Annotated in this window: 53 protein-coding genes (2 of these 53 cut by a window edge); 26 read left to right on the top strand and 27 right to left on the bottom strand. The window is 60.4% G+C overall.

Annotated elements, in window-relative coordinates; all coding sequences use genetic code 11:
* Nucleotides 1-1,206 carry the 3' portion of an MFS transporter gene (locus ACYZT1_RS21590; RefSeq protein WP_462019300.1) on the top strand. 111 nt of this gene lie to the left of the window's left edge, so the window shows 1,206 of its 1,317 coding nt (coding positions 112-1,317); its start codon lies off the left edge, out of view; it ends in the stop codon at nucleotides 1,204-1,206.
* Nucleotides 1,207-1,252: 46 nt separating this feature from the next.
* Here ACYZT1_RS21590 and ACYZT1_RS21595 read toward each other — a convergent pair whose 3' ends face one another.
* Nucleotides 1,253-2,131 (bottom strand): DMT family transporter, encoded by an 879-nt coding sequence (locus ACYZT1_RS21595; protein ID WP_462016629.1) that lies wholly within the window; start codon nucleotides 2,129-2,131, stop codon nucleotides 1,253-1,255.
* Between the two features lie 303 nt (nucleotides 2,132-2,434).
* Between ACYZT1_RS21595 and ypfJ the strand changes: the two genes are divergently transcribed.
* Nucleotides 2,435-3,322: a KPN_02809 family neutral zinc metallopeptidase gene (gene ypfJ, locus ACYZT1_RS21600; RefSeq protein WP_462016630.1), complete on the top strand. Its 888-nt coding sequence runs from the start codon at nucleotides 2,435-2,437 to the stop codon at nucleotides 3,320-3,322.
* Entirely contained in the window at nucleotides 3,323-4,282 is a 960-nt protein-coding gene (locus tag ACYZT1_RS21605) for an alpha/beta hydrolase (RefSeq protein ID WP_462016631.1), read from the top strand.
* A 124-nt stretch (nucleotides 4,283-4,406) separates the two neighbouring features.
* Here ACYZT1_RS21605 and ACYZT1_RS21610 read toward each other — a convergent pair whose 3' ends face one another.
* The 3 genes from ACYZT1_RS21610 to ACYZT1_RS21620 form a co-directional block, all read right to left on the bottom strand.
* Nucleotides 4,407-5,000: an HAD family hydrolase gene (locus ACYZT1_RS21610; protein WP_462016632.1), complete on the bottom strand. Its 594-nt coding sequence runs from the start codon at nucleotides 4,998-5,000 to the stop codon at nucleotides 4,407-4,409.
* Entirely contained in the window at nucleotides 4,997-5,866 is an 870-nt protein-coding gene (gene tesB / locus ACYZT1_RS21615) for an acyl-CoA thioesterase II (RefSeq protein WP_462016633.1), read from the bottom strand. Before tesB ends, ACYZT1_RS21610 begins: the two co-directional genes overlap by 4 nt.
* A 105-nt stretch (nucleotides 5,867-5,971) precedes the next feature.
* Nucleotides 5,972-6,541 (bottom strand): GNAT family N-acetyltransferase, encoded by a 570-nt coding sequence (locus ACYZT1_RS21620; protein ID WP_462016634.1) that lies wholly within the window; start codon nucleotides 6,539-6,541, stop codon nucleotides 5,972-5,974.
* Nucleotides 6,542-6,625: 84 nt separating this feature from the next.
* Here ACYZT1_RS21620 and ACYZT1_RS21625 point away from each other — a divergent pair, with 84 nt between their 5' ends.
* Complete coding sequence (locus tag ACYZT1_RS21625; RefSeq protein WP_462016635.1) at nucleotides 6,626-7,546, top strand: histone deacetylase family protein; 921 nt, start codon at nucleotides 6,626-6,628, stop codon at nucleotides 7,544-7,546.
* A gap of 204 nt (nucleotides 7,547-7,750) precedes the next feature.
* Nucleotides 7,751-8,992, top strand: coding sequence for a TIGR03862 family flavoprotein (locus ACYZT1_RS21630; RefSeq protein WP_462016636.1), 1,242 nt, complete (start codon nucleotides 7,751-7,753; stop codon nucleotides 8,990-8,992).
* A 97-nt stretch (nucleotides 8,993-9,089) separates the two neighbouring features.
* Here the strand turns inward: ACYZT1_RS21630 and ACYZT1_RS21635 are convergent, their stop codons facing one another.
* The gene (locus ACYZT1_RS21635) at nucleotides 9,090-10,424 is read right to left on the bottom strand and encodes a DEAD/DEAH box helicase (protein WP_462016637.1); all 1,335 of its coding nucleotides are present in this window, start codon (nucleotides 10,422-10,424) and stop codon (nucleotides 9,090-9,092) included.
* A gap of 91 nt (nucleotides 10,425-10,515) precedes the next feature.
* The gene (yedA, locus tag ACYZT1_RS21640; RefSeq protein ID WP_462016638.1) at nucleotides 10,516-11,442 is read right to left on the bottom strand and encodes a drug/metabolite exporter YedA; all 927 of its coding nucleotides are present in this window, start codon (nucleotides 11,440-11,442) and stop codon (nucleotides 10,516-10,518) included.
* Between the two features lie 163 nt (nucleotides 11,443-11,605).
* On the opposite strand from yedA, the gene ACYZT1_RS21645 reads away from it, so the two are divergent.
* Complete coding sequence (locus ACYZT1_RS21645) at nucleotides 11,606-12,058, top strand: Lrp/AsnC family transcriptional regulator (protein WP_462016639.1); 453 nt, start codon at nucleotides 11,606-11,608, stop codon at nucleotides 12,056-12,058.
* Nucleotides 12,059-12,099: 41 nt separating this feature from the next.
* Here the strand turns inward: ACYZT1_RS21645 and ACYZT1_RS21650 are convergent, their stop codons facing one another.
* From ACYZT1_RS21650 to ACYZT1_RS21660, 3 genes are all read right to left on the bottom strand, one after another.
* Nucleotides 12,100-12,711: a 3'-5' exonuclease gene (locus tag ACYZT1_RS21650; protein ID WP_150579157.1), complete on the bottom strand. Its 612-nt coding sequence runs from the start codon at nucleotides 12,709-12,711 to the stop codon at nucleotides 12,100-12,102.
* Between the two features lie 22 nt (nucleotides 12,712-12,733).
* Nucleotides 12,734-13,213 (bottom strand): LabA-like NYN domain-containing protein, encoded by a 480-nt coding sequence (locus ACYZT1_RS21655; protein WP_462016640.1) that lies wholly within the window; start codon nucleotides 13,211-13,213, stop codon nucleotides 12,734-12,736.
* Nucleotides 13,214-13,349: 136 nt separating this feature from the next.
* Entirely contained in the window at nucleotides 13,350-14,114 is a 765-nt protein-coding gene (locus tag ACYZT1_RS21660) for a DUF2076 domain-containing protein (RefSeq protein WP_462019301.1), read from the bottom strand.
* 177 nt (nucleotides 14,115-14,291) lie between these two features.
* On the opposite strand from ACYZT1_RS21660, the gene ACYZT1_RS21665 reads away from it, so the two are divergent.
* A complete protein-coding gene (locus ACYZT1_RS21665; protein WP_462016641.1) occupies nucleotides 14,292-14,966 on the top strand; it encodes a YciC family protein in 675 nt (224 codons plus the stop codon).
* A 116-nt stretch (nucleotides 14,967-15,082) separates the two neighbouring features.
* Complete coding sequence (locus tag ACYZT1_RS21670; RefSeq protein ID WP_462016642.1) at nucleotides 15,083-16,162, top strand: endonuclease/exonuclease/phosphatase family protein; 1,080 nt, start codon at nucleotides 15,083-15,085, stop codon at nucleotides 16,160-16,162.
* 24 nt (nucleotides 16,163-16,186) lie between these two features.
* Here ACYZT1_RS21670 and hrpB read toward each other — a convergent pair whose 3' ends face one another.
* Nucleotides 16,187-18,706 (bottom strand): ATP-dependent helicase HrpB, encoded by a 2,520-nt coding sequence (gene hrpB, locus ACYZT1_RS21675; protein WP_462016643.1) that lies wholly within the window; start codon nucleotides 18,704-18,706, stop codon nucleotides 16,187-16,189.
* Between the two features lie 109 nt (nucleotides 18,707-18,815).
* On the opposite strand from hrpB, the gene ACYZT1_RS21680 reads away from it, so the two are divergent.
* Both ACYZT1_RS21680 and ACYZT1_RS21685 read left to right on the top strand, forming a co-directional pair.
* Nucleotides 18,816-19,235 (top strand): polyribonucleotide nucleotidyltransferase, encoded by a 420-nt coding sequence (locus ACYZT1_RS21680; RefSeq protein WP_462016644.1) that lies wholly within the window; start codon nucleotides 18,816-18,818, stop codon nucleotides 19,233-19,235.
* A 28-nt stretch (nucleotides 19,236-19,263) separates the two neighbouring features.
* Nucleotides 19,264-20,157, top strand: a complete 894-nt coding sequence (locus tag ACYZT1_RS21685; RefSeq protein WP_462016645.1) for a cation diffusion facilitator family transporter — start codon at nucleotides 19,264-19,266, stop codon at nucleotides 20,155-20,157.
* Nucleotides 20,158-20,226: 69 nt separating this feature from the next.
* Here the strand turns inward: ACYZT1_RS21685 and ACYZT1_RS21690 are convergent, their stop codons facing one another.
* Nucleotides 20,227-21,270 carry a DUF6515 family protein gene (locus ACYZT1_RS21690; RefSeq protein WP_462016646.1) on the bottom strand — a complete coding sequence of 348 codons (1,044 nt, stop codon included), beginning with the start codon at nucleotides 21,268-21,270 and terminating at the stop codon, nucleotides 20,227-20,229.
* Between the two features lie 436 nt (nucleotides 21,271-21,706).
* Between ACYZT1_RS21690 and ACYZT1_RS21695 the strand changes: the two genes are divergently transcribed.
* Together ACYZT1_RS21695 and ACYZT1_RS21700 are read left to right on the top strand one after the other, a co-directional pair.
* Nucleotides 21,707-22,186 carry an Lrp/AsnC family transcriptional regulator gene (locus tag ACYZT1_RS21695; RefSeq protein ID WP_007894448.1) on the top strand — a complete coding sequence of 160 codons (480 nt, stop codon included), beginning with the start codon at nucleotides 21,707-21,709 and terminating at the stop codon, nucleotides 22,184-22,186.
* A 233-nt stretch (nucleotides 22,187-22,419) separates the two neighbouring features.
* Complete coding sequence (locus ACYZT1_RS21700) at nucleotides 22,420-22,629, top strand: DUF2788 domain-containing protein (protein WP_462016647.1); 210 nt, start codon at nucleotides 22,420-22,422, stop codon at nucleotides 22,627-22,629.
* Here ACYZT1_RS21700 and ACYZT1_RS21705 read toward each other — a convergent pair.
* The 4 genes from ACYZT1_RS21705 to ACYZT1_RS21720 form a co-directional block, all read right to left on the bottom strand.
* Entirely contained in the window at nucleotides 22,624-23,265 is a 642-nt protein-coding gene (locus ACYZT1_RS21705; RefSeq protein WP_462016648.1) for a pseudouridine synthase, read from the bottom strand. The genes ACYZT1_RS21700 and ACYZT1_RS21705 overlap by 6 nt on opposite strands.
* A gap of 69 nt (nucleotides 23,266-23,334) precedes the next feature.
* Entirely contained in the window at nucleotides 23,335-24,834 is a 1,500-nt protein-coding gene (gene amn, locus ACYZT1_RS21710) for an AMP nucleosidase (RefSeq protein ID WP_462016649.1), read from the bottom strand.
* 162 nt (nucleotides 24,835-24,996) lie between these two features.
* Nucleotides 24,997-26,646 carry an acyl-CoA dehydrogenase family protein gene (locus tag ACYZT1_RS21715; protein ID WP_462016650.1) on the bottom strand — a complete coding sequence of 550 codons (1,650 nt, stop codon included), beginning with the start codon at nucleotides 26,644-26,646 and terminating at the stop codon, nucleotides 24,997-24,999.
* Nucleotides 26,647-26,719: 73 nt separating this feature from the next.
* The gene (locus ACYZT1_RS21720) at nucleotides 26,720-29,104 is read right to left on the bottom strand and encodes a 7TM diverse intracellular signaling domain-containing protein (protein WP_462016651.1); all 2,385 of its coding nucleotides are present in this window, start codon (nucleotides 29,102-29,104) and stop codon (nucleotides 26,720-26,722) included.
* A gap of 301 nt (nucleotides 29,105-29,405) precedes the next feature.
* Between ACYZT1_RS21720 and ACYZT1_RS21725 the strand changes: the two genes are divergently transcribed.
* The 4 genes from ACYZT1_RS21725 (at nucleotide 29,406) to ACYZT1_RS21740 (ending at nucleotide 32,940) form a co-directional block, all read left to right on the top strand.
* Nucleotides 29,406-30,203, top strand: coding sequence for a hydroxymethylpyrimidine/phosphomethylpyrimidine kinase (locus tag ACYZT1_RS21725; RefSeq protein WP_462016652.1), 798 nt, complete (start codon nucleotides 29,406-29,408; stop codon nucleotides 30,201-30,203).
* Nucleotides 30,204-30,235: 32 nt separating this feature from the next.
* Nucleotides 30,236-30,859, top strand: coding sequence for a thiamine phosphate synthase (gene thiE / locus ACYZT1_RS21730; RefSeq protein ID WP_462016653.1), 624 nt, complete (start codon nucleotides 30,236-30,238; stop codon nucleotides 30,857-30,859).
* Between the two features lie 15 nt (nucleotides 30,860-30,874).
* The gene (gene hemL, locus ACYZT1_RS21735; RefSeq protein WP_462016654.1) at nucleotides 30,875-32,158 is read left to right on the top strand and encodes a glutamate-1-semialdehyde 2,1-aminomutase; all 1,284 of its coding nucleotides are present in this window, start codon (nucleotides 30,875-30,877) and stop codon (nucleotides 32,156-32,158) included.
* 227 nt (nucleotides 32,159-32,385) lie between these two features.
* Nucleotides 32,386-32,940: a tetratricopeptide repeat protein gene (locus ACYZT1_RS21740; RefSeq protein ID WP_462016655.1), complete on the top strand. Its 555-nt coding sequence runs from the start codon at nucleotides 32,386-32,388 to the stop codon at nucleotides 32,938-32,940.
* Between the two features lie 250 nt (nucleotides 32,941-33,190).
* Here the strand turns inward: ACYZT1_RS21740 and ACYZT1_RS21745 are convergent, their stop codons facing one another.
* A complete protein-coding gene (locus ACYZT1_RS21745; RefSeq protein ID WP_007894425.1) occupies nucleotides 33,191-33,520 on the bottom strand; it encodes a DUF1820 family protein in 330 nt (109 codons plus the stop codon).
* Between the two features lie 135 nt (nucleotides 33,521-33,655).
* Here ACYZT1_RS21745 and miaB point away from each other — a divergent pair, with 135 nt between their 5' ends.
* From miaB to lnt, 5 genes are all read left to right on the top strand, one after another.
* Nucleotides 33,656-34,984, top strand: coding sequence for a tRNA (N6-isopentenyl adenosine(37)-C2)-methylthiotransferase MiaB (gene miaB / locus ACYZT1_RS21750; RefSeq protein WP_462016656.1), 1,329 nt, complete (start codon nucleotides 33,656-33,658; stop codon nucleotides 34,982-34,984).
* Nucleotides 34,985-35,207: 223 nt separating this feature from the next.
* A complete protein-coding gene (locus ACYZT1_RS21755; RefSeq protein ID WP_462016657.1) occupies nucleotides 35,208-36,212 on the top strand; it encodes a PhoH family protein in 1,005 nt (334 codons plus the stop codon).
* The gene (ybeY, locus tag ACYZT1_RS21760; protein WP_462016658.1) at nucleotides 36,205-36,699 is read left to right on the top strand and encodes an rRNA maturation RNase YbeY; all 495 of its coding nucleotides are present in this window, start codon (nucleotides 36,205-36,207) and stop codon (nucleotides 36,697-36,699) included. Before ACYZT1_RS21755 ends, ybeY begins: the two co-directional genes overlap by 8 nt.
* Nucleotides 36,700-36,704: 5 nt before the next feature.
* Complete coding sequence (locus ACYZT1_RS21765) at nucleotides 36,705-37,544, top strand: HlyC/CorC family transporter (RefSeq protein WP_462016659.1); 840 nt, start codon at nucleotides 36,705-36,707, stop codon at nucleotides 37,542-37,544.
* 16 nt (nucleotides 37,545-37,560) lie between these two features.
* Nucleotides 37,561-39,084: an apolipoprotein N-acyltransferase gene (gene lnt / locus ACYZT1_RS21770; RefSeq protein WP_462016660.1), complete on the top strand. Its 1,524-nt coding sequence runs from the start codon at nucleotides 37,561-37,563 to the stop codon at nucleotides 39,082-39,084.
* Nucleotides 39,085-39,107: 23 nt separating this feature from the next.
* Here lnt and ACYZT1_RS21775 read toward each other — a convergent pair whose 3' ends face one another.
* Complete coding sequence (locus ACYZT1_RS21775) at nucleotides 39,108-39,869, bottom strand: YdcF family protein (RefSeq protein ID WP_462016661.1); 762 nt, start codon at nucleotides 39,867-39,869, stop codon at nucleotides 39,108-39,110.
* A gap of 89 nt (nucleotides 39,870-39,958) precedes the next feature.
* Nucleotides 39,959-40,297, bottom strand: coding sequence for a hypothetical protein (locus tag ACYZT1_RS21780; protein ID WP_462016662.1), 339 nt, complete (start codon nucleotides 40,295-40,297; stop codon nucleotides 39,959-39,961).
* 279 nt (nucleotides 40,298-40,576) lie between these two features.
* Between ACYZT1_RS21780 and leuS the strand changes: the two genes are divergently transcribed.
* The 5 genes from leuS (at nucleotide 40,577) to ACYZT1_RS21805 (ending at nucleotide 46,697) form a co-directional block, all read left to right on the top strand.
* On the top strand, nucleotides 40,577-43,183 hold the full coding sequence (gene leuS / locus ACYZT1_RS21785) for a leucine--tRNA ligase (RefSeq protein WP_462016663.1): 2,607 nt from the start codon (nucleotides 40,577-40,579) through the stop codon (nucleotides 43,181-43,183).
* Between the two features lie 88 nt (nucleotides 43,184-43,271).
* Nucleotides 43,272-43,877 carry an LPS-assembly lipoprotein LptE gene (locus ACYZT1_RS21790; RefSeq protein WP_462016664.1) on the top strand — a complete coding sequence of 202 codons (606 nt, stop codon included), beginning with the start codon at nucleotides 43,272-43,274 and terminating at the stop codon, nucleotides 43,875-43,877.
* Between the two features lie 39 nt (nucleotides 43,878-43,916).
* Complete coding sequence (gene holA, locus ACYZT1_RS21795) at nucleotides 43,917-44,954, top strand: DNA polymerase III subunit delta (protein WP_462016665.1); 1,038 nt, start codon at nucleotides 43,917-43,919, stop codon at nucleotides 44,952-44,954.
* A 193-nt stretch (nucleotides 44,955-45,147) separates the two neighbouring features.
* Complete coding sequence (arfA, locus tag ACYZT1_RS21800) at nucleotides 45,148-45,312, top strand: alternative ribosome rescue factor ArfA (RefSeq protein ID WP_462016666.1); 165 nt, start codon at nucleotides 45,148-45,150, stop codon at nucleotides 45,310-45,312.
* Between the two features lie 62 nt (nucleotides 45,313-45,374).
* A complete protein-coding gene (locus ACYZT1_RS21805; protein ID WP_462016667.1) occupies nucleotides 45,375-46,697 on the top strand; it encodes a lytic murein transglycosylase in 1,323 nt (440 codons plus the stop codon).
* A 64-nt stretch (nucleotides 46,698-46,761) separates the two neighbouring features.
* Here ACYZT1_RS21805 and ACYZT1_RS21810 read toward each other — a convergent pair whose 3' ends face one another.
* From ACYZT1_RS21810 to mrdA, 9 genes are all read right to left on the bottom strand, one after another.
* Complete coding sequence (locus ACYZT1_RS21810; protein ID WP_462016668.1) at nucleotides 46,762-47,712, bottom strand: S66 peptidase family protein; 951 nt, start codon at nucleotides 47,710-47,712, stop codon at nucleotides 46,762-46,764.
* 156 nt (nucleotides 47,713-47,868) lie between these two features.
* Nucleotides 47,869-48,891: a lipoyl synthase gene (gene lipA, locus ACYZT1_RS21815; protein ID WP_462016669.1), complete on the bottom strand. Its 1,023-nt coding sequence runs from the start codon at nucleotides 48,889-48,891 to the stop codon at nucleotides 47,869-47,871.
* Nucleotide 48,892: 1 nt separating this feature from the next.
* Nucleotides 48,893-49,549: a lipoyl(octanoyl) transferase LipB gene (lipB, locus tag ACYZT1_RS21820; protein ID WP_462016670.1), complete on the bottom strand. Its 657-nt coding sequence runs from the start codon at nucleotides 49,547-49,549 to the stop codon at nucleotides 48,893-48,895.
* Nucleotides 49,549-49,824: a DUF493 domain-containing protein gene (locus ACYZT1_RS21825; protein ID WP_008152827.1), complete on the bottom strand. Its 276-nt coding sequence runs from the start codon at nucleotides 49,822-49,824 to the stop codon at nucleotides 49,549-49,551. Before ACYZT1_RS21825 ends, lipB begins: the two co-directional genes overlap by 1 nt.
* 80 nt (nucleotides 49,825-49,904) lie before the next feature.
* The gene (locus ACYZT1_RS21830) at nucleotides 49,905-51,062 is read right to left on the bottom strand and encodes a D-alanyl-D-alanine carboxypeptidase family protein (protein ID WP_462016671.1); all 1,158 of its coding nucleotides are present in this window, start codon (nucleotides 51,060-51,062) and stop codon (nucleotides 49,905-49,907) included.
* Between the two features lie 181 nt (nucleotides 51,063-51,243).
* A complete protein-coding gene (locus ACYZT1_RS21835) occupies nucleotides 51,244-52,260 on the bottom strand; it encodes a septal ring lytic transglycosylase RlpA family protein (protein ID WP_462016672.1) in 1,017 nt (338 codons plus the stop codon).
* Nucleotides 52,260-53,270 (bottom strand): lytic murein transglycosylase B, encoded by a 1,011-nt coding sequence (mltB, locus tag ACYZT1_RS21840; RefSeq protein WP_462016673.1) that lies wholly within the window; start codon nucleotides 53,268-53,270, stop codon nucleotides 52,260-52,262. Before mltB ends, ACYZT1_RS21835 begins: the two co-directional genes overlap by 1 nt.
* A 17-nt stretch (nucleotides 53,271-53,287) precedes the next feature.
* Nucleotides 53,288-54,391 (bottom strand): rod shape-determining protein RodA, encoded by a 1,104-nt coding sequence (rodA, locus tag ACYZT1_RS21845; RefSeq protein ID WP_462019302.1) that lies wholly within the window; start codon nucleotides 54,389-54,391, stop codon nucleotides 53,288-53,290.
* Nucleotides 54,392-54,422: 31 nt separating this feature from the next.
* Nucleotides 54,423-56,224: the 3' portion of a penicillin-binding protein 2 gene (gene mrdA / locus ACYZT1_RS21850; protein ID WP_462016674.1), read on the bottom strand. It continues 94 nt past the right edge of the window; only the last 1,802 of its 1,896 coding nucleotides appear in the window; the start codon falls outside the window, past its right edge; its stop codon occupies nucleotides 54,423-54,425.

Consider the following 56,224-nt stretch of genomic DNA (forward strand, 5'->3'; position numbering starts at 1 on the left):
ACGACCCTGAACTACATCGACCGTGCGGCGCTGGGCGTCATGCAGCCCATTCTGGCCAAGGAAATGAGCTGGACGGCGATGGATTACGCCAACATCAATTTCTGGTTTCAGGTCGGCTACGCCATTGGCTTCGTGCTGCAAGGGCGGTTGATCGACCGGGTGGGCGTCAAGCGCGTGTTCTTCTGCGCCGTGCTGCTCTGGAGCCTGGCGACCGGTGCCCATGGCCTGGCGACATCGGCCGTCGGCTTCATGGTCTGCCGGTTCATCCTCGGCCTGACCGAAGCCGCCAACTACCCGGCGTGCGTGAAAACCACGCGATTGTGGTTCCCGGCCGGCGAACGCGCGGTGGCCACCGGCATCTTCAATGCCGGCACCAACGTTGGTGCGATGTTCACGCCGATGCTGTTGCCGCTGATTCTGCACGTGTGGGGCTGGCAGGCGGCGTTCCTGTGCATGGCCTCGCTGGGCGGCATCTGGTTGCTGTTCTGGGGATTGAAATACTTCAACCCGGAAGATCATCCGAGCGTCAAGCAATCGGAACTGGACTACATCCAGAAGGAAGTCGAGCCGGAACAATCCCGCGTACCTTTCTCGAAAATCCTGCGTATGCGTGGCACCTGGGCCTTCGCCCTCGCCTATTCGCTGACGGCACCGGTTTTCTGGTTTTACCTGTATTGGTTGCCGCCGTTCCTCAATCAGCAATACAACCTGGGCATCAACGTGACCCAGATGGGCATCCCGCTGATCATCATTTACTTGACGGCCGACTTCGGCAGCGTCGGCGGCGGGATCCTGTCTTCGTTCATGATCGGGCGCGGAATGAACCCGATCAAGGCCCGCTTGCTGTCCATGTTCCTGTTCGCCTGCTGCATCATCGGCGTGGTCATGGCCGCCGGTTCGAGCAACCTGTGGGTGGCCGTCGCTGCCATCTCGCTGGCCATCGGCGCGCATCAGGCCTGGACCGCGAACATCTGGAGCCTGGTGATGGACTACACGCCCAAGCACATGATGAGTACGGTGTTCGGTTTCGGCGGCATGTGCGCTGCGATCGGCGGGATGTTCATGACGCAGCTGGTCGGCCACATTCTGACCATCACCAATAACAACTACACCGTGTTGTTTACCATGATCCCGGCGATGTATTTCATCGCGCTGGTCTGGATGTACTTCATGGCACCGCGCAAGATTCCTACGGTTACCGAGTAAACGCCCTTCCCCTGGCAGGCCTGAATCCAGGCCTGCTTCTCTCTTGTCAGCGCCGGCTTTGATGCCACGCCGCTGCCAGCCCGCTGCAACAGATCACTGCAATACCCACCACCGTGGTCACCGTCGGCGTGTGCGCGAACAACAGCCAGCCAAGCAGACCAGCAAAGATGATCTGGCAATAGCCGAACGGGGCCAACAACGCCGGTGCTGCATGACGAAACGCTTGAGTCAGAAACAGGTGCGCGGTCATTCCGCACGCGCCCAATGCCACCATCATCAAACCGTGGCCAAGCGTCGGCACTTGCCAGAAGAACGGGACAAGCGCGCTCATGACCAGCGAATTGCACAGGCCGGCGAAAAAGTTGCTGGTGGTCGGACTGTCGATTGTGCTGAGCTTGCGCGTCAGCAACTGATAGAAGCAGAACAACAGCGCCGAACAGAGCGGCAGCAGAATTGCAGGCGTAAACAACTCCCCGCCGGGGTGGACGATGATCAGCACCCCGACAAAACCGCAAATCACCGCGATCCACTGACCCCGCGTGACGTGTTCCTTCAACAGCGGGACAGAGAGCGCAGTCACCAGAACCGGTGCGAGAAAGTTGACCGCCGTGGCCTCGGCCAGCGGAATGTAATGCAGGCCGGTGGTGAAAAACAGACTGGTGCCCAGCAGGCATAACGCTCTCACCAGCTGCAGCATCGGCCGTTTGGTCCGCAGCACGCGCAACCCCGATTGCGGCAGAAAGATCCCGGCCATCAACAAGGTGTGAACCACGTAGCGCGCCCAGACCACCATGACAATCGGGTAGAAATCCGACAGGTATTTGGAAAAAGCATCGTGGCTGGAGAACAGGAAGGTTGCGAGAACGATCAGCAGAATCCCTTTGAAGGGTTTGTTTACACCGGAGAGCGGAGTGCTGAGGGTCATAGGCTTCCCTTGAGTCATGATTCAAACGCTTGGCAGCAAGCTCAATGCCACGCCACTCGCGCCCGCGCATGGATGCGCGCCCTGATTCTGCGGTCTTCGTCGTTGCGGTGCAAACGCTTGCACGGCAGGACAAAACACGTCTGCCGACGGAATTCGACGAGGTATCCGTGTTCAATACAAGTCAATACACATCCCGAACCCGCCACTTTGGCAGGCAACGCCGCAAAAAAGCCGGACGACCGGACTGGCGCTGCTCTAACTCACCAGCAACACTCATCCCACGGTTAATCAGAGGATTCCCACATGCTATGGAAAAAAGGTCGACGCAGCGACAACGTGGTTGATGCCCGGGGCGAGGGGGGCGGCGGTGGCGGGATGCGCTTCGGCGGTGGGAAAGGTCTGAGCCTGACGGCGATCGTTTTGATAGTCGGCTTCGGCTTGATCACCGGGCAGGACCCGATGCAGATCCTCGGGCAGCTCACCGGACAGATGAGCGAACAATCCGCCCCCGCATCGACGCAAACCCGCCAGGCACCGCCGGCCAACGACGAGGGGGCCGAATTCGTCCGCTCGATCCTTGGCGATACGGAAGACACCTGGGGCCAGATTTTTCAGCAGTCCGGACGCCAATACAAAGAGCCAACACTAGTGATGTTCAGTGGCCGGGTCAATTCGGCATGTGGTCTGGCGACGTCGGCGACGGGGCCGTTCTATTGCCCGGCGGACCAGAAAGTCTACCTGGACACGAGTTTTTTCCAGGAGATGTCCCAGCGTTTCTCGGCCGCGGGTGATTTCGCTCAGGCCTACGTCATCGCGCATGAAGTCGGACACCACGTGCAGACCTTGCTCGGCGTCTCGGCGAAAATTCAGGCAGCGCGTCAACAAGGTCGCCAGATGGAAGGCGACGGTGGATTGTTGGTGCGTCAGGAACTGCAGGCCGATTGCCTGGCCGGTGTCTGGGCGCACAACGCGCAACAGCGTTTGAACTGGCTGGAGCCCGGTGACATTGAAGAAGCGCTGAACGCCGCCAACGCCATTGGCGACGACCGTTTGCAACAGCAGGGTCAGGGCCGCGTAGTGCCGGACTCGTTCACCCATGGCTCGTCGGCGCAAAGGGTGCGCTGGTTCAAAATCGGATTTGCGCAAGGCCAGGTCGGCCAGTGCGATACCTTCGCGGCGAAAAACCTGTAAATGACCAAGTGGCTGTGGATGTTGCTGTGCGTGTTCCCAATGACGCAGGCTGCCGAGCAAGGCGTCGAACAGATCGGCCCCGGACGCCTGCTATTGAAATCCGGCGAAATGGTCGTGAGCATCAGCCCCGCGCCGACGAAAATCGAACGCGTGCTGATCATCCTCCACGGCCGGCTACGCAATGCCGACACCTACCGCCAAAGCGCGGAACGCGCTGTTGAACGGGCCGGACAGAGCGCGAACACATTGGTGATCGCGCCGCAGTTCCTCAATGAAACCGATGTTGCACGCCACCCCGTGGCCGACACAGTGTTGCGCTGGCAAGGCAATGACTGGATGGCCGGAGGCTTGTCCACCGCACCATTTGCGCTGAGCTCTTTCGCTGCACTCGACGAAATCATCGCCCGCGTGGGCGACCGTCGACAGTTTCCCGATGTGAAGCAGATTGTCATCGCCGGGCATTCCGGCGGTGCTCAGGTGGTTCAGCGATATGCACTGCTGGCGCACGATCAGCCAGAGCTTCAGTCGGCCGGGGTGCTGATCCGCTACGTGGTTGCCAACCCGTCGTCATACGCGTACTTCGATGAGCGTCGCCCGGTGGCGTTCAGCCACGCCGGCTGCCCGGATTACAATCGCTGGAAGTACGGGTTGTCGGATTTGCCCCCCTATGCGCAAGGACAATCGCCCGAGCAACTGAAGGCCAGGTACGCGCAGCGTGACATCGTTTATCTGCTGGGACAGCAAGACGATGACCCCAATCATCCGGCGCTGGACAAGCATTGCGAAGCGCAGGCCCAGGGTGCGAACCGATTGGTTCGGGGGCGCAATTATTTTGGCTATTTGAAGCGGTTGCATCCGCAAGGGTTGCGGCAGCAACTGATTGAAGTGCCCGGGGTCGGGCATGATCGGGATGGGATGTTTAATTCGGCGGAGGGGCAGACAGCTATTTTCAGGCAGTGAGGTTTCGGTGACTGGTCTGACGCTATCGCGAGCAGGCTCGCTCCCACAGGGTTTTGGATCAGACGCGCAATCTGCGACTACTGAAGGTCCAATGTGGGAAGCGAGCTTGCTCGCGATGGGGCCCTCAAGCCATCAGCATCCGCTGCAGCGCCGCACAATCCACCGCATGCCAGTCCGTCAATTCCGGCCATGGATTATCCGGCAGATTCACCAACACCGTCCGCGCCCCCGCGGCACGACCGCAATCCAGATCAAAGCGGTAATCACCGACCATCACCATCTCATCTGTCGGCACGTCCCAGGCTTCAGCCAGCTTCAACAAACCGCCTGGGTGCGGCTTCGGCGGCGCTTCGTCGCGACCCAGTACATCCTCGACCGCGAAACAATCGGCCAGGCCGATCGCCTCAAGCGTAACGTGCGCCAGCTCACGGGCATTGCGCGTCAGAATTCCCAGACGATAGCCCCGCGCCGCCAGTTCACGCACCAGTTCCACCGCACCGGGCGCCGGTTTTGAACCCAGTGCCAGGTCACGCTCATGCTCCAGCAGCCAGGCATGTTTGGCGGCTGCTTCTTCAGCGGGCAACGCCGCGAGATGGGTCAGGATGTCGTCTTCGGCAGGGATCGCCAATGCCACGCGAATCGCCGCAAAGTCGTGCACGGCAACCGTGAGGGTGCCGTCCATGTCGAACACCCAATGCCGCACATCGGCCAGACTCATGCCCAATCCTTGCGATGACGAATCAGACCTTCCTGGGTCACGGAGGCGACCAGTTGCCCCGCGCGATTGAATACGCTGCCACGGGTAAATCCTCGGGAGTTGCCGGCCCACGGGCTGTCCATCGCATAGAGCAACCAGTCATCCGCGCGCAGATCCGCATGGAACCACAGCGAGTGGTCAAGGCTGGCGACCTGCATGTCTTTCTGCCAAACCGACTTGCCATGCGGCTGCATCGACGTGGTCAACAGACCGAAATCCGAGGCGTAAGCCATCAGGTATTTATGCAGCGCCGGGGTATCGGCCAAGGCGCCGTCGGCGCGAAACCAGACGTACTTGACCGGATCTGACGGCTGCGGGTTGTAAGGATCTTTCTCGGTGACCGGACGGAATTCGATCGGTTTAGGGCAGAGAAACTTTTCCCGCATGTTTTCCGGGATCAGGTGCGCACGCTGTTGCATGAGCTCCAGTTCCGAGGGCAGATTTTCCGGGCCGACCACTGTCGGCATTTGCGCCTGATGCTCGAAGCCTTTTTCGTCGTACTGAAACGAGGCGCTGCAGGTGAAAATCGGCTGGCCTTTCTGAATCGCCGTCACCCGGCGCGTGCTGAAACTGCCGCCGTCACGCACCCGGTCAACCTGATACACCACGGGCAATGCGGAATCGCCCGGACGCAAAAAATAGCCGTGCATGGAATGCACGTGACGCGCTTCTTCCACCGTCTGACTGGCCGCCGACAGCGACTGACCGACGACCTGGCCGCCGAACAACTGACGGAACCCCAGGTCCTGACTGCGCCCGCGGAACAGGTTTTCTTCGATCGGTTCCAGGGTCAGCAAGTCGACCAGATCATCCAACACTTGGCTCATTCAGACTCTCCTCACACAACGCAGTGCCGCGCAGTCTTGGCTGCGGCGGTCGATTCGGTTTCTGGCCGGAGCCACACGGGCGCCATTGTAAACGTACGCACGCGCTTAGCCATGCAAGGTTTGCAGCCATTGTTCGCGGCTGATTCGATAGAGAATATGATGGCGCAGCGGGTGATCGGCCGGGAGTTTGGGGTGCTCGAAGTCGTCGGCCGGGTCATGGTGCATGCCGATGGCCTGCATGACTTTCTCCGAGGGCAGATTGGATTGCGCAGTGAACGACACCACCTCTTCCAGTGCCATGCGATCAAACCCGCAGCGCAGAGCGGTCCACGCCGCCTCGCTGGCATAACCCAAACCCCAGTGCTCGCGGGCCAGGCGCCAGCCGATCTCGATGGCAGGGGTGAACGGCGCGTTGAAACCGACCACTCCCAGGCCTGTGAAACCGATAAATGCGCCCGTGTCCTTGCGCTGCAGGGCCCACAGGCCGAAACCGTGTTCAGCGAAATGGCCGCGCACGCGTCCGATCAGCGACGCACTTTCCAGGCGACTCAACGGTGCGGGAAAATAACGCATCACTTGCGGGTCAGCGCACATCGCCGCAAACGTCGGCAGATCTTCATCGCGCCACTGGCGCAACAGCAATCGCGCACTTTCCAATTCCAGTATCGGCTCCATTTACCCTCCCCATTCCATGTCACAAGTCTGGATCGCTGGTAGGATCCTTCACTCATCCCTACCCGCCTTCCGTTATAAAAAACCATGCCATTGCCGCTGATCTATCACGATGACTACAGCCCCGAATTCCCGACCGATCACCGCTTCCCCATGGATAAATTTCGTCTGCTGCGCGATCACCTGGTAGACAGCGGCCTGACCCGGGACGCCGACCTGCTGCGCCCGCAACTGTGCCCGCCAGACATTCTCGCCCTCGCCCATGACCCTGCGTATATCGAACGTTATATGGGCGGAGAGTTGTCTCGCGAAGACCAGCGGCGTCTCGGCCTGCCCTGGAGCGAAGCGCTGGCGCGGCGAACGGTGCGAGCGGTCGGCGGTTCGCTGCTGGCGGCGGAACATGCGCTGAGACACGGCCTGGCCTGTCATCTGGCCGGAGGCACTCATCATGCGCATTACGACCACCCTGCCGGGTTCTGCATATTTAACGATCTGGCAGTGATCAGTCATTTCCTGCTGGAAAGCGGCCGTGTGAACCGAGTGCTGATCTTCGACTGTGATGTGCATCAGGGGGACGGGACTGCGAGAATCCTGCACAACACGCCGGAGGCCGTGACCGTTTCCCTGCATTGCGAGAAGAATTTTCCTGCACGCAAGGCTGAAAGTGACTGGGATATTCCTTTGCCGATGGGCATGGGCGACGCGGACTACTTGAAGGTGGTCGACGATGCGCTCAACTACTTACTGCCGCTCTATCAACCTGACCTGGTGTTGTACGACGCCGGTGTCGACGTGCACAAGGATGACGCGCTCGGTTACCTGAAGCTGACAGACCAAGGTGTGGCGGCACGTGATGAAAGCGTGATGCGGCATTGCCTCGGCCGTGATATCCCGGTGGTCGGCGTGATTGGCGGTGGCTACAGCAAGGACCGCAAAGCGCTGGCGCGACGCCATGGCATCCTGCATCACAGTGCGCAAAGGGTGTGGGATTCATCAGGTTGTCATTGAGCTGTGGATGCTTTATTCACAATGGCTGTGGAGCTGCCTGTGGATAACCTGAGTGAAAGAGGCTGCGGGGCTTGCGAGATGAAGGCTGTAGCGCGGTGGTTGTTTTTTGACCAACGGGTTTGAGGTCACGCCTCAGCCCGCTCCCACCGCGAAGGCGTGCTGCTAGAATGCGCGGCTTAATCCCGCCAGACCGCAGCGCATCCCATGACCCAGCCTTCGACCTCCCTTCCCCCTCACGTTGCCATTATCGGTGGCGGCCCTGCCGGCCTGATGGCCGCCGAAGTGTTGAGCCAGGCGGGAATGCAGGTCGATCTGTACGACGGCATGCCTTCAGTCGGTCGCAAGTTCCTGCTTGCCGGCGTCGGCGGCATGAACATCACTCATTCCGAAGCCTACCCGGCATTTCTCTCACGCTACGCCGCACGCGCGCCGCAGATTGCACCGCTGCTTCGTTCATTCGGCGCCGACGCACTGTGCCAATGGATTCATCAATTGGGTATTGAAACCTTTGTCGGCAGTTCCGGCCGGGTATTTCCTACTGACATGAAAGCAGCGCCGCTGTTACGTGCCTGGCTCAAACGCCTGCGTGACAGCGGCGTAGTTATCCACACCCGCCATCGCTGGTTGGGCTGGAACATCGATGGCAGTCTTGTTGTAGCGAGCCCGGAAGGTCAGAAAATGCTGACGCCGGATGCAACGTTGCTGGCCCTCGGTGGCGGCAGCTGGTCGCGCCTCGGTTCGGACGGTGCGTGGATGTTGGCATTGGAGAAGCGGGGTGTAGGACTGGCGCCGCTGCAACCGAGCAATTGTGGCTTCGAGGTGCAGGGCTGGAGCGAACTGATGGTCAGCAAATTCGCCGGCGCGCCGCTGAAAAATATCGCGATCGGTCTCAATGACGACATTCCTCGGCTTGGGGAATGCGTGATCACAGCAACCGGGATTGAAGGCAGCTTGATCTACGCCCTGTCGGCACCGATTCGTGAAGCCATCAACGTGCATGGCAGCGCGACAATCCATATCGATCTGCTGCCCGGCCGGCCTGTGGATAAAGTCGAGCACGCCTTGAGCAAACCGCGCGGCTCGCGTTCCGTGTCCAAACATCTGCACAGTCAGTTGGGGCTTGATGGTGTGAAAGCTGCCTTGTTGCGCGAACTGACACCAGCAGAACGCTTCGCAGATGCGGCATTACTGGCCCGAGCGATCAAGGCATTGCCCCTGACGCTCGTGAAGGCTCGTCCGTTGGATGAGGCCATCAGCACCGCCGGGGGCGTGTTGTTCGAGTCGCTGGATGAACGTTTGATGCTCAAGCAGATGCCGGGCGTGTTCTGCGCAGGGGAAATGCTGGATTGGGAAGCGCCGACCGGCGGGTATCTGCTGACGGCATGTTTCGCCAGTGGGCGGGCGGCGGGATTGGGGATGGTGGAGTGGGTGAGGGGAAAATATTAAGCTACAAGCTACAAGCTTTAAGCCTCAAGCCTCAAGCCCAAGCCTCAAGCCAACCGCTTCTAGCTTGACGCTTGCAGCTTATAACTTACAGCTGCCTTCACGGCTTCTTCTTGCGCGGGCCGGTATTGAATACCGGCACTTTTCGCACAGGCTTGATCGAAGGTTCCGGCGCCGAAGCATCCCCGCTTTCTACCCACTTACCCAGATTGCGTTTACCGCCACTCGAGGTTTTCGGCTTTTTCGGTTTCTTCGGCTTCTTCACCACCTGACCGCTGGCGTCGGTATCCGGTACACGATGTTCAGGCTCGAAGTCATGCTCCATCTGCCGGGGCAACGTCTGACGGGTCAGCGTCTCGATGGCTGAAAGCAGGTTCACCTCATCAGCGCACACCAGCGAAATGGCCTGCCCGGTCGCACCCGCTCGGCCAGTACGACCGATACGGTGGATGTAGTCCTCAGCCACAATCGGCAGATCGAAGTTGACCACCAACGGCAAATCTTCGATATCCAGACCACGGGCTGCGACGTCGGTCGCCACCAGAATCTGCACTTCACTGGCCTTGAAACGATCAAGCGCACGCTGACGGGTCGCCTGCGGTTTGTCACCGTGAATGCCATCGGCGTTAACGCCCAGGCCCTGAAGTTTCTCCACCAGCGCGTCAACACCATTACGGGTCTTGACGAACACCAGCACCTGTTTCCACTTGCCCTTGCGCAGCAAATGGATGAACAGCTCCGGCTTGCGTTTCTTGTCTACCGTCACCACCCATTGCTTGACGGTGTTGGCCGCCACGTTGCGCGGGCTGACTTCGATACTCAGCGGGTCGTTGAGCATCTGCCCGGCCAGCGTGCGGATCGCGTCGGAGAAGGTCGCCGAGAACAACAACGTCTGACGTTTTTTCGGCAGCGCCTTGTAGATGTTTCCCAGTTCTTCGGAAAAGCCCAAATCGAGCATGCGATCCGCTTCATCCAGCACCAGGGTCTGCAGCTGATTGAACTTCAGTGCGTTCTGACGGAACAGGTCGAGCAAACGACCCGGGGTCGCCACCAGCACGTCAACACCTTTGCGCAGTTTCATCATCTGCGGGTTGATGCTGACGCCGCCGTACACCGCGTACGTGCTCAGCGGCAGGTTCTCGGCGTATTGGCGAACGGCTTCGTGAACCTGTTCGGCCAGTTCGCGGGTCGGCACCAGAATCAATGCACGCACCGAATTGGCAGTGACTTTCGGCCCTTCCATGGCCAACAATTGCAGGAGCGGCAGGGCAAAACCGGCCGTCTTGCCGGTGCCGGTCTGGGCCGCGGCCATCAGGTCGCGACCGGCCAGCACCGCTGGAATGGCTTGCGCCTGAACCGGCGTCGGGGTCTGGTAGCCGAGCGTCTCGAGGGAGCGCAGCAAGGGTTCGATCAGGCCAAGGGTGGCGAAAGTCATGGGATTACCGTAGGGAAAAATTCAGCGCGGGTGCCACAAGTGGGTGCCAACAAGTGGGTGCCAACAAGTGTGCAATGGCGCGCAGTTTACCCTAATTCACGCTCGATTCTGTCTGCACCACGGCAGCCGGCTTCTGTGCAGGCCGACGCCATTGCGGCAAGCCGATCAAGACCACGGCGCTGATGATCACCAGCATGGCCAACGCTTCCTCGATACCGATGGTCTCGCCGACAAACACAATCCCCAACAACACCGCCACGGCCGGGTTGACGTAGGCATAACTGGTCGCCGCCGCCGGACGCACGTTTTTCAGCAGGTACATGTACGCGTTGAAGGCAATGATCGAACCGAAGAACGTCAGGTAAGCCAGTGCTGCCCAGCCCTCGATCGGCGGCAGCGTCTCCATGTGTTCTCCGCTCAGCGCGCTGCCAATCAATAGCGCCACGCCGCCGACCAGCATTTCCACGGCACTGGCCATCGCGCCTTGCGGCAACGGCAAGTGCTTGCTCCACACCGAACCGAACGCCCACGCCGCCGCGGCGAATATCAGCAACGCGGCGCCGAACGGACTCGACTGCAGATTGGAACCAAGGTTGAGCATGCCGATGCCGATCAGGCCGAGCGCAATTCCGGCCCACTCGAGACGGGTATTACGCGCGCCCCAGAAATATCCGCAGAGCAAGGTAAACAACGGCACGGTGGCCACAGCCAGCGCCGCGACGCCGGAGGCCACGCCGGTATGTTCGGCCACACTCACCGCTCCATTACCACACGTGAGCAACAAGATCCCGATGATCCCCGCCGCTTTCCATTGCGCCCAGGTCGGCGCCGGAGCACCGCGCCAGCGCAGGAAGGCGTACATCAGCGTTCCCGCGATCACGAAACGAACACCGGCCAGCAACAACGGCGGCCAGTATTCCACCCCGATGCGGATCACCAGGTAAGTCGAGCCCCATATCACGTACAGCGCGAAGAAAGCAGCGATCAACGGCAAGGGAAAGCGACGTGGGCCAGGCATGGGGCAGCTCGCAGACAGGACATTTGAACGACTATTCTAAGAAGGCCAACGGCGAAAAATAAGTTACAAAACCTGTTTATACCGCCGGTACACTTTTCAAATCACGGAGATCATCGTTATAAACCGTACTTTCGAAAGTCACTCATTTTTCAGGAATCGGACCATGGACAAATACGACCGCATGCTCCTCGGCGCTCTGCTGGAAAACGGTCGTGCGTCCTACGCCGACCTTGCACGCAAAGTGAACCTGTCCGCTCCGGCCGTGGCCGAGCGCGTTGCCAAACTCGAAGCGTGCGGGGTGATCACCGGGTACCAGGCGAAAGTCGATATGGCCAAGCTGGGCTTGCCGATTCAATGCGTGATCGAACTGCGACTGAATCAGCACGGCAATCAGAAAGCCTACGACGACCTGATCAATATCCCGCAGTTGACCGAGTGCCATCGGGTGACAGGCGATCCGTGCGTGATTATGCAGGCCGCAGTGGGATCGATGCCGGAGCTGGAGGAGTTGATCAACCGGATTGCCAAGTTCGGCTTCAGCAAAACGTCGATTGTGTTGTCGAGCGCGATAGAGAAGCGCGTGCCGTTGGGGCAGCTGGAAGGCAATGGGAAATAGCTTTCCCGAGAAAGCTATAGGGGACCCTGTAGGAGCTGTTATCAGAACCCGCGATGGCGCTTGAGGTGGTCGGTGATTTTGGCCGCCGGCACTTTCTGCAGGCTCACCAGCAAATCATGCGACAGCTCGCGCAAGCCATGCGTCTGCCGCAGTTCCTGCGCCAGATGCGCCGTCAGGTTGGCTGCCATTTCGGCATCGGCCATAGCCCGGTGAGCCTTGCCGGTGTGGGGCAACTGCGCGAAGGTCGTCAGCGTGCCGAGTTTGTGATTGGGTGCCGCCGGCATCAGTCGGCGGGCCAGGAGCAGCGAGCAGGCAAAATTCTGCAACCGCGTCCGTTTGATCCGGCCCAACTCAAAATCCCAGAACTTCTGGTCGAACGCGGCATTGTGCGCGAGCAGCGGCGTGCAGCCGACGAACTCGTTGACCTCGTTCATCACCCGCTCTGCCGGTGGTGCGGTGCGCAGCATGGCGTTGCTGATACCGGTGAGTTGCTCGATGAAGGCTGGTACGCGCACGCCCGCATTCATCAGGCTCTGGTAACGCTCGACAATGCGTCCCTGTTCAAGGATCACCACGGCAATTTCCGTGGCCCGGCAACTGCTGCTCGGGGAGATACCGGTGGTTTCAAAGTCGATGACTGCTATGCGTTCCAAACCTGTTTCAACTCCGTAAAAATCAATTCTTGAGCAGCAGCGTGCCTTCGATCGGCACGTAACGGCTGGCCGCGCGGATCAGTGAATTGGCGGTCAGTCCCGGCACACCATAAGCGACCGCTTGTACCCCGTGCTTGGCGATGATGCGCTCCAGCAGCATGTCAAAATCGCCGTCGCCGGAAGCCAGCACGATTTCGTCGACGTGGTCGGCAGCGTCCATGATATCGAGGGTGATACCCACGTCCCAGTCGCCCTTGGCCGAGCCGTCGCTGCGCTGGATGTAAGGCTTGAGCTTCACGGTGAAGCCGAGATTGCGCAGGATCTGCTGGAACTGCTGCTGCTTGCTGTCACCGCGATCGATGGCGTAGGCGTACGCCTCGACAATCTGTCCTTGCTGGCTGATGTCTGCCCACAAAGCGGCATAGTTGAAATGACAACCATAAGCCTGACGCACGGTGTAATAGAGGTTTTGCACATCGGCGAACACTGCAATTTTTTTCACCGGAGTTCCTCATTGCGCACAGAGGCGCGGGCGGAATCAGGCACCAGGCCCGAAAAGTCGCCCAGTATGACAGCCTGAAGGAATGTTCCGCGAAAAATCGGCCCGGAGCGCCGTGGCGCTCCGGACGAATGACGCGTCAGACGAAGGAATCGTCGTCGTCACCAAAGAACGACGAGCTGTCGTCGCTGTAATCGGCGTCGGTGAATCCGCCCTGATCGCCGGTGTTATCGGCCACCCTTTCGTCATCGCCCCAGCCATTGCCGCCGTCATTCTGATCGCTCACCTGCGCCGGTTCTTCCTTGATCACTTCGACCACTTCCGGCTGCTGATCGTGATGAAACAGGCTACTGATACCCTGCGCCAGCATCACACCACCGGCCACGCCGGCAGCGGTTCTCAACGCGCCGCCCATGAAACTGCCGCCGCCCGGTTGTTGCTGAGCAGCGTTTGGCTGGGTGTAGCTTTGCTGAGGCGGTGCTGCACCAAAGTTTTGCCGGGCCGGCTGAGCATTGAATGAGGTTCGGCCCGGTTCCCGCCAGCCGCTATTGGTCGGCGGTGCACTTTGCGTCGGCGCGGGCTGCGGGTCACGCGAATGGCCGCCGAAGATGCTCGATAAAAAGCCACCGCCGCTCGGGGCTGGTGATTGCGACGTGGCCGATTGCAGTTCGGTCTGCAACTGCTGAACTTGCCGGGTCAGTTGCTTGTTTTGTTCATCGAGGCTCTTGATCGCAGCCTCCTGCACCAGCACCGTCTGGGTCATGAAGTAGCCCGCCGCAGGTTGGCGAGCCATGTGTTCCTTGATCCGCGCCTCGGCCTGGGCGTCACGCGGGGCTGAATCCGTTTCGGCCTGTTGCAGCCGGGAAAACAGTCCATCGATCAGGGTTTGTTCTTCGCTGTTCATGGCGACCTCGTAGATTGCCGGGAAAATCATTGCCCCTGTCCATTGTGGATAAGGTGCTCTGCAGTAATGGGGCTGATACAGAATGTTTCAATGGCCTTTACCGAACGTTTACGTTTGCTTCCAACAGCACATGATCGGTTACAGTGAGTAACCAAATGTGATGTGCGATACCGACTGATGAATCCGTTCGACGTACTGCGTGACTCCCTGTATTTCTTCAAGCTCAATCTGGGCCAGATCGTGCGGCTGTGCCTGCCACTGGTGTTCGCTGAAGCTGTGCTGCAGCAAGTGGTCGACCAGTCAACCGAGCCGGACAGTTTTCCCGGCATCAGCGTCATTGTCGGCCTGCTGGTGTACCCGCTGTACACCGCCGCGCTGATCCTCTTTCTCGATGCGCGCAGCCGTGGCGAGACGCCGCGCAACCGTGATTTGCTGGCGATGTCCGCGACCCTGTGGCCGCGTTTCGCCTTGCTGACGGCGCTGAATACGCTGCTGATTCTGATTGGCTTGTCGCTGTATTTTCTGCCGGGCATCTGGCTGATGGTGACACTCGCGTTCGGCGAATATTTGCTGGTACTGCGCGGCATGGCGCCGCTGGCGGCGATGAAGGAAAGCCTGCGCCTGACACGGGGCAATTTCCTGCGCATTCTGGTGTGCATTCTCTGCGTGATGGGCCCGTTGTGGCTGCTCAAGGGCGCGACGCTGACGGTGTACCCGGAGCCGCAAAATGCGGTTATTGCACTGCTGATCGACAGCGCCCAGAGCTTTCTGCAACTGTTCACCAGCGTGGTGTTATTCCGCTTGTTCATGCTGATCAGCGACGTGCCGGAGAAGATCGATCGGCCGCTCTGACTGCCGCGGACGCAGCCTTCGGCAGCGGCTACAGGGGCGGCGTGACGGCTAATTGATGGGCATGCGGTTGGGGCTCGGTTATGCTCGGTCATCTCTGTAACGCCATAAGCCGAGCCATGACCCGCCTACTGCGCCATACCCTGCTGGCCTTGCTGATTGTTAGCAGCCTGACCGGCCTGTTGATCTACAACCTGACCTGGCGCCCCGACGCCAACGAACCCGCACCGGTCGGCTGCAATGCTCAGGCCCCCACGCTGGTACCCGGCCAGGCGTTGAAAGTGATGACCTGGAATGTTCAATACCTGGCGGGCAAGCGCTATGTGTTCTGGAATGACCTGGCCGCCGGCACCGACGAAAATCCCACGCCCGCCGACATGGCTTTCAGCCTCGATGAAGTCGCGCGGGTGATCCGTGACGAGCAGCCGGACATCGTGCTGCTGCAGGAACTCGACGACGGCGCCAAGGCCAGCGACTACCAGCATCAGCTCAAATTGCTGCAAGAGAGGGTGGCCGACCTCTATCCCTGCAGCACCTATGCGTTCGACTGGAAAGCCGAATTCGTGCCTGAACCGCACATTTTCGGCAGCGTCGGTCGGCAACTGGCAACGCTGAGCCGTTACCGCATCGCTCACGCCGAACGCCTGCAATTGCCGATGCCTGCGGCCAGCTTCATTCGGCGCCAGTTCGAGCCAAAAAATGCGTTGCTGGTGGCCTACCTGCCGTTCGGCACGGGCGGCCAGATGGCCGTGGTCAACACGCACCTGGAGCGCGCGACCCAACCCGATAACACGCTTGAGGCGCAAGTGAGGGCCACGGCCAAGGTTATCGACAAATTCGAAAGCCGTGGTACGCCGTGGTTGATCGGCGGTGACTTCAATCTGTTGCCGCTGGGCCAGTACCGACGCCTGCGCGACGAACAACGATCACCCTTTTCCGCCGACAGCGCATTGCATGTGCTGTGGGACAAATACCCGATGATTCCGACCAACAACGAAGCCAGCGGCGTCGACCGCGCGCGGTGGCTGACGCATTACCCGAATGATCCCGGCCTGAACGGCCCGGACCGCACGGTTGACTACCTGTTCTACAGTCCGCGCATCAAACGGGTCGAAGCGATGGTGCGGCAGGACGATACCTTGCGCATCTCCGATCATTTGCCGGTGATTGCGCGGTTTCTGTTGCCGGCCGCTCCGTAGCGCTCGTCGCTGTGCATGGAACCGTCAGGCCTTGCGCGGTTTGATCCGCGCAGTCGCCTCTGCTATCAACGGATCATCCGGCCAATAATGCTTTGGATACCGCCCCTTCAAATCCTTCTTCACCTCGGCATACGTGCTGCGCCAGAAATTGGCCAAGTCCTGCGTCACCTGCACCGGCCGCCGTGCAGGCGATAGCAAGTGCAGTTTCACCACCTGCCGGCCACCGGCAATCCGTGGCGTCTCGGCCAGGCCAAACAGCTCTTGCAGGCGCACCGCGAGAATCGGCGGTTGTTCGCTGTAATCCAGACGAATAGACGAACCTGACGGCACGCTCAAATGTTGCGGCGCCAGCTCGTCCAGCCGCTGCGGTAACGGCCATGGCAGCAGATTACGGATGATGCCCGACAGGTCGAGATTGCCGAAGTGACTGAGCCGCGAGACTTTGCCCAGATAAGGCATCAGCCAATGCTCAAGATTTTTCAGCAGCGCGACGTCGCTGACATCCGGCCACTCACTGTCACCCTTGCCGCCAAGATCCAGCTGCCGCAACAGCGCCACTCGCGCCTGCCACTGACGCAACTCGGGCGTCCACGGCAACAACTCCAGCCCCTTGCGTCGCACCAGATCGACCAGTGCCTGACTGCGCGCACTTTCGTCGAGACCGGTCAGCGGCTCGCGGCTGAGGATCAATTCCCCGACCTTGCGCTGACGCTCGGCGCGCAGCACGCCTTCGCGCTCGTCCCAGTCCAGTTGATCCACCACGCGCACCTGCTCGGCCAGCACCGAATCGAATAGCGCAGGATCGAAGTCCGTCGCCAGATAAATCCGTTCCTCGCGCTGGCCCTGACGACTGCCCAGATCGGCAATCACCAGCCACGGTTGTTTCATCAAACTGTCGGCTTCGGCAAACAACGCCGCACGGCCGTTAGCCAGCCGATATTCTGCGCCGCCAGCCCGCCGTTGCTGGGCGACGCGATCCGGGTAGGCCAAGGCCAGCAACGCGCCGAGCCAGCGCGGATGATCAGGATCGCTGACGGGCGAACTCGCTTTGCCGCGCAGATACCCGCGGTACTGCCGCGCCAGTTGCCGGGCCCGCTGCACGCCACCTTGGGCACCACGCGCCGCGCGCTCTTCGCCCGACAACAGCACCAGTCGGCTGTGCAGATCCGCGCCGGCCCCGCGCAAGATATCGCGCTCGCCCAGCAGTGCCGCAACGTCGCAGGCCATCTGCGCCAGGCCCAGCGCCTGCCCACGCAACAGCAAGTGGGCGATGCGCGGATGCGCCGGCAGTTCAGCCATGGCCTGGCCGTGACGGTTTAGCGTCTCGCCGTCGAGCGCGCCCAGTCGATCCAGCAAGTCCTGCGCCTGCGCGTAAGCCGCCGCGGGCGGAATGTCCAGCCACACCAATTGCCCTGGCGTCACGCCCCAGCGACCCAGCTGCAAAGCCAGTCCGGCCAGGTCCGCCGAGAGAATTTCCGCACTCGCGTACGCCGCCAGTTGTTCGTGCTGATCCTGCGACCACAGGCGATAACAAACACCCGGCTCCAACCGCCCTGCCCGACCGGCGCGCTGTGTGGCGCTAGCCCTGGAGATGCGCTGGGTATCCAGACGGGTCATGCCGCTACCCGGATCAAAACGCGGCACCCGTGCCAGCCCGGCATCGATCACCACGCGCACGCCGTCGATGGTCAGGCTGGTCTCGGCAATATTGGTCGCCAGCACCACTTTGCGCTTGCCTGCCGGCGCAGGATCGATGGCGGCGCGTTGCGCGGCGAGGTCCAGTTCGCCGTGTAACGGGCACAGCAACACTTGCGTGTTTTCGCCCAAAGCGTCAGCCACTTGCTGATGCACACGGCGGATCTCCGCTTGCCCCGGGAGGAACACCAGCAGGCTGCCGGTTTCATCGTTCAACGCGTCGAGAATGGTCTGCACCACGCGCGGCTCGATGAACTCACCGGGCTGAAAAGGCCGGCCCCAGCGCATCGCAACCGGGTACATGCGCCCTTCGCTGCGCAGGATCGGCGCGTCATCGAGCAGCCCGGCGAGGCGCTCGCCTTCCAGCGTAGCCGACATCAAGAGGATTTTCAGCGGTTGATCTTCGCGGAACAGCTCGCGGCCATTCAGGCTCAGCGCCAGTGCCAGATCGGCGTCGAGACTGCGCTCGTGGAATTCGTCAAAGATCAGCAGACCCACGCCTTCCAGCGCCGGATCGTCCTGCAAGCGCCGTGTGAGAATGCCTTCGGTGACCACTTCGATACGTGTGTCGGGGCCGACCTTGCTGTCCAGCCTGATCCGATAACCGACCGTTTCCCCGACCTTTTCACCCAGCTCACTGGCCAGACGCTCCGCCGCCGCCCGTGCCGCCAGCCGCCGTGGTTCAAGCATCAGAATGGTTTGCCCGGCCAGCCAGGGTTCATTCAACAAGGCCAGTGGAACACGGGTGGTTTTACCGGCACCGGGGGGTGCTTCAAGCACGGCTTCATGGCGCATCGCCAAGGCGTCTCGCAGGGCTGGCAAAACTTCATCGATCGGCAACGAATTCATACTGGCTCCAAAGCAGAGCCGCGAGTATAACGGCGAACTGCGCGGTGTTTATCACGGTCCTAATTCATACAGACGCCTACTCGTTTCAAGACTACTCAGGAGATTTCCCATGCGTGTTCCCTTTCGTTTGATCGGCGGTGTGTTGGTCGCGACGTTGCTGACCCAGATCACCGCGTGCGGCTCGATTTTCTACCCGGACCGCCGGGGCCAGATTGACGGCAAGATTGATCCGGCAATCGCCGTGCTCGACGCCGTCGGCCTGTTGTTTTATATCGTCCCCGGCCTGATCGCGTTTGCCGTGGACTTCGCCACCGGCGCGATTTATTACGCGCCCGGCGAGACGGCTCAAGTGGCGCCGGAAAAACTTCAGGAAGCCATCGGCGCCGACGGCAAGGTCGATAACCACAAACTGCAGACCATTCTTGAAACCGAGCTGGGCCGCAGTTTCCCGCTGGACGATCCACGCCTGATTCAGCACAAGGGCAGCGCCCAGCAGCTGGCCATGTTCGGCCTGCGTCCAGCGGCGTGAACCTGACTTTGTGGGAATTACCGCGTCGATGATTTCCAGCGCCGAACACGCTCGCCTGCTGAGGCTTGCGACCCGGGCCTCGGTGGCGGTGGCGTGCCTGTTGATCGTCGCCAAAGCCGTCGCCTGGTGGCTGAGCGGTTCGGTGAGCATGCTCGCCGGGCTGACCGACTCGGCGCTCGATGGCGTCACGTCGCTGCTCAATCTGCTGGCGGTGCATTACGCCTTGCGTCCCGCCGATGACGATCATCGCTACGGGCACGGCAAGGCCGAATCGCTGGCGGGCATGGCTCAGGCGTTGTTTATCGGTGGCAGTGCGGTGTTGATTGCGTTGCAGGCGTTTGACCGGTTGCAACATCCGGAACCGGTCGGCGCGCCGTGGCTCAGCATCGGCGTGATTGTGTTTTCGCTGGCGCTGACCCTGGCGCTGCTGATGTTGCAGCATCGGGTGGTCAAGGCAACCGGATCGAACGCGGTGCGCGCCGACTCGTTGCATTACCGCTCGGACATGCTGCTCAATGGCAGCATCCTGATCGCGCTGATATTGGCCGGGTTTGGCTGGCATCAAGTCGACGCCTGGTTTGGTCTGGCGATTGCCGTTTACATACTCTGGAGCGCCATTCAGATCGCACGGGAAAGTTTTACCGTGCTGATGGACGAAGAGCTGCCGGTGGATGTCAGCCAGCACATGCTCGAACTCGCCTGCAGCGTTCCGGGCGTACTGGGCGCGCATGATCTGCGCACGCGAGTTTCCGGTAATCAGTGGTTCGTGCAGTTACACCTGGAATTACCGGGCGAGCTGACGCTGTCGGTCGCGCACCGCATCAGCGATCAAGCCGCCGACGCGATCCACGCCGCCTATCCGCGGGCTGAAGTGCTGGTGCACGCTGATCCGGCTAACGCAGCGTCAAGTCGCAAGCTATAAGCCGCACGCCGAGAGGCTGAACTCACTGCTTGCCGCTTGAAGCTTGAAGCTTGAAGCTTGAAGCTGCCTCTACTCCATCCGATACCCACGGCTACGCAGACAATCGCCTTGAGCCTGCCGATAAGTTTGCACCACCGACGGGGCCGGTTGATAAGTGGCGGTTCGTGGATCAAAGCCACTCTGTTGAACCGCGTATTGAGAACACTCGAAACCGTCCTGTTTGACCCGCTCCGCCGACTGGCCGTTGGCAGGATAGGCCACCACATCGAAGCCATTACTGGCCGATGGCGGTTGCGGCTGGACAGGCGGTTCGACGACGACGTAATCCTGAGTGTTTTGCTGGTAGGCATAGTACGAACCTGCAGCCAGGAACAACAATGTGCCGCCAACCCATACTTCACGCGCGTAATCAGGCATGTAGCTGACGCGTATTCCGCGCGGCGGTTGCACCACGACGTAGCGCGGGCCGAGCGGACGGTACCAATAGCCGCCCGAGTAGAAATAATCCTGACCACGGTAAGGCACGCGGTAATCGCGGTCCGGGAAACGGTCGATCACATGCCCCGGCCGATACTGCGGCCCCGGCCCCCAGCCATTACCGTGGCCGTTCGGGCGTCCGTTCCAGCGGTGGTCGTCGGGACGTGGACCGTTATTTTGCCAATGCTGATTGGTGTTGTCGTAACGCCGCGGAATATCCTGGTAATAACCCTGTTGCGGCTCCCGGGTCTGGTTCACGGCGTCGGGCCGGGGCTGAATCGGCAGACTATTGGCCGGCACTTGCGGCGGCGGAGGCGGCGGCCGGACGGGGTTGTTGAAATCCCTCGGCGGGTTGTCCTGCCCTTGATAGCCCGTGCCCGGCTGATGGTTTTGCCATTGACCGCCATTGCGCGGCTGACCGTTCTGTTCGAACTGCCGGCTGTTGTCGCCGCGGATGATCTCGTTGCCCTGCGGACGCGGCTGATTGTTGCCGCCAGGGCCCTGATTACCCTGACGGCCATCACCGCGCTGTCCACCGTCGGGGCCACGGCCCTGCGGCTCGTCAGCCAGCGAGTGCGCCGTCACACTGATGCACAGCAAACCAACACCGGCCAACTGCCAGATGCGCGACTTCATGCTTTTCCTCACTGCGGGTTTAGGGCCTGTACTTGAGACTGGACAAAACAATGACCGGTTCTGCCACAGGTTATCAGTCGCGCGGTTTATTTATTGAGGGCAAGCGCCAAATTGCGCGCAAAAGAAAAGGGAGACCCGTCGGCCTCCCTTTGAAAACTTCGTCCGTGCTCGACGCTTTTGACGTCGGCTCACCTCACGCCGTCTTGTGGACAGTGTGCAGCTCGGGGGCCGGCACATCCCGGTGGGGGTGGCGACCGCGACTGGCCTGATTGGGCGAGCCGCTGTGGACTGTTTGTCCGAGCAGTGATTCTGGTGATAAGAATAGTCTCGCGGCGGCGACAGAGGATTGCGAAGATTGCTGAAATAAACATCACTTGCGCAATTTTTAACCCTGGATAGATAATCCGCCGCAATAGATATGAGAAAGGCCTGACTGATGAGCAAACTCGACCGATACGACCTGAGCATTTTGGCGGAATTGCAGCGCGACGCCCGCATCTCCAACCAGGAACTCGCCGAACGCATCGGCCTGTCGCCCTCACCCTGCTCGCGACGGGTCAAGCAACTGGAAGATGACGGCTATATCACCCGCCAGGTGGCCCTGCTGGACCGCAAAATGCTGGGGTTGAGCCTGACGGCTTACGTATTGATCGGCATGGATCGGCATACGCCGGAGCGTTTCGAAAACTTCGAAGCGGCGATTCGCACCTTGCCGCAGGTGCTGGAATGCAGTCTGGTCACCGGGATGGACGCGGATTATCAACTGAAGGTGGTCGTGCCGGACATGGACCACTATCAGAAGCTGCTGCTGGGGCACCTGACCCGGATCGAGGGGGTGACCAGCGTGCGGTCGAGTTTTGTGTTGAATCAGGTGTTGAACAGCACGGAGCTGCCGTTGACGCATCTGCGTAGCTGATTGTGGCGAGGGGGTTTGCCCCGTTCGAGCGCGCAGCGGTCGTAAACCAGATCACGCGGTGTATCGGGTAAAAACCTCAAAGGCGGCTGCGCCGCCCAACGGGGGCAAGCCCCCTCGCCACAGTACGCCTTCAGACCGATAGCTGCGACACACTGCCGCAGCTCGATCCTCGCCCCACCCTCCGTGCCGTATACTCGCCCCGCCCTTAGCCCTGCCCGCGCTGGAGATGCCCGATGGATCCTGCAGTTTTCGAAGAGTGGATGATGACCGGACTGGTCAGCATCCTGATCATTTTCATGTGTTTCATCGTCTGGGATCTGGCGAAAAAATCCAAGGCAGGGCGCTTTGGTTCGTTCATCCTGTTCTTCGTGCTGGGCCTGGGCGTGGCAGCATTCGTGATCAAAAGCGTAGTGATCGGCATGATCGAAACCGGCACTTTATAAGCGCGCCGGCACTTCCTTCCACTGGCCCTGGTCGAGCCCCTCGAGCGTCCAGTCACCAATTCTGACCCGCACCAAACGCAACGTAGGCAGGCCCACTGCCGCCGTCATGCGCCGAACCTGGCGATTGCGGCCCTCGCGAATCACCAGCTCAAGCCAACTCGTCGGCACACTTTTGCGAAAACGCACCGGCGGGTTGCGCGGCCATAGCTGGGGCTCCTCCAGCTGCCGCGCCTCGGCAGGCAACGTCATGCCGTCATTCAGCTCGACGCCCTCGCGCAAATGCTGCAACTGCTCGGCTGTCGGCTCGCCCTCCACCTGCACCCAATACGTCTTGGCCAGTTTGTGTTTCGGGTCGGCGATACGCGCCTGCAACTGGCCGTCATTGGTGAGCAGCAGCAAGCCTTCGCTGTCACGGTCCAGGCGCCCGGCCGGGTAGATTCCCGCAATATCGATGTAATCCTTGAGCGTTGCCCGCCCTTCGCCATCGCTGAATTGCGTCAGCACATCGAAGGGTTTATTGAACAGGATCAGTTTCGGCTCGGCCGGCGGCGCTTTGGCGACGCGGCGCGGGGCCGAAGAGGATGGCGATGGTTTCACACCGGGGCGGCGGGAAACAGGACGTGGGGGACGAGACATGGGGGACGCAGCATCTAACGGTCAGGGCTGCCAATGCTAGTGCTCTGACCGTCAAATGACCATCGCGAATCAGCGGAACGGCGGCTCGTCGAAGCTGCGCAGTTTGCGCGAATGCAGCGAGTTGAGCTCGGTGCGCAACAGGTCTACCGCCAGGATGCCGATCTTCAAGTGCTGGTTGACTGCACGTTCATAGAACGCGTTGGCCGAACCCGGCAACTTGATTTCGCTGTGCAACGGCTTGTCGGAAACGCACAGCAGCGTGCCATACGGTACCCGCAACCGATAACCCTGCGCGGCGATGGTGCCGCTCTCCATGTCCACGGCGACGGCGCGGGACAGGTTGATCAGTGGCCGTTCCTGCGCCCAGCGCAGTTCCCAGTTACGGTCGTCATAGGTCAAAACGGTACCGGTGCGCAGGCGTTTCTTCAGCTCGTCGCCCTTCTCGCCAGTGACGCTGGCCGCCGCTTGCTGCAAGGCCATCTGCACTTCGGCCAGGGCCGGGATTGGAATGTTCGGCGGTACGACCCGGTCGAGAATCCCGTCGCGGCGCATGTAGGCGTGCGCCAGTACGTAATCGCCGATGGTCTGCGACTGACGCAAGCCGCCGCAGTGCCCGATCATCAGCCAGCAATGCGGACGCAGCACGGCCAGATGGTCGGTGATGTTTTTGGCGTTGGAAGGACCGACGCCGATGTTGACCAGCGTCACGCCATGGCCGTCTTCGGCGATCAGGTGATAGGCCGGCATCTGATAACGATGCCAGACCACGCCCGCCGCAATCGCCGACGCCTCGCCGTGATCCATGCTCTTTTCAATGATCACATTGCCCGGCAACACCATGCGCACAAAACGCGGATCGGTGCGCAATTGCTCCAGCCCGTGCACGATGAACTGGTCGACGTAGCGGTGGTAGTTGGTCAGCAGAATCCACGGCTGCACATGACGCCAGTCGCTGCCGGTGTAATGCACCAGCCGGCGCAGGGAAAAATCCACCCGGGCCGCATCGAACAAGGCCAGCGGCAGCGGATCGGTGTTCTCCCAATCGTACAGGCCATCGGCGATGCCATCGGTGGCGGCGGAAAGGTCGGTGCTCGGGAACACCCGCGCCAGCACGGCCGCGGTGACGCCGGAGCCGGCCAGCTCATCGCCCTGCTCGACCACGTACGGATAAGGAATGTTTTGCTGGCTGACGCCGACTTCGACGGTCACGGTGAAGTCGTGCATCAAAGGCACGAGTTGCTCCAGCAGGTATTTGCGAAAGGCCGCCGGGTGGGTCACGGTGACGCTGTAAGTGCCCGGCAACTGAACCTTGGCGTAGGCGCGAGTGGTTTGCGGGACTTCGCCCTGGCAATGGTAGGTGAGCCGCAGTTCAGGATAACGAAACATCGCACGCTGTTCCGCGTCCGGTTCGATGCGATCCTTGAGGTAACGTTTGAGCGCCTGATTCAGCGCAGTGGTTGCACGCTCGTGCAAGATCGCAAGCCGGTCCACGGCTTGCTCGGCGGTTTGAACGACAATAAAAGCTTCGGTCACGATCAGCATCCTGTGTTCTGACTTGCAGAGCTTCATCTTGCCTGCAACAGCGCTTCACGGGAACAGTGGCATGTTGGCAACTGCACAGAACCTTGTAGGAGTGAGCCTGCTCGCGATGACGGTGTATCAAACGACGTGATTTCGACTGATATGCCGCTATCGCGAGCAGGCTCACTCCTGCAAGGGATTTGTGTGGGGTCAGAACCCTTGCGGGGTTGAGCGGGCGACGATCGCTTCCACGTCCAGCCCTCGCGGCAACGCGCCGTACACACGCCCGCCCGAGCCGAGGCGACTGGCGATGAACGCATCGCTGACCGCTGAATTTCCCGCGTCCAGCAACAATTTGGCCTGCAGCCCCAACGCAATATCCTCGGTCAATTGGCGCGCGCGATACTGAATGTCGCCGGTGTCCTTGAACGCCGCGTGCAATTGGTCGATATGCGCGGCCAGGCGCCTGTCGCCATGCCCGTCGCCCAATTCGTCGAACAACACATCCAGCACGCCCGGCTCTTTCGACAAGGCGCGCAGGACGTCCAGGCACTGCACATTCCCCGACCCTTCCCAGGTCGAATTGACCGGCGCCTCGCGGTACAGCCGCGGCAAAATGCTGTCTTCCACGTAACCCGCGCCGCCCATGCATTCGGCCGCTTCGTTGATCATCGCGGGCGCACGTTTGCAGATCCAGTACTTGCCCACCGCGGTCACCAGACGAGCGAATTTCGCTTCATGGGCGTCATTCAGATGATCCAGCGCCCGCCCCATGCGCAGGCTGAGCGCCAACGCCGCTTCGCTTTCCAGCGCCAGATCGGCGAGCACGTTCTGCATCAACGGCTGATCGCTCAGCAGCTTGCCGCCGACGTTGCGATGGGCGCAGTGATGACTGGCCTGGGTGAGCGCCTGACGCATCAGCGCGCTGGAGCCGACCATGCAATCGAAGCGGGTCATGGCGACCATTTCGATAATGGTCGCAACCCCGCGCCCCTCTTCGCCGACCATCCACGCCAGCGCCCCGCGAAACTCGACTTCGCTGGACGCGTTGGAGCAATTGCCGAGTTTGTTTTTCAAACGCTGGATGTAGAACTGATTACGCGTGTCGTCCGGCCGATGCCGCGGCAGCAGGAAACAGGTGAGGCCTTTGTCGGTCTGCGCCAGCGTCAGGAACGCATCGCACATCGGCGCCGAACAGAACCACTTGTGGCCGACCAGTTCATACGCCTGGCCCGGCCCGCTGGCGCCTACCGGATAGGCCTTGGTGGTGTTGGCCCGCACGTCGGTGCCACCCTGCTTTTCGGTCATCGCCATGCCGATAGTCACGCCGGCCTTGTGCGCCATGCCGACGTTGCGCGGGTCGTAATCGGTCGCGAGGATTTTCGGCAGCCACTGCTCGGCCAGATCGGGCTGCAAACGCATCGCCGGAACACTGGCGAAGGTCATGGTCAACGGACAGCCGCTGCCGGCTTCCGCCTGACTGTGCAAATAGGTCATCGAGGCGCGAGCGACATGCGCACCCGATTGCGGATGCGCCCAGGGCAGCGAGGTCAGACCGTGTTCGACGGCAGTGCGCATCAACTGGTGCCAGGCCGGGTGGAATTCCACCAGATCAATGCGATGACCGTAGCGGTCATGGCTGCTGAACACCGGTTTGTTCTGATTGGCCAAAAACCCCGCTTCCATCAGAGGCCCACCGGCCAACGCACCGTAAGCGTCGATCTGCGACTCGGCCCAGCCAGCGCCAAACCGCCGTGACCACTCTTGCAAAGGCAAGTCGATACGGTACAGGTTAGTGCCATCCAGCGACGGCGGCTGGTTGCTGACGTCGTGGGTTTCGGCGAACTGATGCAGGTTCATGACGGGATCCTCTGGTCGACCAAGGGATTTCAGTTAAGCACCGCCCCCCAGCTGAACAAAGTGTCATACCTGCCTAAATGTCGGCGCTTTCGCCTTGTTTCGGACCGAGCACTCGTCGGTGCAAACCCGCCTGCAAATCTTCGAATTTCACCGGTTTGCTCAGATAGTCGATCAAGTCACCGGCAGCACACCGCTCGCGATCCGTGCTGGCGGCGACCACGAATATCGGCAAATCGGCGCACCCCGGCAACGCCCGGATCTGACAGCAGAGCGACGACCCGTTGTGCGGCGGCAACTGGCAATCGAGCAGCACGGCATCGAAGGTTTCGCGCTGCAAATGATCAATCGCGGTGTGTGCATTGTCTGCCGTGCGCACGCGAAACCCCAGCTTGAGCAGCATCCCGCGCATCACCAATTGATTAATGTTGCTGTCGTCCACCAGCAACACCGTGCACTCCTGCGGTTGACGCAGTCGTGGCACTTCGCGGTTTACCGCTGGCACCGACGGGCGTTCAACCACCGGCAGTTCAAACGCCATATCGAGCTGGAAGTGACTGCCGCTGCCGGGTTCGGAGCGGTGCGTCATCTGCCCGCCGAGCAGGTCCACCAGTTGTCGACAAATCGCCAGGCCAACGCCCAGCCCACCGTGTTCACGGGTCATTGAACCGTCCAGCTGGAAGAAGCGTTGATACAGGTTCGCCTCGCCCAGGTCGGTGAAGCCGATGCCGGTGTCGACCACGGCAAACGACAACGCCCACCGGCCGGCCTCCACCGGGTTGCCGGTGACTCGCAACGCGACTCCTCCAACCCGGGTGAACTTGATCGCGTTATCCAGCAGGCATTCCAGGCTTTGCGCGAGCCTGGCGCTGTCACCGTGCATGCGATCCGGTAGCCCCGGTGTGATCTCGACTTTGAAGCCGAGGCCTTTGCTCGACGCATTGCCTTCGAACTGCATGCGCAATGCATCGATAACGCTGCGCAGGCTGAACGTCGACTTCGACACGGTGAGATTGCCGGCCTGCAATTCGGTCAGGGTCAGGATGCCGTTGACCAAGCGCATCATGTCCCGCGCCGAACCGGCGGCCGTCTGCTGATACTGCTCGAGTTCAGGGTTCATCTCGACGGTCTGCATCAACTCCAGCGAACCGATGACACCATTCATGGGCGTGCGCAGTTCATGGGTCAGGGTCGCGAGAAAATCGTCCTTCAACCGGTTGCTGTGCGCCAATTGCAGATTGAGCGCTTCGAGTTTCTGACCGGCATCGACCAGCGTCCGCGCCTGTTGCTCACGCATGGCGTTGATGCGATCAGCCAAGGCCAGGGACAGCAAGGCCACCTCAATGGCCGAGCCGATCTGGCTGGAATACATGGTCAGGAACACATTCGGCAGGTAGCCCAGCACCATCAGCGTGTTGGCGATGCCACCGAGCAAAAACGCCGACCAGGCGATGATGAAATACCTCGCCACCCGCAAGCCGCGCGACCAGACGAAAATGCCGGCGGCGAAAATCACCACGGTGAAGACCAGCGCCAGCGCCGTGGCCATTCGCAGAGCCAGGGCATAACTGGTCATCAGCGACAATCCAACCACCAGCGCACCGGACGCAATCAGTGCCAGCAGCAAGCGGTCGAGCCAGCGACTGTAAGTGGCCGTCTGCAGGAAACTGCGGGCGAACTGGCTGCCGAACAAGCCTGCACAGCCGATGAAGAATGGCGTAGCTGCGTTGGCCCACCACGGATTGTCTGGCCAGAAATACTGCACCGCTGCGCCATTGACCGACAATTGGTACAGGCCAAACGAGGCGATGTAGAAAATGTAATAGAGGTAGCTGGTGTCGCGCACGCTCAGGTAAATGAACAGGTTGTAGACCAGCATCCCCAACAACACGCCGTAAATCAGGCCCAACACGTACAGCCGTAGCGGCTGTTCTTCGAGGAACGCGGTACTCGACCACAACGTCACCGGCGCCTGAATCGAGCCCTGGCTTTGCAGGCGCAGGAACAGCGTTTGCGTTTGATCGGGCGTGAAGTCCAGGTCGAACAGAAAATTGTTCTGACGGATTTCGCGGCTGGCAAACGGCAAGGCGTCGCCGGTCCGGCCGGCCAATCGGTAGCCGCCGGCCGCATCAGGCACGTACACATCAAGGTGATCGAGGGGCGGATAGGCCAGTTCCAGCAACCAGGTTCGATGCGTGCCAGGGCTGACGGGGCGGTAACGCAAATCGATTTTCAACCAGAACGCCGAGCGTGAATAGCCAGCGTTGAGCGTGTCCTTGTCGTGCGGTTTGAAGTGGCCGGCAGCGGCTTGCGCGCGCACGTCGTCAAGCGTCGCCTGACCTTCGACGTCTTCGAACACTTGCAGGGATTTGCCCAAGGGAAGGCGCTGGGTGAATTCATCGAATTCGACTGCGCTCGCCATGACGGGCAAACAAAACAGCAATATCAGCAAATAGCGCATTGAAGCCCCAGCGTGGCCTGTCCGGTGATCTCAAAAAGCCCCTCATTCCCTTTGAGCAGACATAAACCGGCGTGACCTGTTATTGATTTGGATCCACTCCAAGCATAGCCGCTGCTGGCCATTGAGCACCATTGAAATTTTTCCCACAAAGGCTCTAGGACGGGCTTTCCAGTCAATTACTCGCACACAGATCTGAAATTGTATCGGCCACTGCGAGCCGTTCTGTAGCCGCTGGCGCCGCCTGTTCCCGGCACATTCGACGCCATGACTCGCCAGGCGACTGGTGGTAAGCTCGCGCACCATGAATATCTACAGCTCTCGCCCTGTTGTCCTCTGTCTCGCCGGCCACGACCCCAGTGGCGGCGCCGGCTTGCAGGCAGATATCGAAGCCCTGCTCGCTCAGGGTTGTCATGCGGCTCCGGCCGTCACTGCCCTGACCGTGCAAGACACGGTGAATGTCACTGATTTCCGCGTCCTGGACCGTGAGTGGGTGCTGGCTCAAGCCCATGCCGTGCTCAACGACTCTGAAGTCGCGGCAGTCAAACTGGGCATGCTCGGTTCGCTGGAAATGGTCGACACCGTAGTCGAGCTGCTGTCGGCGCACCCGCATCTGCCGATGGTCTGTGACCCGGTGTTGCGTGCCGGCGGTGGCGGGAGACTGGGCAAGGACGAAGTTGGTTACGCCATGCGCGAACGCCTGCTGCCCCTGGCCATCATTGCCACCCCTAACCTTCCCGAAGCGCGCATTCTCGCCGAGTTGCCGCAAGGCACCGCGGACGAGTGCGCGGAAAAACTTCTGCCCTACGTCAAACACCTGCTGATCACCGGCGGTCATGGTGATGAAGCCGAGATCCACAACCGCCTGTACAGCCGCGACGGTGGCCGCCAGACCTTTATCTGCCAACGCCTGCCCGGCAGTTATCACGGTTCCGGCTGCACGCTGGCGAGTGCGCTGGCCGGTCGTCTGGCACAGGGTGAAAACCTGGTCAGTGCCGTGCAGTCCGCGCTTAACTACACGTGGCGAACCCTGCGTGATGCAGAGCAACTGGGCAAAGGTCAATTCGTCCCCCGCCGCTTGCCGCTGGATTTCTGTTCGTAACTTTTTGTGCGTAAAGCGCAGAGGCTGGTCCGATGAAACTACGTGGCCTGTACGCCATTACCGACAGCCAGTTACTGGCCGGTAAATTTCTTTCGTACGTGGAGGCGGCGCTGGACGGCGGCGTTACGCTGCTGCAATACCGCGACAAAAGCAGCGACGAAGCCCGACGTCTGCGCGAGGCCGAAGCGCTGCGCAATCTGTGCGAGCGCTACAAGACCCGCTTGATCATCAATGATGACGCCGAACTCGCTGCCCGCCTGAACGTCGGCGTGCACCTGGGCCAGACCGATGGCCCGCTGACGCCGGCCCGCGCGCTGCTCGGTCGCCAGGCGATCATTGGTTCGACCTGCCACGCGCAACTCGAACTCGCCGAGCAGGCGGCCAGGGAAGGCGCCAGTTATGTCGCGTTCGGTCGCTTCTTCAATTCCAGCACCAAACCCGGCGCGCCCACCTGCAGTCTCGACCTGCTTGACCAGGCCCGCAGCAAATTGCACTTGCCGATCTGCGCGATTGGCGGCATCACCCTCGACAACGCAGCGCCGCTGGTGGCCCACGGGGTCGATCTGCTCGCGGTCGTCCACGGTCTGTTCGGCGCCGACAGCACGGCTGAAGTCACCCGCCGCGCCCGCGCCTTTAACGAATTGTTCAAAATCTGATCTGAGAGCCCGATCATGTCCCGTTCCGAAACGTTGTTTGCCAATGCCCAGAAACACATTCCCGGTGGCGTGAACTCGCCTGTTCGCGCGTTCAAAAGCGTCGGCGGCACCCCGCTGTTTTTCAAGCACGCAGAAGGCGCCTACGTCACTGACGAAGATGACAAGCGTTATGTCGATTACGTAGGTTCGTGGGGACCGATGATTCTCGGCCACAGCCATCCCGAAGTGCTCGAAGCGGTGCGCAAACAGCTTGAGCATGGTCTGTCGTACGGCGCGCCGACCGAGATGGAAACCCAAATGGCGGACCTCGTCTGCTCGATCGTGCCGTCGATGGAAATGGTGCGCATGGTCAGCTCCGGCACCGAAGCGACTATGAGCGCGATCCGTCTGGCCCGTGGTTTCACCGGTCGCGACAGCATCATCAAATTCGAAGGCTGCTATCACGGTCACTCCGACAGCCTGCTGGTCAAGGCCGGTTCCGGCGCACTGACCCAAGGCGTGCCAAGCTCCGCCGGTGTGCCCGCGGCATTCGCCAGACACACCCTGACTCTGCCCTTCAACGACATCGATGCGGTTGAAACCATGCTCGCCGACGTCGGCGGGGAAGTGGCGTGCATCATCGTCGAGCCGGTGGCCGGCAACATGAATTGCGTGCCGCCGGCACCGGGTTTCCTCGAAGGCTTGCGCAGCCTCTGCGACAAGCACGGCGTCGTGTTGATTTTCGACGAAGTGATGACCGGTTTCCGCGTGGCGTTGGGTGGCGCTCAGGCGCACTACGGTGTCACGCCGGACCTGAGCACGTTCGGCAAGATTATCGGCGGCGGCATGCCAGTCGGTTGCTTTGGCGGCAAACGCGAAATCATGTCGCACATCGCGCCACTCGGCCCGGTCTATCAGGCCGGCACCCTGTCGGGCAACCCGCTGGCAATGGCCGCCGGCCTGACCACCCTGCGCCTGATTAGCCGTCCAGGTTTCCACGACGAACTGAGCGACTACACCAGCCGCCTGCTCGACGGCCTGCAGCAACGCGCCGATGCGGCCGGCATTCCGTTCGTGACGACCCAGGCGGGCGGCATGTTCGGCTTGTACTTCAGCGGGGCAGACGACATCGTGACCTTCGATGACGTGATGGACAGCGACGCCAACCTGTTCAAACGCTTCTTCCACTTGATGCTCGAAGGTGGCGTGTACCTTGCACCTAGCGCATTCGAAGCGGGCTTCACTTCGATTGCCCATGGTGAGACCGAATTGAAACTGACACTGGACGCCGCCGAACGCGCCTTCGCTGCATTGAAATAAACGCATCGCCGCTGACGTTGGCCATTGCTGGCGTCAGCATTAACCTACATGCGCGCCCTTACTCTCGCTCTTCTGCCAATAATTGCCCGCTAAGTGGGCGATATATTCCCCACGCAGCAGAAAAACGAGTAAAGACTTTGTAAGGATGGCCCTGCTTATTTCATAATGCGCGCTTATTGGATCCCCCTTGTTGGGTCCGCGCGCCCTTCAGAGGTAAGTCGATTCCCATGAACCGCACCGGCCGCACCCTTGCATTGGGCTGCCTGTTGCTCCTTCAGCCACTGCTCGCGCTCGCACAGGCAGGCGGCAACTCGTTGTTAATCCCGGCGATGGGTCGCTGCACCCTCAATACTCAGCCGCAAGATCTGGCACAGGCACTCGCTGCCTGCCAGAAAGCATCGGATGAAGGGGATGCGCAAGCGCAATACGAGTTGGGTGAGTTCTACTACGACGGCAAAAACTCGCCGCGCGACCTCAATCAGGCTTTGGCCTACTTCGAAAAAGCTTCGCTGCAGGGCCATGCCCAGGCGCAGTTCAAACTCGGCAGCATGTTTTTCCACGGTGAAGGCGTACCGGCCAATAATGTTCAGGCCTATATCGTGCTGAAGATGGCGGCGGTGAATGGCGCGGAAGATGCGCTGGATACGGCGGACGAAGTCGCCGAAAAAATGCCAAGAGAAGAGCTTGAGGTCGCGACTCAAGTGCTGGGGCAGATCTTTCGTAAATACCTGATGGAATTGCAAAGCGCCGACGGGCGTACGCCATTTGCGCCACTGCCCTGATCTGAACACCGCCCCTTAAGTCAGGGGGTGAGAAGCATTGTGGCGAGGGGGCTTGCCCCCGTTCGGCTGCGAAGCAGTCGTAATATCAGCAATGCGGTTTGCCTCGGAGATAGCAGTGGATGATTTAGGGCCGCTTCGCAGCCCAACGGGGGCAAGCCCCCTCGCCACAGGCAAGCTCTCTCACCTCAGGCAAGCCCCCTCGCCACAGAATCCCATCACCGCAAATCCTTTTTCCTGGCTCAACTCGCGCTTACTTCTCAGGCATCGGCATCGGAAACGGCATCACATTGCCGACCGCGCCGCGGGCTTCGCTGATCTTCGGTGTGCCCAGACGCTCGACTTCATCGATGCGCACAATCGAATGCATCGGCACAAAGCTGCGCACTACGCCTTCGAACTGCGCCTTGAGCTTCTCTTCGCTGGGGTCGACGACCACTTGCGTGCGCTCGCCAAAGACGAATTCTTCCACTTCCAGAAAACCCCACAGATCGCTTTGATAGATCTGCTTGGCATACATTTCGTACACCTGGCCCTGGTTGAGGAAAATCACCTTATAGATTGGAGCTTCACGTTTGGTCATGGCGGGCGAGCAACACATCGGGGGATAAAAATGAGGGCGCGAACTATAGCATAGCCACCGGACGCACAGCGGTAGGAACCTTGGACCATGTTCCCTATAATGCGCGGTTCTTTGACTCACGTGATGACTGTATCCATGGCCAAGAAGCTTTACATCGAAACCCACGGTTGCCAGATGAACGAGTACGACAGCTCGCGCATGGTCGATCTGCTGGGTGAACATCAGGCCCTGGAAGTCACTGCTCGCGCTGAAGACGCCGACGTGATCCTGCTCAATACCTGCTCCATCCGCGAGCGCGCCCAGGATCGGGTGTACTCGCAGCTCGGTCGCTGGCGCGAACTGAAACTGGCCAATCCGGACATGGTGATTGCCGTCGGCGGTTGCGTGGCCAGTCAGGAAGGCGCGGCCATTCGCGATCGCGCCCCGTATGTCGACGTGGTGTTCGGCCCACAAACCTTGCATCGCCTACCGGAAATGATCGACGTCGCCCGCGCAACCAAACTGCCGCAAGTCGACGTGTCATTCCCGGAAATCGAAAAATTCGACCATTTGCCGGAGCCGCGCATCGACGGCCCCAGTGCCTACGTGTCCGTCATGGAAGGCTGCAGCAAGTACTGCACATTCTGCGTGGTGCCCTACACCCGCGGCGAAGAAGTCAGCCGGCCGTTCGACGACGTGATTGCCGAAATCATTCACCTGGCCGAAAACGGCGTACGCGAAGTCACGCTGCTGGGGCAGAACGTCAACGGCTACCGCGGCGCGACACATGACGGTCGTCTGGCCGATCTCGCCGAGCTGATTCGCGTGGTGGCTGCCGTTGACGGGATTGATCGCATTCGCTACACCACGTCGCACCCGCTGGAGTTCTCCGACAGCCTGATCCAGGCCCATGCCGACGTACCGGAACTGGTCAAACACCTGCACTTGCCGGTGCAGTCGGGTTCGGACCGCATTCTGTCGGCGATGAAGCGCAACCACACCGCGCTGGAATACAAATCCAAACTGCGCAAACTGCGTGCGGCCGTGCCGGGCATCTGCATCAGTTCGGACTTTATCGTCGGTTTCCCGGGCGAGACCGAGAAAGATTTCGAACAGACCATGAAGTTGATCGAGGACGTCGGTTTCGACTTCTCTTATTCCTTCGTCTACAGCCAGCGCCCTGGCACGCCGGCGGCCGATCTGGCGGACGAGACGCCGGAGGAACTGAAGAAACAGCGCCTTAACGCGCTGCAACATCGGCTCAATCAGCAAGGTTTTGAAATCAGCCGACAAATGGTCGGCTCCGTTCAGCGGATTCTGGTGACCGATTACTCGAAAAAGGACCCTGGCGAACTGCAGGGTCGGACCGAGAATAACCGCATCGTCAACTTCCGTTGCGACAATCCGACCCTGATCGGCCAGTTCGCCGACGTGCACATCGATGCCGCGCAACCGCACTCGCTGCGGGGTTCGCTGATCCAGTAACACCGATAATCCTGTGGGTGCGGGCCTTTGTGGCGAGGGGGCTCGCCCCCGCTGGACCGTGAAGCGGTCCTGCATTTTTACGACAGCTTCGCAGCCGGACGGGGGCAAGCCCCCTCGCCACAGGCAATCACCAATCCCGGCCTCTTATTAAGAGCTTTCGCACCCGCCTCACTGGCGTTATCCTTGATTCATCTTAATTGCCCCAGGGCGGCTAAATACGACCTTGAACGCACCCATAGAACCACATCGTTTCATCCTCGAGCCTTTTGAAGCTCGCCGCTTCGCCAATCTGTGCGGGCAATTCGACGAGCATCTGCGCTTGATCGAACAGCGCCTGACCATCGAGATCCGCAACCGCGGAAACCAGTTCGAGCTGATCGGCGATCCCAAACACACCACCTCCGCGGAAAACCTTCTGCGCCGCCTGTACCGGGAAACCAAAGGTACCGAGCTGTCGCCGGATATGGTCCACCTGTTCCTGCAGGAATCGACCGTTGAAGAGCTGGACAACGTGTCTCCCTCCGAGCCCTCAGTCGCCCTGCGCACCAAAAAAGGCATGATTCGCCCTCGCGGCTTGAATCAGCTGCGCTACGTCAAGGAGGTGCTCGGTAACGACATCAACTTCGGCATCGGCCCGGCCGGCACCGGCAAGACGTATCTGGCCGTTGCCTGCGCCGTCGATGCGCTGGAGCGTGAGCAGATCCGCCGTATTCTGCTGGTGCGCCCGGCGGTTGAAGCGGGCGAAAAGCTCGGTTTCCTGCCCGGCGACCTGTCGCAGAAAATCGACCCGTACCTGCGCCCGCTCTACGACGCACTGTACGAAATGCTCGGCTTCGAACACGTGGCCAAGCTGATCGAGCGCCAGGTGATTGAAGTGGCTCCGCTGGCGTATATGCGCGGTCGCACACTGAACAACAGCTTCATCATTCTCGACGAAAGCCAGAACACCACTGTCGAGCAGATGAAAATGTTTCTGACCCGTATCGGCTTCGGCTCTACTGCGGTGATCACCGGTGACATCACTCAGGTCGACTTGCCGAAAGGCACCAAGTCCGGCCTGCACCATGTGATTGAAGTGCTGAAAGACGTGCCGGGCATCAGTTTCACGCATTTCCAGCCCAAAGACGTGGTGCGCCACCCACTGGTGCAGCGCATTGTCGAAGCTTATGAGCGCTTCGAAAATCGCGAGGCCGAGCCAGCGCCCAAGGACAGCCGCCGCGATGCTTGAGCTTGATCTGCAACTGGCGAGTGAAGCAGCTGTGCCAAGTGAAGCCGAGTTTCGCCAATGGTGCGAACTCGCGCTGCGCCAACGTACTGCCGACTCCGAGATGACCATTCGTCTGGTCGATGAAGCTGAAGCCCGGGAGCTGAATCACACCTGGCGACAGAAAGATTACGCCACCAACGTCCTGTCGTTCCCTGCTGACGTGCCTGATGAGTTTCTCGACATTCCACTGCTGGGCGATCTGGTGATCTGCGTGGCGGTGGTCGAGCGCGAAGCGGCCGAGCAGCGCAAGGAGTCGAAGGCGCATTGGGCTCATCTGGTGATTCACGGCTGTTTGCATCTGCTCGGTTACGACCATATGGATGACGACGAAGCCGAAGAGATGGAAGCGCTGGAACAATCGTTGCTAGCGGAGTTGGGCTACCCCGACCCGTATGCGGACGACGAAACTGACACATCCCCTATCGTTACAACAAAGGATTCAGAGTAATCGCTATGAGCGAAGATCGATCGAGCAGCGGGCAAAAGTCATGGCTGGGTAAACTCACCCAGGCGTTTGCCCACGAGCCGAAAAACCGTCAGGAGCTGCTGGAGCTGCTGCGCGATGCACACCGGAACAAACTGTTGGACAGCGAAGCGCTGGCCATTGTCGAGGGCGCCATTCAGGTTGCCGACCTGCAGGTTCGGGACATCATGGTCCCGCGTTCGCAGATGATCAGCATCAAGGCGACCCAGACTCCCCGCGAATTCCTTCCGGCCGTGGTCGACTCGGCTCACTCGCGTTACCCGGTCATCGGCGAAAGCCACGATGACGTGATGGGCGTCTTGCTGGCCAAGGATCTGCTGCCGCTGATCCTCAAGGAAAACGGCGACAGCTTCAACATCAAGGATTTGCTGCGACCGGCCACTTTCGTGCCCGAATCGAAGCGTCTGAATGTGCTGTTGCGCGAATTTCGCGCCAACCACAACCACATGGCCATCGTCATCGACGAATACGGCGGCGTGGCCGGCCTGGTGACGATCGAAGATGTATTGGAACAGATCGTCGGCGATATCGAAGACGAGCATGACGTCGAAGAAGACAGCTACATCAAACCACTGCCCAGCGGCGACTTCCTCGTAAAAGCGCTCACGCCGATCGAAAACTTCAACGAGTTCTTCGACAGCGAGTTCTCCAACGACGAATTCGACACGGTCGGCGGTCTGGTGATGAGCGCGTTCGGGCACTTGCCAAAGCGCAACGAAATCACTGAAATCGGCCCGTATCGCTTCCGCATCCTGAACGCCGACAGCCGTCGGATCCACTTGCTGCGCCTGACGCCGATCGCTCGATAAAAAACCAAGGAAAGAAATGCGCTGGATAACCCGCCCCGGCTGGCCCGGTAATCTGCTGGCCGTGGCGGCCGGTGCAATCACCACCCTGGCGCTCGCGCCGTTCGATATCTGGCCGCTGGCATTGCTCGCGGTCGGCTTGTTCTATGCCGGTTTGCGCGAGCTGAATCCTCGTCAGGCCCTGGGCCGTGGCTGGTGTTTCGGGTTCGGCCTGTTCGGTGCCGGGACCAGCTGGATTTACTACAGCATTCATAACTTCGGCGGCGCCTCGGTGTTGCTGGCCGGTTTCCTGATGTTGCTGTTCACTGCCGCGATTGCCTGGTTCTTCGCGCTGCCCGCGTGGATATGGGCGCGCTGGTTGCGCCGCAATGAAGCGCCGCTGGCCGATGCGCTGGCGTTTGCTGCGTTGTGGGTGGGTCAGGAAGCCTTTCGCGGCTGGTTCCTGACCGGTTTCCCGTGGCTTTATTCCGGTTATAGCCAGCTTGACGGCCCGCTGACAGGACTCGCGCCGGTGGGCGGCATGTGGCTGATTTCTTTTACACTGGCATTGACGGCTGCGCTGATCTTCAACGGTTCACGGCTGGTGCGTACAGCTCGCAAAGGCTTCATTGCGGCGGGCGTATTGTTGCTGGCCGGCCCTTGGGTCGCCGGTATCGCGCTCAAGGAACACGCCTGGACCAGCCCGTCGGGTGACCCCCTGAGTGTTGCGGCCATTCAGGGCAATATCGAACAAAGCATGAAGTGGGACCCGGCGCAGCTCAACGCGCAGCTGGCGCTGTATCGCGACATGAGTTTCAGCTCCAAACGCGTCGATCTGCTGATCTGGCCGGAAACCGCCGTGCCAGTGCTCAAAGAGTCCGCCGAGGGCTACCTGAACATGATGGGAAACTTCGCCGCAGAGCGTAACAGCGCACTGATTACCGGCGTTCCGATCCGTCAGGAGCTGAACCATCAGAAGCGTTTCTTCAATGGCATCACGGTCACCGGTGAAGGCGAAGGCACTTACCTCAAGCAGAAACTGGTGCCGTTCGGCGAATACGTGCCGCTGCAGGACGTGTTGCGCGGCCTGATCGCCTTCTTCGATCTGCCGATGTCGGACTTCGCTCGCGGCCCTGCAAATCAGCCGATGTTGCAAGCCAAGGGCTATCAGATTGCGCCGTTCATCTGCTACGAAGTGGTGTACCCGGAATTTGCCGCCAGCCTCGCCGCTCGCAGCGATCTGTTGCTGACCATCAGCAATGACACCTGGTTCGGCACCTCCATCGGACCGCTGCAACATTTGCAGATGGCACAGATGCGAGCGCTTGAGGCCGGACGCTGGATGATTCGCGCCACCAACAACGGCGTGACCGGCCTGATCAACCCGTTCGGGCAGATTACCGCGCAGATCCCGCAATTCGAACGCGGCATTCTTTACGGGGAGGTGGTGCCGATGCACAACCTCACACCGTACCTTCAGTGGCGTTCGTGGCCATTGATTGTTGTCTGCGTGTTGCTGTTTGGCTGGGCGCTGGTGGCTAACCGGATGGCGAAGACCGTTTAGATTTCAGGTGCGTCTTTTGATATTCACCGGTAGAACAACCAATACCCGAGCTGTCCGACCGCTTCATTGATCAACTGCCCACTGCGCCGTACCGATTTGGCGTCAGGCATCCAGCCCCCCAACGGCTCGGCATTGCTCACGCTTAAAAAGCCCATCGGCGCCGGCACTACTTCGAACCCTGCCTGCTGGAAACTCCAGACCGAGCGGGACATGTGCCACGCCTGCGTCACCACCACCACGCGTTTAATGCCTTGCGGCAATAACATCTCGGCACTGAACTGCGCGTTTTCCCATGTGGTGCGGCTGCGCTCTTCCTGCCAGCGTACCGTTACGCCGAAATCCTCACGTAACGAATCCGCCATTAAACGCGCTTCGCTTGGCGGTGTGCCGTAGTGCAGACCACCCGTGGTGAGGATCGGCAAACCGGACGCCTTGGCGAGGCGCGCGGCATAGCGCTCGCGATCCAGCGCCACGTCGGTGGGCTGATCGCTGCCCCAGGCGGGGTCGCCACGTTCTCGGCCAGAGCCGAGCACGATGATCGCGTCGGCACGCTGCGCCAGAGTCGCCCATTCATCGCGACTCAATGGCGGATCACGTTCAAGCGCTTTGGCGCCCCATTCCACCGCAATTGGCAGGCTCATCACCCAGAAGCCGCCCAGCCCCAGCGCAAAGCAGACACCGGCAAGACGGGGCCTGGACCGGCGAAACCACCACGCCAGTGCCAGCAGCAACAATAAAATGCCGGGCGGCATCAGCAGGTGTTTAACGAAATAACGAAAAGGCATCGAGCATCTCCAGAAGATGCCCGAAGCCTAAGTGGGTTTGATGCAAGGCGACAACAGATGTGCAGCAACTGTGCTGAATAAAACCATGATTATGGTTTCAGAAGCCCTTGCCTGAATGGCACGGACCGGCCCTTCACCGCGTCCCTGCCAGACTGCTTGTCCTTGAGCCAGATGATCTTGGCCGAACGTGGTGCGTCGAGTTGCTTCAAGGCTTGCGACAAGCATCCCTGTGTCTCACGTTCGCTGCGGTCGAGATAAGCCCTGACCAGTTCAAACTCTGCAGCGCTCAAACCACGCAATTCCAGCTCCAGGGGGCGTTCATCACGCAGGCGCCCAGCCGTTTTGGCCGCGTCCAGGGCCATGCCCAAACGATCAATCAGTCTTTCGTACAGCTCCGGTTTTGAAACTTTTCGCTGTGACTCAACCATCCCTCACCTCATTGAAGATAAGTCTTGCTCCCCATTTAGAGCTTAGCCTCCATCAACAAACCGGCTGAGTGCCGCGACCAACGGCCCCCGCGGCAGATTTCCAGGGACCTGCGGCGCTAATCAGGGTTTCCCTCCGTGGAGCGCGGTCATGTATGCTACGGCGCTTCCTGTAACTCCACTTCCAGCTCGCCTGGGCAGCGAAACGCCGATTTGGCGTGATCAGCCTCAAGCGTCGCATTGAAGAGGATTAGGCCACCCCTATTCAGTTCAAAAGTAGCCATGCACGAACAATATCAGCCCCGTGAAATCGAAGCCGCCGCCCAGTCGTTCTGGGACGAGCAAAAGTCCTTTGAAGTCAGTGAACAGCCAGGCAAGGAAACCTTCTACTGCCTGTCGATGTTCCCTTACCCCAGCGGCAAGCTACACATGGGGCACGTGCGCAACTACACCATCGGCGACGTGATCTCGCGCTATCAGCGCATGCTGGGCAAGAACGTTCTGCAACCCATGGGTTGGGACGCCTTCGGCATGCCGGCGGAAAACGCCGCGATGAAGAACAACGTAGCGCCCGCCAAATGGACCTACGAAAACATCGCCTACATGAAAACCCAGCTGCGCAGCCTGGGCCTGGCGGTGGACTGGTCCCGCGAAGTGACCACCTGCAAGCCCGATTACTACCGCTGGGAACAATGGCTGTTCACCCGCCTGTTCGAAAAAGGCGTGATCTACAAGAAAAGCGGCACCGTGAACTGGGACCCGGTCGACCAGACCGTTCTGGCCAACGAGCAAGTGATCGACGGCCGCGGCTGGCGTTCCGGCGCGCTGATCGAAAAGCGCGAAATCCCGATGTACTACTTCAAGATCACCGCTTACGCGGATGAACTGCTGGAGAGCCTGGATGAACTGACTGGCTGGCCTGAACAGGTCAAGACCATGCAGCGCAACTGGATCGGCAAATCCCGCGGCATGGAAGTGCAGTTCCCGTACAACGTCGATTCCATCGGCGAAAGCGGCACGCTGAAAGTCTTCACCACCCGTCCGGACACCCTGATGGGCGCGACTTACGTTGCCGTGGCCGCCGAACACCCGCTCGCCACCCTGGCAGCGCAAAACAATCCCGAGCTGCAAGCGTTCATCGCTGAATGCAAGGGCGGCAGCGTTGCTGAAGCCGACGTCGCCACTCAAGAGAAAAAAGGCCTGCCGACTTCGCTGTTCGTCGAGCACCCGTTGACCGGCGAGAAGCTGCCGGTGTGGGTCGCCAACTACGTGCTGATGCATTACGGCGACGGCGCGGTGATGGCGGTGCCGGCGCACGACGAACGCGATTTCGAATTTGCGACCAAGTACAACCTGCCGATCAAGTCCGTGGTGCGCACCCGTTCCGGTGACAGCAATCCGGCTCCGTGGCAGGACGCGTATGGCGAACACGGCACGCTGATCAATTCCGGCGAGTTCGACGGTCTCGATTTCGCCGGTGCGTTCGACGCCATGGAAGTCGCGCTGATCAGGAAAAACCTCGGTGCTTCGCGCACTCAGTTCCGCTTGCGCGACTGGGGCATCAGCCGTCAGCGCTATTGGGGCTGCCCGATCCCGATCATTCACTGCCAATCCTGCGGTGATGTGCCGGTTCCGGAAGACCAGTTGCCCGTCGTTCTGCCCGAAGACGTGGTGCCGGACGGCGCCGGTTCGCCACTGGCGCGCATGCCTGAATTCTACGAGTGCCAGTGCCCGAAATGCGGCGCGCCGGCCAAGCGTGAAACCGACACCATGGACACCTTCGTCGAGTCTTCGTGGTACTACGCCCGCTACGCCTCGCCGCACCATGAAGGCGGCCTGGTGGAAAAATCCGCGGCCGACCATTGGCTGCCGGTCGATCAGTACATCGGCGGCATCGAGCACGCGATTCTTCACCTGCTCTACGCGCGCTTCTTTCACAAGCTGATGCGCGACGAAGGTCTGGTGAGTTCAAACGAACCGTTCAAGAACCTGCTGACCCAAGGCATGGTGATCGCCGAAACTTATTACCGTCGGGAAGCCAACGGTGCTTACACATGGTTCAACCCGGCGGACGTCGAGCTAGAGCGCGACAGCAAGGCCAAGGTCATCAGCGCCAGATTGATCGCCGACGGCTTGCCGGTGGAGATCGGTGGCACCGAGAAAATGGCCAAGTCGAAGAACAACGGCGTTGACCCACAGTCGATGATTGATCAGTTCGGCGCAGACACTTGCCGACTGTTCATGATGTTCGCATCGCCACCCGACATGAGTGCGGAATGGTCCGACTCCGGCGTGGAAGGCTCGCACCGTTTCCTCAAACGCGTCTGGCGTCTGGCCCAGGCCCACGTCACTCAGGGTCTGCCGGGTAAACTCGACCTCGCTAGCCTGAACGATGAGCAGAAAGCCGTTCGACGTTCGATTCACCAGGCGATCAAGCAGGCCAGCCACGACGTCGGCCAGAACCACAAATTCAACACCGCCATTGCCCAGGTGATGACGCTGATGAACGTGCTGGAAAAAGCCCCGCAAAGCACCGGGCAGGATCGCGCACTGATTCACGAAGGTCTGGAAAGCGTGGTCTTGCTGCTGGCACCGATTACGCCGCACATCAGTCACGAGCTGTGGAAGCAACTGGGCCACAGTGACCCGGTGATCGATGCGGGCTGGCCGGTGCTGGACGAAAGCGCCCTGGTGCAGGACACCCTGCAGCTTGTCATCCAGGTGAACGGCAAGCTGCGCGGGCACATCGAGATGCCGGCCAGTGCCAGCCGCGAAGAAGTCGACGCCGCCGCACGGGCCAACGAGAACGTGCTGCGTTTTGTCGACGGCCTGACCATTCGTAAAGTGATCGTAGTGCCCGGGAAACTGGTCAATATCGTCGCCAGCTAATTGGAGCAGGCGCCAGGCGATGCCTGGCGCCGAGTAAAACCTTTCGGGCCGCACGGTCGGCCCACCTGGTTTCAAGGGGAGCAACAAGATGATCAAACGCAATTTGCTGGTGATGGGCCTTGCGGTCCTGTTGAGCGCCTGCGGTTTCCAGCTGCGCGGCACCGGCACCACTGAACTGGCGATCAAGGAACTCGACCTGAGCGCCCGCAACGCCTACGGCGAAACCGTGACCCAGCTGCGCCAGATGCTGGAAGGCAGCGGCGTCAAGGTTTATAGCGGCGCGCCTTACAAGCTGGTACTGACCGATGAGCAGGAATCCCAGCGCATCCTCAGCTACGCCGGCGCCGGTCGTACTGGTGAGTACCAATTGAATTCGGTATTGAGCTACGACATCCGTGGTCAGGGCAATCTGCCGCTGCTGAGCGACAAGCTTGAAGTGCAGAAAGTCTTCATTCACGATGGCAACAACCTGGCGGGTTCCGACCAGGAAGCCAGCGATGTGCGCAAGCAGATCCGTCGCGAGCTGATTCAACGCATGATGCTGCGCCTGCAACAGTTGACGCCGACTCAGCTGGATCAGTTGCAGCAAACGGCTGAAGCCCGGGCAAAAGCCGACGCCGATGCCCTTGAAGCTGCGCAGAAGGCTGAAGCGGAAACGCCGCGCCAGTCGCCTGTCGAACTGCCGCAGCAGTAAGACTTGCGGGGCGCTCAGGCGCCCCGCTTGCCCTCTCTTATGAAACTCGCTCCCGCCCAACTCGGCAAACACCTGCAAGGCGCGCTCGCGCCGGTCTATATCATCAGTGGCGATGACCCGCTGTTGTGCCAGGAAGCCGCCGACGCCATTCGCACTGCTGCTCGTCAGCAAGGCTTCGACGAACGTCAGGTCTTTGCCGCCGACGCCAGCTTCGACTGGGGAACGTTGCTGCAAGCGGGCGCAAGCATGTCGCTGTTCGCGGAAAAGCGCCTGCTGGAACTGCGCCTGCCTTCCGGCAAGCCAGGCGACAAAGGTGCCGCGGCTTTCATCGAATACTGTTCGCGACCGGCGCAAGATACGGTGCTGCTCATCAGCCTGCCCAAGCTCGATGGCAGTGCGCAAAAAACCAAATGGGGCAAAGCGCTCGTCGAAGGTCAGCACACTCAGTTCGTGCAGATCTGGCCGGTGGACGCCAACCAGCTGCCGAGCTGGATTCGCCAGCGACTGTCCCAGGCGGGCCTGTCTGCCAGCCAGGATGCCGTGGAATTGATTGCCGCGCGGGTCGAAGGCAATTTGCTGGCCGCTGCCCAGGAAATCGAAAAGCTCAAGCTGATGGCCGATGCCGGTCAGATCACTGTCGAAACCGTGCAGGCGGCGGTGGCTGACAGTGCGCGGTTTGACGTCTTTGGGCTGACCGACGCGATTCTCAACGGTGAAGCGGCGCATGCCTTGCGCATGCTCGAAGGTCTGCGCGGTGAAGGCGTCGAGCCACCGGTGATTCTCTGGGCGCTGGCACGGGAGCTGCGACTGCTGGCCAACCTGTCGTTGCAATACAGCCAGGGTGTGCCGCTGGATAAAGCTTTCAGCTCGGCCCGGCCGCCTGTCTGGGATAAACGCAAACCGCTGATGAGCAAAGCCCTGCAACGTTATTCGGCGCCACGCTGGGCGCAGTTGTTGCTGGAAGCTCAGCGTATCGATGCGCAGATCAAGGGTCAGGCGGCGGGTTCGCCGTGGATGAGTTTGAGCCGGTTGGCGTTATTGATGGCCGGCCAGAGGTTGTCATTGCCCGCGGAGTAAGATCAAAAGATCGCAGCCTCGTTTCACTCGACAGCGCCTACAGGATCGCGCATTCCCTTGTAGGAGCTGTCGAGTGAAACGAGGCTGCGATCTTTTGCCCTACAAAATCTACCCGCTTTTGTCCTATAGACAGACACTACAGTTCGGCAGATCATTTTCCCCGCAAAAACCCACTCAATCGAGAGACTTGTTCATGAGCAAAAAGCCATCCAAAAATGGCCGCAACAAGGCCAAATCCATCATCGCCCAGCCACTGTTCCGCAGCCGTCAGGAACGCGCCGGCAAGGGTAAAGGCAGCTACCGCCGCGAAGCCTTCCAGTCTGATAGCTGGGAGGCTTCTTACTTTCTGGCGGCCTGAAAGGCAAGCCATCGCGCAACATGTTAAGGTCTGCACCTGATCCGTATTCCCTGGACCCGTGCATGCCCTTTTGTATTTCCCGACGTTGGCACCTGCGCCAATTGATTGCAGCCTCCAGCCTGGCTCTGCTTGTCGCCTGCGCGGAGAAGCCCACCGCCGCCGACGCCCAACCTCTCAAGACACTTCCCGTCGCGACAGCTCCTGCGGTGATTCCTCCCGTGGTACCGACCGGTGACGACCTCGACCTGCAGCCGACCCAGACCTTCGCCGAATGGCAGGCCGGGTTCCGCAAGGACGCCCTGGCCGCCGGCATTCGTGCCGACCTGTTCGATCGTGCATTTGCCAATCTCAGCGTCGACAACAGCGTGATTCGCGCCGACCGCAGCCAGCCGGAATTTTCCCGGCCAGTATGGGAATACCTCGACGGTGCCTTATCGCCGTTGCGGGTGCGCAAAGGTCAGGCGCTGGTCAGCCAGTATGCCGACATCCTGCAAAGCATCGAGCAGCGCTATGGCGTTGATCGCCAGGCGCTCGTCTCGGTATGGGGCATGGAGAGCAATTTTGGTCAGTTCCAGGGTAGCAAGTCGGTGATCAATTCCCTTGCGACGCTGGCGTATGAGGGCCGGCGGCCGGGCTTCGCCCATGCGCAATTGATCGCAGCCCTGCAGATTCTGCAGCAGGGTGACATCGAGCCCGAGAAGATGCTGGGTTCGTGGGCCGGCGCGATGGGGCAAACCCAGTTCATTCCGACCACCTACAACACTCACGCCGTGGATTTCGACGGCGACGGCCGCCGCGACATCTGGGGCAGCCCCGCCGATGCACTGGCGTCGACCGCGCACTATCTGCAGAGCTCGGGCTGGCAACGCGGCCAACCGTGGGGCTTTGAAGTGCAACTGGCGAGTGACTTCGACTACGTGTTGGCCGACGGCACGATTCGCAAGACCGTCGCCGAATGGCGCCAACTGGGTGTGACGCTGCCCAATGCTGCCAAGCCTCCGGCGGGTTCGGAAAACCTCTCCGCCGCGTTGCTGCTGCCAGCGGGGTATCGCGGCCCGGCGTTTTTGGTCCTCGACAACTTCCGCGCGATTCTCAAGTACAACAACTCGTCGTCCTATGCGCTGGCGGTGAGCCTCTTGTCCGAGCGTTTCAGCGGCGGCGGTTTGATCAATGGCGCGTGGCCCAAAGATGATATGCCGCTGAGTCGTACCGAGCGTATCGAACTGCAAACTTTGTTGAGCGCCCAGCAGTACGACGCCGGGACAGCCGATGGCATCATCGGTGCCAACACGCGCAAGGCAATCCGTAGCGCCCAGCAATCGTTCGGCTGGCCGGCGGATGGCTATCCGACGCACAAGTTGCTGGAAGGTTTGCGTAACCGCTAAAAGCTTCGCGGGCGGTTCGGCGGTCCGACTTGCCCGCGAAGGCTGACTATCAAGCGGCGAATATCTACCGCCTGACCACCACATCCTGCTCCAGCACCAATTCCTTGTTCCCCGCATCCAGCCGCACCAGTGCCCCCATCGGCAAGGTCAGGTTCGGATTACAATGCCCACTGCGCCATCCGGCCAGCACCGGTATCCGCAAAGGCTCGAAGGTCTGCTTGAGCAAGCGCTCCAGCGCTGACGCCTCAACCCCCGCCACATCCCCCACCAAAACCCCGCGAAGCTTGCCCAACGTGCCTGCAAGCCGCAGATGAGTCAGCATCCGGTCGATGCGATACAGCGGCTCATTAATGTCCTCGATGAACAGGATCACGCCTTCGGCATCCATCTCGTAAGGCGTACCCATGATCGAAGTCACCATCGCCAGATTACCGCCAAGCAAACGCCCGTGAGCGATACCCGGCTCGATCGTGGTCAACGGCCACGCCACTGGATGCGCCAGCAAACTACCGGCCTTCACCTGGCCTCTGAGCATGTTGAAGAAGGACGCTTCGGTGGGCTTTTGCTTGCCACCCAGAAGATCCGCGTTGAGCAGCGGACCATGAAAAGTCACGAACCCGGCATACCGGCTGATGGCAATGTGAAGTGCGGTTATATCGCTGTAGCCAATGAACGGCTTGGCATTGTTCTGCAGCAACTCGAAATCAATGCGGTCGAGTAAACGCGGTGTGCCATAGCCCCCGCGCAGACAAATGATTGCATCGACTTCGCGGTCTTCGAACGCCGCGTGCAGATCATTGAGCCGTACATCGTCGCTGCCGGCGAGGTAGCCATGCGCCTCGTACACCCCAGGGAAAACCCGCAGCGAGTAACCGCGCGTGCGCATCCAGGCGAAAGCTTTCTCGGTATCCAGTGCCGCAGGGCCGGCAGGCGCAATGACGCCGATCAGACCTTCCGATGGCAAGGCTGGTACGGGTATGTGTGGACAAAGGGTGTGGGTCGGTCGAACGGTCATCCATGAATCTCCCTGTGCGATAGTGTCTGGCACACAGTAGTCAGGAACGGGGACAAACAGAAGAGGATCACGCGCCCCGCAGGTTGCAGGAAAATACATCGGCGGCCGTAGGCATCGCCAAAAGCCCGCAAGGCTGAAACCTTGCGGGCTTTTTTATCAGGACGACATCAGCTCGGCCTTGACCAGTTTGGCCTGCTCGTCAGCGTGGTACGAGGAACGCACCAGCGGGCCGGAGGCGACGTTTTTGAAGCCCATCCTGTAACCTTCCTCGGCAAACCAGGCGAAGGTGTCCGGGTGCACAAAACGCTGCACCGGCAAATGGCTGCGCGAAGGCTGCAGGTATTGGCCGAGGGTCAGCATGTCGATGTCATGCTCGCGCATGCGCTTCATGACCTCGATGACTTCCTCGTCGGTTTCGCCCAGCCCCAGCATCAGGCCGGATTTGGTCGGAATGTGCGGCATCATCTGCTTGAAGCGTTGCAGCAAAGTCAGCGACCACTGGTAATCCGAACCCGGACGCGCAGCCTTGTACAGGCGCGGCACGGTTTCCAGGTTGTGGTTGAACACATCCGGCGGCTCGGCTGCGGTGATTTCCAGCGCGACGTCCATGCGGCCACGGTAATCCGGCACCAGGGTTTCGAGCTGAACGTTCGGCGACAGTTTGCGGATCTCGCGGATGCAGTCGGCAAAGTGCTGGGCACCGCCGTCGCGCAGGTCGTCGCGGTCAACCGAGGTGATGACCACGTACTTGAGTTTCAGGTCGGCGATGGCGATGGCCAGGCTTTGCGGCTCGTTGACGTCCAGTGGCTTCGGACGACCGTGGCCAACGTCGCAGAACGGGCAACGACGGGTACAGATGTCACCCATGATCATGAAGGTCGCGGTGCCACCGGAGAAGCATTCGCCCAGGTTCGGGCAGGAGGCCTCTTCACAGACACTGTGCAGCTTGTGTTTGCGCAGCAGCGCCTTGATGCGGTCGACTTCCGGCGAAACCGGGATGCGCACGCGAATCCAGTCAGGTTTCTTCGGCAGTTCGGTCGTCGGGATGATCTTCACCGGGATGCGTGCAACCTTCTCGGCGCCGCGCAGCTTGACGCCGGCTTCAACCTTGGCACGCGGGGCCGGACGCTCGGTGACATCCAGCGTCGGGATCATGGTTTGCACTGCATCAGTAGTCATATCAGTCGATTCCGCCCGTGAGGGTCGTCTGCTCAGCATAGTCGAGGTGTCTGACGAGCTGCGCACGCAGCCGGGCACTTACCTCGGCAAATTCAATCGATCCTGCGTGGTCGCTCAGCTGGGTCATCGCCAGCCCGGCGTAGCCGCAGGGATTAATCCGTCGGAACGGTTCCAGGTTCATGTCCACGTTCAGGGCCAGGCCATGAAAGGAACAGCCGTGACGGATCCGCAAACCCAACGAGGCGATTTTCGCCCCGTCGACGTAGACGCCCGGTGCATCCGCCTTGGCCGCCGCTGTCACGCCATAACTGGCCAACAGTTCGATCAGGCAACACTCCATGCGGGTGACCAGGTCACGCACGCCAAAACCCAGTTTGCGCACGTCGAGCAACAGGTAGGCCACCAGTTGGCCGGGCCCGTGGTAAGTCACCTGACCACCGCGGTCGACCTGTACCACCGGAATATCACCCGCCAGCAGCACGTGCTCGGCCTTGCCGGCCTGACCCTGGGTGAACACCGGCAGGTGCTCGACCAGCCAGATTTCGTCGGCGGCATCACTGCCGCGCTCGCTTCGCTCGTTGGTGAAGCGTTGCATGGCATGCCAGACCGGCTCGTAAGCCATCTGGCCGAGTTCACGAAAGCCCAGCGTGCCAGACATCACAACACCATGTGCACGAAACCGGTAGCGCGCAACTCGCTGTTGATGTCGTACAGCTGTTCCTGGCCGGTGGCGATGATGTGCAGTTGGATAGTGGTGTATTTGCCGTTGGTACTCTGGCGCTCGGCCAGCGTCTTGTGGTCAACGGTCGCGTGTTTTTCGAGGATCGCGATGATCTTGTCTTTGAAACCCACGCCGGTGTCGCCAATTACCTTGATCGGATAATCCGCGCAGGGGAATTCGATCTTTGGCGCCTTTACTTCGGTGTCTGTCATGGCGTAACGGCCTCGTAAGCCGTGGCAACGGACATGCCCCCGCTCCGGACTGGAGCGGGGGCATGCGAGTCCACACTGATTCAGTTGAACAAGCCGTAAAAGAATAGACGGATGCTATCCCACATGCGGCGGAAGATACCACCCTCCTCGACGCCGTCCAGAGCGATCAGGTCGGCGCTGTGCACTACCTTTTCGTCCAGCTTGACTTCGACTTTACCGATCACGTCACCCTTGGCGATGGGTGCCATCAGTTGCGGGTTCATGGTCATGCTGGCGGCGAGTTTCTTCAGCTGGCCCTTCGGCAGGGTCATGGTCAGGTCTTGGGCCAGGCCGGCCTTGACTTGATTGGTGGTGCCCTTCCAGACCGGCGCCTGAGCCAGCTCGGTGCCTTTCTGATAGAAGGTTTGGGTTTCGAAGAAACGGAAACCGTAGGTCAGCAGCTTCTGGGTTTCAGACGCACGCGCCACTTCGCTGTTGGTGCCGAACACCACGGCGATCAGGCGCATGCCGTCCCGCACAGCCGAAGACACCATGCAGTAGCCGGCCTCGTCGGTGTGGCCGGTTTTCAGACCGTCGACGGTCTTGTCACGCCACAGCAACAGGTTGCGGTTAGGTTGCTTGATGCCGTTCCAGAAGAACTCTTTCTGCGAGTAGATGGCGTAGTGCGCCGGGTCTTCGTGGATGATCGCCCGAGCCAGCACGGCCATATCGTGAGCCGACGAGTAATGCTCAGGGTTCGGCAGACCGGTCGGGTTCATGAAGTGGCTGTTGGTCATGCCCAGGTCGGCCACGGTTTTGTTCATCATGTCGGCGAACGCGTCTTCGCTGCCGGCGATGTGCTCGGCGAGCGCAACACTGGCGTCGTTGCCCGACTGAATGATGATGCCGTGCAGCAGGTCGCTCACAGTCACCTGCGTTCCAACCTTGATGAACATCCGCGAACCGCCGGTGCGCCAGGCGTTTTCGCTAACGGTCACCGGGTCGTTTTCGCCGATCTGGCCACGACGGATTTCCAGGGTCGCGAGGTACGCGGTCATCAGCTTGGTCAGGCTGGCCGGCGGCAGACGCTGGTCACCGTTGTTCTCGACCAGCACGTTACCGCTGCTGGCATCCATGAGCACATAGGACTTGGCAGCCAGTTGAGGTGGCGACGGCATCATCTCGACCGCGAAAGCGGCAGGCGAGAGGAGCAGCGGGACTAACAGGCAAAGGCGTTTGGCAAAGGTGGTGATGTTCATCCGTCTCTCGAAATCGCTAATGGAAACTGCCCGAGGGCAAAACTAATCAGATGACCTTCTATCGGGCCATCGCGTGTTCAGTCGTTCACTCATAACCCTTGCCGGGCTTTTGTTCTTCAGCGAGCCAACAACCCGGTTCACCCCCCAAATCGCAAGTGAACCGTCAATCAGGTGCTACGTATTACTCGGCGGTGACCACACTCGGCGAACCGAGATTGGCCAGGCGCACGCTGTTCTGCACTTGCTGGATTTCATTCGGCGAGCCGATCGGCCCGAGGCGAACCCGGTGCAAGGTCTGCTGGTTACGCACGATCGAACTGATGAACACCGGAGCGCTCACCATCCCGCTGAGCTTCGATCTCAGGAGTTCTGCAGCGTCCGGGTTGGCGAACGCGCCCACCTGCAGATACTGGCCAGACGCTGGTACAGAAGCGTTTTTTTTTGCGTCGATCTGCACGGGCACAACGGCCGCCGCGTGTTGCTGCGGCGGAGGTGTCCACTGCTCGACGGTGCCGGTTGAAGCGGTCAGCGCCGGGGCGCTATTTTGCGCAATTTTCGGCTCGTTCAGCATCAAAGGCGCCGGGCGACCTTTCGCGGCCCACCACTGTTGAGGATCGATGCCTTCAACCTTGACCCGCGCGGTACCGGTTTCGGCATAGCCCAGTTTTTTTGCGGCGGCATACGACAAGTCGATGATCCTGTCGGAGTAGAACGGGCCACGGTCGTTCACGCGCAGGACAACAGTCTTGTTGTTGTCCAGGTTGGTCACACGAACGTAACTGGGCAATGGCAATGTCTTGTGTGCGGCACTCATGCCGTACAGGTCATAGACCTCGCCGTTGGCCGTGTTCTGCCCGTGAAACTTGGTGCCATACCAGGACGCCGTGCCCGAGGCGACGTAGGTTTTCGATTCTTGCAGCGGGAAATAAGTCTTGCCCAACACGGTGTACGGGTTGGCTTTATAAGGACCGCTGTGCAGGGTCGGCGTGGCATCCGGGATACGCGAAACATCCACGTCCCACCACGGCGCGCCATCTTTGTGGGCGCGGTTGATGTCCAGCCCCGGCGTTGCGCGTACAGCCGTGGGAGAAGACTTTGTCGGCGTCGGCGAGCGGCTGGTCGTACAGCTGGCAACCAGTAGCGCCAAGCCGGCGAACGCCATCAGCTTCAGGGGTTTATTCATAGGCAATGCCCGCATTACTTGACGCCCCGTGCTTGGACCAGCTGTTCAGACAGTTGATGTACGGCCATGGCGTACATCACGCTGCGGTTATAACGCGTGATTGCGTAAAAATTCTTCAGGCCCATCCAGTTCTCAGGACCCTTGTCACCTTCCAGTCGGAACGCAGTGACCGGCATATCATCGCGCAGCGCATCATGACTTGACCACCCCAACGCCCGCAACTCCCCGACGGTTTTAGTCGGTTCGATGCCTGTGGTCAAACCTTCGTCGGCCTGCTCGCCCTGCACATCGGCGCGACTGACCACGGGTTCGCCGGCCACCCAGCCATGACGTTTGAAATAACTGGCAACACTGCCGATGGCGTCGTCCGGGTTGGTCCAGATATTGATGTGACCGTCCCCGTCAAAGTCCACTGCATAGGCGCGGAAGCTGCTCGGCATGAACTGCGGCAGCCCCATCGCCCCGGCGTAGGAGCCTTTGAGGGTCAGCGGATCAACCTGTTCTTCGCGCGCCAGCAGGAGGAATTCGCGCAGTTCCTTGCGGAAGAATTCAGCGCGCGGAGGATAGTCGAAGCCGAGGGTGGACAGTGCATCGATCACCCGGAAATTGCCGGTATTGCGGCCAAAAAAGGTCTCGACGCCGATGATCGACACGATGACCTGCGCCGGAACGCCGTATTCCTGCTCAGCCCGGGCCAACACTGCTTCGTGCTGGCGCCAGAAGTCCACACCGCGGGCGATGCGCGCGTCAGTGATGAACATCGGCCGGTATTCTTTCCACTGTTTGACCCGCTCGGCGGGTCTGGAAATGGCATCAAGAATCGACTGCTTGCGCTCGGCTTCACGCAAAACGCCCATCAGTTGTTCGCCGGCAAAACCATAGTCGCGGGTCAGTTCCCCAACGAATTCGGCCACCTGGGGTGAACCTTCGTAATCGCCGGCCGCCGCTTCCCGCGCAGTGCCAAGGATGCTCACCAGACCGACCCACGGCGCGTATCGAGTCGCCCAGCCACGCATTACTTGCATTGAACTCTTCACCTTATTCAAACCTGTGCGATCCACTTACGATGGGTATGGATCGACATCAAAACCCCAAACGCCGACAGTAGCGTCACCAGCGAAGTTCCTCCGTAGCTAATGAACGGCAACGGCACCCCCACAACCGGCAACAGGCCACTGACCATACCGATGTTGACGAAAACGTAAACAAAAAACGTCATGGTCAACGCTCCGGCGAGCAATTTGCCGAACAATGTCTGGGCCTGGGCGGTAATCACCAGCCCGCGACCGATCAATAACAGGTAAATCAGCAGCAGTGCGCAGATGCCCACCAGGCCGAACTCTTCACCCATGACCGCAATGATGAAGTCCGTATGGCTCTCCGGCAGGAAGTCCAGGTGCGACTGGGTGCCCAGCAGCCAGCCCTTGCCGAATACGCCGCCGGAGCCGATGGCGGCTTTCGACTGGATGATGTTCCAGCCAGTGCCAAGCGGATCGCTTTCCGGGTCGAGAAACGTCAGGACGCGCTGCTTCTGGTAGTCATGCATGACGAAGTACCACATGGCGATCGCCACGGGCACGGTGGCGGCCAGTACGCTCATAATCCAGCGCCAGCGCAGGCCACCCATGAACAGCACGAACGCGCCGCCCGCCAGAATCAGCAACGACGTGCCGAGGTCGGGCTGGCGCACAATCAGGATAAATGGCAACCCGATCAGAAACAGGCTCACGCCGACATGCTTGAGCTGCGGCGGCAATGTGCGTTTGGACAGATACCAGGCAATCATCGCCGGCATCAGGATCTTCATGAATTCCGAAGGCTGAAACCGGATCACTCCGGGGATGTTGATCCAGCGCGTGGCGCCCATGGCGTTGTGGCCCATGACATCCACCACCACCAGCAACAGCACGCCGATCACATAACCAACCGGTACCCAGCGGGCCATGAAGCGCGGCTCGAATTGAGCAATGACGATCATCGACACCAGACCGATGCCGAACGATGTGGCTTGCTTGGCCAGCAAATCCCAACTCTTGCCGCTGGCCGAATAAAGAACGAACAGGCTGCCGGCGGCCAGTATCAGCAGCAGAATCAGCAACGGCCCGTCGATGTGCAGGCGTTGCAATAGCGTCGCACGTCGACGCATCACATCCTCGCTGGAGAGGATGCGATCAAAATTACTCTTCACGGGCCGTAGCCTCCGCACTGATAGGGCTGGCGTATTCGGCCTTGAGGTGGCCGTCCTGATCCAGCAGCCAGGCGTCCATGATCTGACGCACCACCGGCGCAGCGACACCGGAACCGGACTCGCCGTTTTCGACCATCACCGACACCACGATCTTCGGGTTGTCGGCCGGCGCGAAGCCGACGAACAAGGCGTGGTCACGGTGGCGCTCCTGAACCTTGGAGCGGTCGTATTTCTCACCCTGCTTGATCGCCACCACCTGGGCCGTACCACTTTTACCGGCAATGCGGTATTGCGCACCGATTGCCGCTTTGCGCGCGGTACCCCGGGCGCCGTGCATGACCTGTTGCATGCCGTGGTTGACCTTGGTCCAGTCCGACGGGTCGCGCAGGATGATGTTCGGCATCGGGTTGTCATCCTTCGGCCGCTCGCCTTCAACAGTCTTCGCCAGGTGCGGCCGGTTCCAGATGCCTTTGTTGGCCACCAGCGCCGTGGCCTGGGCCAGTTGCAGCGGCGTCGATTGCATGTAGCCCTGGCCGATCCCCAGAATCAGCGTTTCGCCCGGGAACCACGCCTGACGCCGGGTCGCGCGCTTCCATTCCCTCGTCGGCATCAGCCCCGCCGACTCTTCGAACATGTCCAGCGAGACCTTCTGGCCGATGCCGAACTTGCTCATGTAGGCGGACAACCGATCAATTCCCAGCTTGTGCGCCAGGTCGTAGAAATAGGTGTCGTTGGAACGCATGATCGCCGTGTCGAGATCAACGTAGCCGTCACCGCTGCGGTTCCAGTTACGGTATTTGTGGTCGTAATTGGGCAATTGGTAATAGCCGGGATCGTAGACCCGACTCGATGCGGTCACGACGCCCGCGTCCAGGCCGGCAATTGCCACTGCCGGTTTGATCGTCGAACCCGGCGGGTACAGACCGCGCAGTACGCGGTTGAACAGCGGCCGGTCGATGGAGTCGCGCAGCTCGGCATAGGCCTTGAAGCTGATGCCGGTGACGAACAGGTTCGGATCGAAACTCGGCTGGCTGACCATCGCCAGCACTTCGCCGGTCGCCGGATCCAGCGCCACCACGGCACCACGGCGTCCGCCCAGCGCAGCTTCGGCGGCTTCCTGCAATTTGATGTCCAGGCTCAGGACGATGTCCTTGCCGGGAATCGGATCGGTCCGCTTGAGCACCCGCAGGACGCGGCCTCGAGCGTTGGTTTCGACTTCTTCGTAACCCACCTGGCCATGCAGTTCGGGCTCGTAGAAACGCTCGATGCCGGTTTTACCGATATGGTGAGTGCCGCTGTAATTGACCGGATCGAGTGACTTCAGCTCTTTCTCGTTGATCCGCCCCATGTAGCCCACCGAATGCGCAAAATGGGCGCCCTGCGGATAATGCCGCACCAGTTGCGCAACCACTTCCACGCCGGGCAGACGGAACTGGTTCACGGCGACACGGGCGATCTGCTCTTCGGTCAATTCGAACAGGATAGGCACCGGTTCGAACGGTCGACGCCCCTGGCGCATGCGTTTTTCGAAGATCACCCGATCTTCCGGCGTCAGCTCAAGCACCTCCACAATGACGTCCAGCACTTGCTGCCAATTGCCGGAGCGCTCGCGGGTCATGCTCAGGCTGAAGCTCGGTCGGTTGTCGGCCACCACCACGCCATTGCGGTCGAAGATCAACCCGCGGGTCGGCGGAATCGGCTGCACATGGACACGGTTGTTTTCCGACAGGGTCGAGTGATACTCGTACTGGATCACCTGCAGGAAATACAGCCGAGCGATCAGCACACAAA

The sequence above is a fragment of the Pseudomonas sp. PB3P13 genome (assembly GCF_054897735.1).

Bases quoted from the DNA above. Each gene is read 5' to 3' on its own strand.
- ACYZT1_RS21595 (WP_462016629.1), bottom strand. From the start codon at position 2,131: ATGACCCTCAGCACTCCGCTCTCCGGTGTAAACAAACCCTTCAAAGGG.
- ypfJ (WP_462016630.1), top strand. From the start codon at position 2,435: ATGCTATGGAAAAAAGGTCGACGCAGCGACAACGTGGTTGATGCCCGG.
- ACYZT1_RS21605 (WP_462016631.1), top strand. From the start codon at position 3,323: ATGACCAAGTGGCTGTGGATGTTGCTGTGCGTGTTCCCAATGACGCAG.
- ACYZT1_RS21610 (WP_462016632.1), bottom strand. From the start codon at position 5,000: ATGAGTCTGGCCGATGTGCGGCATTGGGTGTTCGACATGGACGGCACC.
- tesB (WP_462016633.1), bottom strand. From the start codon at position 5,866: ATGAGCCAAGTGTTGGATGATCTGGTCGACTTGCTGACCCTGGAACCG.
- ACYZT1_RS21620 (WP_462016634.1), bottom strand. From the start codon at position 6,541: ATGGAGCCGATACTGGAATTGGAAAGTGCGCGATTGCTGTTGCGCCAG.
- ACYZT1_RS21625 (WP_462016635.1), top strand. From the start codon at position 6,626: ATGCCATTGCCGCTGATCTATCACGATGACTACAGCCCCGAATTCCCG.
- ACYZT1_RS21630 (WP_462016636.1), top strand. From the start codon at position 7,751: ATGACCCAGCCTTCGACCTCCCTTCCCCCTCACGTTGCCATTATCGGT.
- ACYZT1_RS21635 (WP_462016637.1), bottom strand. From the start codon at position 10,424: ATGACTTTCGCCACCCTTGGCCTGATCGAACCCTTGCTGCGCTCCCTC.
- yedA (WP_462016638.1), bottom strand. From the start codon at position 11,442: ATGCCTGGCCCACGTCGCTTTCCCTTGCCGTTGATCGCTGCTTTCTTC.
- ACYZT1_RS21645 (WP_462016639.1), top strand. From the start codon at position 11,606: ATGGACAAATACGACCGCATGCTCCTCGGCGCTCTGCTGGAAAACGGT.
- ACYZT1_RS21660 (WP_462019301.1), bottom strand. From the start codon at position 14,114: ATGAACAGCGAAGAACAAACCCTGATCGATGGACTGTTTTCCCGGCTG.
- ACYZT1_RS21665 (WP_462016641.1), top strand. From the start codon at position 14,292: ATGAATCCGTTCGACGTACTGCGTGACTCCCTGTATTTCTTCAAGCTC.
- ACYZT1_RS21670 (WP_462016642.1), top strand. From the start codon at position 15,083: ATGACCCGCCTACTGCGCCATACCCTGCTGGCCTTGCTGATTGTTAGC.
- hrpB (WP_462016643.1), bottom strand. From the start codon at position 18,706: ATGAATTCGTTGCCGATCGATGAAGTTTTGCCAGCCCTGCGAGACGCC.
- ACYZT1_RS21680 (WP_462016644.1), top strand. From the start codon at position 18,816: ATGCGTGTTCCCTTTCGTTTGATCGGCGGTGTGTTGGTCGCGACGTTG.
- ACYZT1_RS21685 (WP_462016645.1), top strand. From the start codon at position 19,264: ATGATTTCCAGCGCCGAACACGCTCGCCTGCTGAGGCTTGCGACCCGG.
- ACYZT1_RS21690 (WP_462016646.1), bottom strand. From the start codon at position 21,270: ATGAAGTCGCGCATCTGGCAGTTGGCCGGTGTTGGTTTGCTGTGCATC.
- ACYZT1_RS21695 (WP_007894448.1), top strand. From the start codon at position 21,707: ATGAGCAAACTCGACCGATACGACCTGAGCATTTTGGCGGAATTGCAG.
- ACYZT1_RS21700 (WP_462016647.1), top strand. From the start codon at position 22,420: ATGGATCCTGCAGTTTTCGAAGAGTGGATGATGACCGGACTGGTCAGC.
- ACYZT1_RS21705 (WP_462016648.1), bottom strand. From the start codon at position 23,265: ATGTCTCGTCCCCCACGTCCTGTTTCCCGCCGCCCCGGTGTGAAACCA.
- amn (WP_462016649.1), bottom strand. From the start codon at position 24,834: ATGAAGCTCTGCAAGTCAGAACACAGGATGCTGATCGTGACCGAAGCT.
- ACYZT1_RS21715 (WP_462016650.1), bottom strand. From the start codon at position 26,646: ATGAACCTGCATCAGTTCGCCGAAACCCACGACGTCAGCAACCAGCCG.
- ACYZT1_RS21720 (WP_462016651.1), bottom strand. From the start codon at position 29,104: ATGCGCTATTTGCTGATATTGCTGTTTTGTTTGCCCGTCATGGCGAGC.
- ACYZT1_RS21725 (WP_462016652.1), top strand. From the start codon at position 29,406: ATGAATATCTACAGCTCTCGCCCTGTTGTCCTCTGTCTCGCCGGCCAC.
- thiE (WP_462016653.1), top strand. From the start codon at position 30,236: ATGAAACTACGTGGCCTGTACGCCATTACCGACAGCCAGTTACTGGCC.
- hemL (WP_462016654.1), top strand. From the start codon at position 30,875: ATGTCCCGTTCCGAAACGTTGTTTGCCAATGCCCAGAAACACATTCCC.
- ACYZT1_RS21740 (WP_462016655.1), top strand. From the start codon at position 32,386: ATGAACCGCACCGGCCGCACCCTTGCATTGGGCTGCCTGTTGCTCCTT.
- ACYZT1_RS21745 (WP_007894425.1), bottom strand. From the start codon at position 33,520: ATGACCAAACGTGAAGCTCCAATCTATAAGGTGATTTTCCTCAACCAG.
- miaB (WP_462016656.1), top strand. From the start codon at position 33,656: ATGGCCAAGAAGCTTTACATCGAAACCCACGGTTGCCAGATGAACGAG.
- ybeY (WP_462016658.1), top strand. From the start codon at position 36,205: ATGCTTGAGCTTGATCTGCAACTGGCGAGTGAAGCAGCTGTGCCAAGT.
- ACYZT1_RS21765 (WP_462016659.1), top strand. From the start codon at position 36,705: ATGAGCGAAGATCGATCGAGCAGCGGGCAAAAGTCATGGCTGGGTAAA.
- lnt (WP_462016660.1), top strand. From the start codon at position 37,561: ATGCGCTGGATAACCCGCCCCGGCTGGCCCGGTAATCTGCTGGCCGTG.
- ACYZT1_RS21775 (WP_462016661.1), bottom strand. From the start codon at position 39,869: ATGCCTTTTCGTTATTTCGTTAAACACCTGCTGATGCCGCCCGGCATT.
- ACYZT1_RS21780 (WP_462016662.1), bottom strand. From the start codon at position 40,297: ATGGTTGAGTCACAGCGAAAAGTTTCAAAACCGGAGCTGTACGAAAGA.
- leuS (WP_462016663.1), top strand. From the start codon at position 40,577: ATGCACGAACAATATCAGCCCCGTGAAATCGAAGCCGCCGCCCAGTCG.
- ACYZT1_RS21790 (WP_462016664.1), top strand. From the start codon at position 43,272: ATGATCAAACGCAATTTGCTGGTGATGGGCCTTGCGGTCCTGTTGAGC.
- holA (WP_462016665.1), top strand. From the start codon at position 43,917: ATGAAACTCGCTCCCGCCCAACTCGGCAAACACCTGCAAGGCGCGCTC.
- arfA (WP_462016666.1), top strand. From the start codon at position 45,148: ATGAGCAAAAAGCCATCCAAAAATGGCCGCAACAAGGCCAAATCCATC.
- ACYZT1_RS21805 (WP_462016667.1), top strand. From the start codon at position 45,375: ATGCCCTTTTGTATTTCCCGACGTTGGCACCTGCGCCAATTGATTGCA.
- ACYZT1_RS21810 (WP_462016668.1), bottom strand. From the start codon at position 47,712: ATGACCGTTCGACCGACCCACACCCTTTGTCCACACATACCCGTACCA.
- lipA (WP_462016669.1), bottom strand. From the start codon at position 48,891: ATGACTACTGATGCAGTGCAAACCATGATCCCGACGCTGGATGTCACC.
- lipB (WP_462016670.1), bottom strand. From the start codon at position 49,549: ATGTCTGGCACGCTGGGCTTTCGTGAACTCGGCCAGATGGCTTACGAG.
- ACYZT1_RS21825 (WP_008152827.1), bottom strand. From the start codon at position 49,824: ATGACAGACACCGAAGTAAAGGCGCCAAAGATCGAATTCCCCTGCGCG.
- ACYZT1_RS21830 (WP_462016671.1), bottom strand. From the start codon at position 51,062: ATGAACATCACCACCTTTGCCAAACGCCTTTGCCTGTTAGTCCCGCTG.
- ACYZT1_RS21835 (WP_462016672.1), bottom strand. From the start codon at position 52,260: ATGCGGGCATTGCCTATGAATAAACCCCTGAAGCTGATGGCGTTCGCC.
- mltB (WP_462016673.1), bottom strand. From the start codon at position 53,270: ATGCAAGTAATGCGTGGCTGGGCGACTCGATACGCGCCGTGGGTCGGT.
- rodA (WP_462019302.1), bottom strand. From the start codon at position 54,391: ATGCGTCGACGTGCGACGCTATTGCAACGCCTGCACATCGACGGGCCG.